At 57.0% G+C, this 53,670-nt stretch carries 68 protein-coding genes and 3 pseudogenes (1 of these 71 only partly in view); 40 read left to right on the top strand and 31 right to left on the bottom strand.

Going from position 1 to position 53,670, the window contains the following annotated elements; translation table 11 throughout:
• Positions 1–399 precede the first annotated feature (399 nt).
• The 7 genes from M1R55_RS30760 (at position 400) to M1R55_RS30730 (ending at position 6,031) form a co-directional block, all read left to right on the top strand.
• On the top strand, positions 400–696 hold the full coding sequence (locus M1R55_RS30760; RefSeq protein ID WP_249396713.1) for a PadR family transcriptional regulator: 297 nt from the start codon (positions 400–402) through the stop codon (positions 694–696).
• The gene (locus M1R55_RS30755) at positions 689–1,441 is read left to right on the top strand and encodes a hypothetical protein (RefSeq protein ID WP_249396712.1); all 753 of its coding nucleotides are present in this window, start codon (positions 689–691) and stop codon (positions 1,439–1,441) included. Before M1R55_RS30760 ends, M1R55_RS30755 begins: the two co-directional genes overlap by 8 nt.
• A gap of 375 nt (positions 1,442–1,816) precedes the next feature.
• Complete coding sequence (locus M1R55_RS30750; protein ID WP_249396711.1) at positions 1,817–3,286, top strand: hypothetical protein; 1,470 nt, start codon at positions 1,817–1,819, stop codon at positions 3,284–3,286.
• A 501-nt stretch (positions 3,287–3,787) separates the two neighbouring features.
• The gene (locus M1R55_RS30745; RefSeq protein ID WP_249396710.1) at positions 3,788–4,309 is read left to right on the top strand and encodes a helix-turn-helix domain-containing protein; all 522 of its coding nucleotides are present in this window, start codon (positions 3,788–3,790) and stop codon (positions 4,307–4,309) included.
• A complete protein-coding gene (locus M1R55_RS30740) occupies positions 4,294–4,815 on the top strand; it encodes an IS630 family transposase (RefSeq protein ID WP_371827356.1) in 522 nt (173 codons plus the stop codon). The genes M1R55_RS30745 and M1R55_RS30740 overlap by 16 nt, the downstream gene beginning before the upstream one ends.
• 135 nt (positions 4,816–4,950) lie before the next feature.
• A complete protein-coding gene (locus tag M1R55_RS30735; protein WP_249396708.1) occupies positions 4,951–5,181 on the top strand; it encodes a hypothetical protein in 231 nt (76 codons plus the stop codon).
• Positions 5,182–5,320: 139 nt separating this feature from the next.
• Positions 5,321–6,031 carry an IS6 family transposase gene (locus M1R55_RS30730; protein ID WP_249396707.1) on the top strand — a complete coding sequence of 237 codons (711 nt, stop codon included), beginning with the start codon at positions 5,321–5,323 and terminating at the stop codon, positions 6,029–6,031.
• A gap of 97 nt (positions 6,032–6,128) precedes the next feature.
• Here M1R55_RS30730 and M1R55_RS30725 read toward each other — a convergent pair whose 3' ends face one another.
• The 4 genes from M1R55_RS30725 to M1R55_RS30715 form a co-directional block, all read right to left on the bottom strand.
• Positions 6,129–7,151, bottom strand: coding sequence for a DUF4034 domain-containing protein (locus M1R55_RS30725; protein WP_256566086.1), 1,023 nt, complete (start codon positions 7,149–7,151; stop codon positions 6,129–6,131).
• 362 nt (positions 7,152–7,513) lie between these two features.
• Complete coding sequence (locus M1R55_RS31965) at positions 7,514–7,750, bottom strand: Uma2 family endonuclease (protein ID WP_256566085.1); 237 nt, start codon at positions 7,748–7,750, stop codon at positions 7,514–7,516.
• A 56-nt stretch (positions 7,751–7,806) separates the two neighbouring features.
• The gene (locus tag M1R55_RS31960; RefSeq protein WP_256566084.1) at positions 7,807–8,091 is read right to left on the bottom strand and encodes a Uma2 family endonuclease; all 285 of its coding nucleotides are present in this window, start codon (positions 8,089–8,091) and stop codon (positions 7,807–7,809) included.
• A gap of 260 nt (positions 8,092–8,351) precedes the next feature.
• Positions 8,352–8,744 carry a VOC family protein gene (locus tag M1R55_RS30715; RefSeq protein WP_249396705.1) on the bottom strand — a complete coding sequence of 131 codons (393 nt, stop codon included), beginning with the start codon at positions 8,742–8,744 and terminating at the stop codon, positions 8,352–8,354.
• A 76-nt stretch (positions 8,745–8,820) separates the two neighbouring features.
• Here M1R55_RS30715 and M1R55_RS30710 point away from each other — a divergent pair, with 76 nt between their 5' ends.
• From M1R55_RS30710 to M1R55_RS30700, 4 genes are all read left to right on the top strand, one after another.
• Positions 8,821–9,705, top strand: coding sequence for a LysR family transcriptional regulator (locus tag M1R55_RS30710; RefSeq protein WP_249396704.1), 885 nt, complete (start codon positions 8,821–8,823; stop codon positions 9,703–9,705).
• A gap of 260 nt (positions 9,706–9,965) precedes the next feature.
• On the top strand, positions 9,966–10,400 hold the full coding sequence (locus tag M1R55_RS30705) for a hypothetical protein (protein ID WP_249396703.1): 435 nt from the start codon (positions 9,966–9,968) through the stop codon (positions 10,398–10,400).
• 144 nt (positions 10,401–10,544) lie between these two features.
• The gene (locus M1R55_RS31955; RefSeq protein ID WP_256566083.1) at positions 10,545–10,673 is read left to right on the top strand and encodes a hypothetical protein; all 129 of its coding nucleotides are present in this window, start codon (positions 10,545–10,547) and stop codon (positions 10,671–10,673) included.
• Between the two features lie 183 nt (positions 10,674–10,856).
• Positions 10,857–11,651: an aminoglycoside N(3)-acetyltransferase gene (locus M1R55_RS30700; protein ID WP_249396702.1), complete on the top strand. Its 795-nt coding sequence runs from the start codon at positions 10,857–10,859 to the stop codon at positions 11,649–11,651.
• A 245-nt stretch (positions 11,652–11,896) separates the two neighbouring features.
• Here M1R55_RS30700 and M1R55_RS30695 read toward each other — a convergent pair whose 3' ends face one another.
• Positions 11,897–12,145 carry a hypothetical protein gene (locus M1R55_RS30695; RefSeq protein ID WP_249396701.1) on the bottom strand — a complete coding sequence of 83 codons (249 nt, stop codon included), beginning with the start codon at positions 12,143–12,145 and terminating at the stop codon, positions 11,897–11,899.
• On the opposite strand from M1R55_RS30695, the gene M1R55_RS30690 reads away from it, so the two are divergent.
• Positions 12,119–12,607, top strand: coding sequence for a hypothetical protein (locus tag M1R55_RS30690; protein WP_249396700.1), 489 nt, complete (start codon positions 12,119–12,121; stop codon positions 12,605–12,607). The two genes, M1R55_RS30695 and M1R55_RS30690, sit on opposite strands and share 27 nt — an antisense overlap.
• A gap of 51 nt (positions 12,608–12,658) precedes the next feature.
• On the opposite strand, the gene M1R55_RS30685 is transcribed toward M1R55_RS30690, so the two are convergent.
• The gene (locus M1R55_RS30685) at positions 12,659–12,943 is read right to left on the bottom strand and encodes a hypothetical protein (protein WP_249396699.1); all 285 of its coding nucleotides are present in this window, start codon (positions 12,941–12,943) and stop codon (positions 12,659–12,661) included.
• A 1,372-nt stretch (positions 12,944–14,315) separates the two neighbouring features.
• Between M1R55_RS30685 and M1R55_RS30680 the strand changes: the two genes are divergently transcribed.
• Positions 14,316–14,777, top strand: coding sequence for a DUF5063 domain-containing protein (locus tag M1R55_RS30680; protein ID WP_249396698.1), 462 nt, complete (start codon positions 14,316–14,318; stop codon positions 14,775–14,777).
• A gap of 556 nt (positions 14,778–15,333) precedes the next feature.
• Here the strand turns inward: M1R55_RS30680 and M1R55_RS30675 are convergent.
• On the bottom strand, positions 15,334–16,290 hold the full coding sequence (locus M1R55_RS30675) for a M48 family metallopeptidase (RefSeq protein ID WP_256566093.1): 957 nt from the start codon (positions 16,288–16,290) through the stop codon (positions 15,334–15,336).
• Between the two features lie 260 nt (positions 16,291–16,550).
• On the opposite strand from M1R55_RS30675, the gene M1R55_RS30670 reads away from it, so the two are divergent.
• From M1R55_RS30670 to M1R55_RS30655, 4 genes are all read left to right on the top strand, one after another.
• Positions 16,551–16,961, top strand: a complete 411-nt coding sequence (locus tag M1R55_RS30670; protein WP_256566082.1) for a transposase — start codon at positions 16,551–16,553, stop codon at positions 16,959–16,961.
• A gap of 217 nt (positions 16,962–17,178) precedes the next feature.
• On the top strand, positions 17,179–17,997 hold the full coding sequence (locus tag M1R55_RS30665; RefSeq protein WP_249396695.1) for a hypothetical protein: 819 nt from the start codon (positions 17,179–17,181) through the stop codon (positions 17,995–17,997).
• A gap of 57 nt (positions 17,998–18,054) precedes the next feature.
• Entirely contained in the window at positions 18,055–18,330 is a 276-nt protein-coding gene (locus M1R55_RS30660) for a hypothetical protein (RefSeq protein ID WP_249396694.1), read from the top strand.
• Positions 18,227–18,709 carry a hypothetical protein gene (locus tag M1R55_RS30655; RefSeq protein ID WP_371827355.1) on the top strand — a complete coding sequence of 161 codons (483 nt, stop codon included), beginning with the start codon at positions 18,227–18,229 and terminating at the stop codon, positions 18,707–18,709. Before M1R55_RS30660 ends, M1R55_RS30655 begins: the two co-directional genes overlap by 104 nt.
• Positions 18,710–18,951: 242 nt before the next feature.
• Here the strand turns inward: M1R55_RS30655 and M1R55_RS30650 are convergent, their stop codons facing one another.
• Positions 18,952–19,305: a hypothetical protein gene (locus M1R55_RS30650; protein WP_249396692.1), complete on the bottom strand. Its 354-nt coding sequence runs from the start codon at positions 19,303–19,305 to the stop codon at positions 18,952–18,954.
• Between the two features lie 177 nt (positions 19,306–19,482).
• Here M1R55_RS30650 and M1R55_RS30645 point away from each other — a divergent pair.
• Positions 19,483–20,555 (top strand): annotated as a pseudogene (locus tag M1R55_RS30645) (IS4 family transposase).
• 663 nt (positions 20,556–21,218) lie between these two features.
• Here the strand turns inward: M1R55_RS30645 and M1R55_RS30640 are convergent.
• A complete protein-coding gene (locus M1R55_RS30640) occupies positions 21,219–21,386 on the bottom strand; it encodes a transposase (protein WP_256566092.1) in 168 nt (55 codons plus the stop codon).
• A gap of 168 nt (positions 21,387–21,554) precedes the next feature.
• A complete protein-coding gene (locus tag M1R55_RS30635; RefSeq protein ID WP_249396691.1) occupies positions 21,555–21,920 on the bottom strand; it encodes a hypothetical protein in 366 nt (121 codons plus the stop codon).
• A gap of 565 nt (positions 21,921–22,485) precedes the next feature.
• On the opposite strand from M1R55_RS30635, the gene M1R55_RS30630 reads away from it, so the two are divergent.
• Positions 22,486–22,794 (top strand): hypothetical protein, encoded by a 309-nt coding sequence (locus M1R55_RS30630; protein ID WP_249396690.1) that lies wholly within the window; start codon positions 22,486–22,488, stop codon positions 22,792–22,794.
• A gap of 35 nt (positions 22,795–22,829) precedes the next feature.
• Here M1R55_RS30630 and M1R55_RS30625 read toward each other — a convergent pair whose 3' ends face one another.
• Complete coding sequence (locus M1R55_RS30625) at positions 22,830–23,585, bottom strand: hypothetical protein (protein ID WP_249396689.1); 756 nt, start codon at positions 23,583–23,585, stop codon at positions 22,830–22,832.
• Positions 23,586–23,846: 261 nt separating this feature from the next.
• Positions 23,847–24,122, bottom strand: a complete 276-nt coding sequence (locus M1R55_RS30620) for a hypothetical protein (RefSeq protein ID WP_249396688.1) — start codon at positions 24,120–24,122, stop codon at positions 23,847–23,849.
• A gap of 29 nt (positions 24,123–24,151) precedes the next feature.
• On the opposite strand from M1R55_RS30620, the gene M1R55_RS30615 reads away from it, so the two are divergent.
• From M1R55_RS30615 to M1R55_RS30605, 3 genes are all read left to right on the top strand, one after another.
• Positions 24,152–24,388, top strand: coding sequence for a hypothetical protein (locus M1R55_RS30615; protein WP_249396687.1), 237 nt, complete (start codon positions 24,152–24,154; stop codon positions 24,386–24,388).
• 55 nt (positions 24,389–24,443) lie between these two features.
• Positions 24,444–26,411, top strand: a complete 1,968-nt coding sequence (locus M1R55_RS30610) for a hypothetical protein (RefSeq protein WP_249396686.1) — start codon at positions 24,444–24,446, stop codon at positions 26,409–26,411.
• 190 nt (positions 26,412–26,601) lie between these two features.
• Positions 26,602–27,897: a hypothetical protein gene (locus M1R55_RS30605; RefSeq protein ID WP_249396685.1), complete on the top strand. Its 1,296-nt coding sequence runs from the start codon at positions 26,602–26,604 to the stop codon at positions 27,895–27,897.
• A 35-nt stretch (positions 27,898–27,932) separates the two neighbouring features.
• Here M1R55_RS30605 and M1R55_RS30600 read toward each other — a convergent pair whose 3' ends face one another.
• Positions 27,933–28,121 carry a hypothetical protein gene (locus M1R55_RS30600; protein WP_249396684.1) on the bottom strand — a complete coding sequence of 63 codons (189 nt, stop codon included), beginning with the start codon at positions 28,119–28,121 and terminating at the stop codon, positions 27,933–27,935.
• Between the two features lie 175 nt (positions 28,122–28,296).
• Positions 28,297–29,097 (bottom strand): hypothetical protein, encoded by an 801-nt coding sequence (locus M1R55_RS30595; RefSeq protein ID WP_249396683.1) that lies wholly within the window; start codon positions 29,095–29,097, stop codon positions 28,297–28,299.
• A 783-nt stretch (positions 29,098–29,880) separates the two neighbouring features.
• Between M1R55_RS30595 and M1R55_RS30590 the strand changes: the two genes are divergently transcribed.
• Together M1R55_RS30590 and M1R55_RS30585 are read left to right on the top strand one after the other, a co-directional pair.
• Positions 29,881–30,318 carry a hypothetical protein gene (locus M1R55_RS30590; protein ID WP_249396847.1) on the top strand — a complete coding sequence of 146 codons (438 nt, stop codon included), beginning with the start codon at positions 29,881–29,883 and terminating at the stop codon, positions 30,316–30,318.
• A gap of 201 nt (positions 30,319–30,519) precedes the next feature.
• Positions 30,520–30,711, top strand: a complete 192-nt coding sequence (locus M1R55_RS30585) for a hypothetical protein (protein WP_249396846.1) — start codon at positions 30,520–30,522, stop codon at positions 30,709–30,711.
• 162 nt (positions 30,712–30,873) lie between these two features.
• Here M1R55_RS30585 and M1R55_RS30580 read toward each other — a convergent pair.
• The 4 genes and pseudogenes from M1R55_RS30580 to M1R55_RS30565 form a co-directional block, all read right to left on the bottom strand.
• Positions 30,874–31,053: pseudogene (locus M1R55_RS30580) on the bottom strand (IS982 family transposase); the annotation flags it as partial.
• Between the two features lie 19 nt (positions 31,054–31,072).
• Complete coding sequence (locus M1R55_RS32580) at positions 31,073–31,933, bottom strand: IS701 family transposase (RefSeq protein WP_371827354.1); 861 nt, start codon at positions 31,931–31,933, stop codon at positions 31,073–31,075.
• A 166-nt stretch (positions 31,934–32,099) separates the two neighbouring features.
• Complete coding sequence (locus M1R55_RS30570; RefSeq protein ID WP_249396844.1) at positions 32,100–32,618, bottom strand: SMI1/KNR4 family protein; 519 nt, start codon at positions 32,616–32,618, stop codon at positions 32,100–32,102.
• Positions 32,619–34,148: 1,530 nt separating this feature from the next.
• Complete coding sequence (locus M1R55_RS30565) at positions 34,149–34,649, bottom strand: hypothetical protein (RefSeq protein WP_249396843.1); 501 nt, start codon at positions 34,647–34,649, stop codon at positions 34,149–34,151.
• A 186-nt stretch (positions 34,650–34,835) separates the two neighbouring features.
• On the opposite strand from M1R55_RS30565, the gene M1R55_RS30560 reads away from it, so the two are divergent.
• The 4 genes from M1R55_RS30560 (at position 34,836) to M1R55_RS30545 (ending at position 36,519) form a co-directional block, all read left to right on the top strand.
• Positions 34,836–35,102: an integrase core domain-containing protein gene (locus M1R55_RS30560; RefSeq protein WP_249396842.1), complete on the top strand. Its 267-nt coding sequence runs from the start codon at positions 34,836–34,838 to the stop codon at positions 35,100–35,102.
• Positions 35,103–35,381: 279 nt separating this feature from the next.
• Positions 35,382–35,696, top strand: a complete 315-nt coding sequence (locus M1R55_RS30555) for a hypothetical protein (RefSeq protein WP_249396841.1) — start codon at positions 35,382–35,384, stop codon at positions 35,694–35,696.
• 25 nt (positions 35,697–35,721) lie between these two features.
• Complete coding sequence (locus M1R55_RS30550; protein WP_249396840.1) at positions 35,722–36,045, top strand: hypothetical protein; 324 nt, start codon at positions 35,722–35,724, stop codon at positions 36,043–36,045.
• 57 nt (positions 36,046–36,102) lie between these two features.
• On the top strand, positions 36,103–36,519 hold the full coding sequence (locus M1R55_RS30545; RefSeq protein WP_249396839.1) for a hypothetical protein: 417 nt from the start codon (positions 36,103–36,105) through the stop codon (positions 36,517–36,519).
• A 147-nt stretch (positions 36,520–36,666) separates the two neighbouring features.
• On the opposite strand, the gene M1R55_RS30540 is transcribed toward M1R55_RS30545, so the two are convergent.
• A complete protein-coding gene (locus tag M1R55_RS30540) occupies positions 36,667–36,951 on the bottom strand; it encodes a hypothetical protein (protein ID WP_249396838.1) in 285 nt (94 codons plus the stop codon).
• A gap of 560 nt (positions 36,952–37,511) precedes the next feature.
• Between M1R55_RS30540 and M1R55_RS30535 the strand changes: the two genes are divergently transcribed.
• Positions 37,512–37,694 carry a prominin family protein gene (locus tag M1R55_RS30535; protein ID WP_249396837.1) on the top strand — a complete coding sequence of 61 codons (183 nt, stop codon included), beginning with the start codon at positions 37,512–37,514 and terminating at the stop codon, positions 37,692–37,694.
• A gap of 112 nt (positions 37,695–37,806) precedes the next feature.
• Here M1R55_RS30535 and M1R55_RS32575 read toward each other — a convergent pair whose 3' ends face one another.
• Both M1R55_RS32575 and M1R55_RS30525 read right to left on the bottom strand, forming a co-directional pair.
• On the bottom strand, positions 37,807–38,340 hold the full coding sequence (locus M1R55_RS32575) for a pentapeptide repeat-containing protein (protein WP_371827351.1): 534 nt from the start codon (positions 38,338–38,340) through the stop codon (positions 37,807–37,809).
• A gap of 191 nt (positions 38,341–38,531) precedes the next feature.
• Positions 38,532–38,897: a DUF805 domain-containing protein gene (locus M1R55_RS30525; protein ID WP_249396835.1), complete on the bottom strand. Its 366-nt coding sequence runs from the start codon at positions 38,895–38,897 to the stop codon at positions 38,532–38,534.
• Between the two features lie 141 nt (positions 38,898–39,038).
• Here M1R55_RS30525 and M1R55_RS30520 point away from each other — a divergent pair, with 141 nt between their 5' ends.
• Positions 39,039–39,257 carry a hypothetical protein gene (locus M1R55_RS30520; protein WP_249396834.1) on the top strand — a complete coding sequence of 73 codons (219 nt, stop codon included), beginning with the start codon at positions 39,039–39,041 and terminating at the stop codon, positions 39,255–39,257.
• A gap of 157 nt (positions 39,258–39,414) precedes the next feature.
• On the opposite strand, the gene M1R55_RS30515 is transcribed toward M1R55_RS30520, so the two are convergent.
• Positions 39,415–39,822 carry a GNAT family N-acetyltransferase gene (locus M1R55_RS30515; protein ID WP_249396825.1) on the bottom strand — a complete coding sequence of 136 codons (408 nt, stop codon included), beginning with the start codon at positions 39,820–39,822 and terminating at the stop codon, positions 39,415–39,417.
• Between the two features lie 215 nt (positions 39,823–40,037).
• Here M1R55_RS30515 and M1R55_RS30510 point away from each other — a divergent pair, with 215 nt between their 5' ends.
• The 4 genes from M1R55_RS30510 (at position 40,038) to M1R55_RS32570 (ending at position 44,289) form a co-directional block, all read left to right on the top strand.
• A complete protein-coding gene (locus tag M1R55_RS30510; RefSeq protein ID WP_249396833.1) occupies positions 40,038–41,327 on the top strand; it encodes an IS701 family transposase in 1,290 nt (429 codons plus the stop codon).
• A 580-nt stretch (positions 41,328–41,907) separates the two neighbouring features.
• Positions 41,908–42,678, top strand: a complete 771-nt coding sequence (locus M1R55_RS30505; RefSeq protein WP_249396832.1) for a hypothetical protein — start codon at positions 41,908–41,910, stop codon at positions 42,676–42,678.
• A 488-nt stretch (positions 42,679–43,166) separates the two neighbouring features.
• Complete coding sequence (locus M1R55_RS30500; protein WP_249396831.1) at positions 43,167–43,784, top strand: hypothetical protein; 618 nt, start codon at positions 43,167–43,169, stop codon at positions 43,782–43,784.
• 217 nt (positions 43,785–44,001) lie between these two features.
• Complete coding sequence (locus tag M1R55_RS32570; protein ID WP_371827350.1) at positions 44,002–44,289, top strand: transposase; 288 nt, start codon at positions 44,002–44,004, stop codon at positions 44,287–44,289.
• Here the strand turns inward: M1R55_RS32570 and M1R55_RS30495 are convergent.
• From M1R55_RS30495 to M1R55_RS30470, 6 genes are all read right to left on the bottom strand, one after another.
• The gene (locus tag M1R55_RS30495; RefSeq protein WP_249396830.1) at positions 44,231–44,452 is read right to left on the bottom strand and encodes an integrase core domain-containing protein; all 222 of its coding nucleotides are present in this window, start codon (positions 44,450–44,452) and stop codon (positions 44,231–44,233) included. The two genes, M1R55_RS32570 and M1R55_RS30495, sit on opposite strands and share 59 nt — an antisense overlap.
• Complete coding sequence (locus M1R55_RS30490; RefSeq protein ID WP_249396829.1) at positions 44,449–44,790, bottom strand: DDE-type integrase/transposase/recombinase; 342 nt, start codon at positions 44,788–44,790, stop codon at positions 44,449–44,451. Before M1R55_RS30490 ends, M1R55_RS30495 begins: the two co-directional genes overlap by 4 nt.
• Positions 44,791–45,081: 291 nt before the next feature.
• On the bottom strand, positions 45,082–45,390 hold the full coding sequence (locus tag M1R55_RS30485; protein WP_249394272.1) for a transposase: 309 nt from the start codon (positions 45,388–45,390) through the stop codon (positions 45,082–45,084).
• Entirely contained in the window at positions 45,387–45,848 is a 462-nt protein-coding gene (locus M1R55_RS30480) for an IS3 family transposase (RefSeq protein WP_249396828.1), read from the bottom strand. The genes M1R55_RS30485 and M1R55_RS30480 overlap by 4 nt, the downstream gene beginning before the upstream one ends.
• A gap of 291 nt (positions 45,849–46,139) precedes the next feature.
• Complete coding sequence (locus M1R55_RS30475) at positions 46,140–46,442, bottom strand: transposase (RefSeq protein ID WP_249396827.1); 303 nt, start codon at positions 46,440–46,442, stop codon at positions 46,140–46,142.
• A gap of 184 nt (positions 46,443–46,626) precedes the next feature.
• Positions 46,627–46,995: a hypothetical protein gene (locus M1R55_RS30470; RefSeq protein ID WP_249396826.1), complete on the bottom strand. Its 369-nt coding sequence runs from the start codon at positions 46,993–46,995 to the stop codon at positions 46,627–46,629.
• 75 nt (positions 46,996–47,070) lie between these two features.
• Here M1R55_RS30470 and M1R55_RS30465 point away from each other — a divergent pair, with 75 nt between their 5' ends.
• From M1R55_RS30465 to M1R55_RS30450, 4 genes are all read left to right on the top strand, one after another.
• Entirely contained in the window at positions 47,071–47,478 is a 408-nt protein-coding gene (locus tag M1R55_RS30465) for a GNAT family N-acetyltransferase (RefSeq protein WP_249396825.1), read from the top strand.
• A 174-nt stretch (positions 47,479–47,652) separates the two neighbouring features.
• Positions 47,653–48,192 carry a hypothetical protein gene (locus M1R55_RS30460; RefSeq protein ID WP_249396824.1) on the top strand — a complete coding sequence of 180 codons (540 nt, stop codon included), beginning with the start codon at positions 47,653–47,655 and terminating at the stop codon, positions 48,190–48,192.
• Between the two features lie 109 nt (positions 48,193–48,301).
• The gene (locus tag M1R55_RS30455; protein ID WP_249396823.1) at positions 48,302–48,532 is read left to right on the top strand and encodes a hypothetical protein; all 231 of its coding nucleotides are present in this window, start codon (positions 48,302–48,304) and stop codon (positions 48,530–48,532) included.
• A 3-nt stretch (positions 48,533–48,535) separates the two neighbouring features.
• Positions 48,536–48,895, top strand: coding sequence for a LexA family transcriptional regulator (locus M1R55_RS30450; RefSeq protein WP_249396822.1), 360 nt, complete (start codon positions 48,536–48,538; stop codon positions 48,893–48,895).
• Between the two features lie 426 nt (positions 48,896–49,321).
• Here the strand turns inward: M1R55_RS30450 and M1R55_RS30445 are convergent, their stop codons facing one another.
• The gene (locus tag M1R55_RS30445; protein ID WP_249396821.1) at positions 49,322–50,101 is read right to left on the bottom strand and encodes a hypothetical protein; all 780 of its coding nucleotides are present in this window, start codon (positions 50,099–50,101) and stop codon (positions 49,322–49,324) included.
• Between the two features lie 546 nt (positions 50,102–50,647).
• Entirely contained in the window at positions 50,648–51,163 is a 516-nt protein-coding gene (locus M1R55_RS30440; protein WP_249396850.1) for a YIP1 family protein, read from the bottom strand.
• A 467-nt stretch (positions 51,164–51,630) separates the two neighbouring features.
• Here M1R55_RS30440 and M1R55_RS30435 point away from each other — a divergent pair, with 467 nt between their 5' ends.
• Positions 51,631–52,311 (top strand): hypothetical protein, encoded by a 681-nt coding sequence (locus tag M1R55_RS30435; protein WP_249396820.1) that lies wholly within the window; start codon positions 51,631–51,633, stop codon positions 52,309–52,311.
• A gap of 505 nt (positions 52,312–52,816) precedes the next feature.
• Here the strand turns inward: M1R55_RS30435 and M1R55_RS30430 are convergent.
• A pseudogene (locus M1R55_RS30430) lies at positions 52,817–53,528 on the bottom strand (IS6 family transposase).
• A gap of 58 nt (positions 53,529–53,586) precedes the next feature.
• Between M1R55_RS30430 and glpX the strand changes: the two are divergent.
• On the top strand, positions 53,587–53,670 hold the 5' end (the start) of the coding sequence (gene glpX / locus M1R55_RS30425; RefSeq protein WP_249396849.1) for a class II fructose-bisphosphatase. The gene runs 891 nt beyond the window's last position; the window shows 84 of its 975 coding nt (coding positions 1–84); the start codon lies at positions 53,587–53,589; the stop codon falls past the right edge of the window.

The following is a 53,670-nucleotide window of genomic DNA, read 5'->3' as shown; positions in this document are numbered from 1 at the left end:
ATGCGCTGGCGATGATGACGAATGTGCTCCTGTGAATGGCGGTTACGAATGGCTTCACCCCGCGCGTCGCGGGTGAATGTGGACGGGTCAGACCCCGGTGAGGGGGCCGTTCAAGCTGCCCGCCCGCGACGCGTGGAGCGCCGCTCGGTCATGAACTGAGCCATAGGTGCAGGATACGCCGAAACCCAGGCAGGCGGGTTACAACTTCCTGCCGAAAATGCACAGCCCATTACTATCCGGCAACTCTGGAAATGCTGTGCTCAGCGTCTTTTACCGTGAGAATCGTCTGAACCCAGCGGCCAGATCAATAGCCGTAGCGCGTGAGCAGGCGCCTTAGCATGCTCAAAGGTGAGCTCTACCCCCTATCATTGTTTTCTAGAATGCCCTACCATTGTTACCATGCGACCAACGAACAACATCCTTAAAGTGCTTGCCATCCTGTCGCGAACCCCTGACGCCAACCACTACCCCCTACAGCTCAGCAAAGAAGCCAAAGTGAACATCGGCACGGTGTACGCCCTTTTGGATCGACTGGAACAGGGCAAATATGTCTCCAGCGCTTTGGAGGACATTGATCCCAAGCAAGCTGGTCGGCCCCAGCGCCGCTACTATCACATCTCGAAAGAAGGCCGAGCCTACTTGAACGAGCACGTCGGCGAACTGCGCCAAATGTTTTCTGAGGTTGCCTATGCGTGAAGCGTTGCTCGCTCTGTTTTTTGCTGTTGTCGGCGGTTACATCGTGGAGTTGCTCAAGGAGTCCAGCGACAAGATTGCGTATGGATGGTTGAGGCTGTTGGGAGCGCTTGTTCCTTGGGACATCAAAGAAAAATATGTCGCTCCATGGCTTGGAGAAGCCATGGATATGGAAGAGAGCAAGGTGGCCAAATTTGGCTACGCTCTGCAGGTCACCGGGGGGCTGTGCAAGATCTTGGTGCAACGTGAAATAGCTCTTGCACAGCCCATTGCTACTGCCATGCTTGTTCTGCCGATAGCGCTGTGTTTCTGGCCTAGCTTCACCTTATTTCTGCTAACTCCTTGCATAGGCTTCGGCTTTCTTATCTTTGTGAGTTCACTTGGACGATCTCTGGGTAATGACCGTCGCTACATGAAAAGGTTGATTCTGCCCTTCCTTCTCTATGGGGTGGTTATCGGAGTCTGTGTCCTTGGCGGTGAAGCACTTTGGGCGAATGATTTGTTGCGCGTTATTGGTGCCCCTGGCCTATTTGTCCTCGGTCTGCTCGCCCGCCAACGTGGCCTTTTTATAATCGAGGTTTATTTGGGAAGGCTACAAATTTGGCGATGGGCCAGAGAGCTTCGGCAACGTCGTCAGGTGCTCAGAACACTTCAGGAAGAAATAGAGCAGCTGCAGCAGGAGAATCTTTTTCTGCAGCAAGAGACTATCCGCCTGCAGCAGAAGAACAGCCAGCTGGGTCGCCCGTAAACCAAAAAACCCCCGCCTGCCAGCCGAAGCTGGGGCGGGGGCCTTTTGCCGGAGTCGTCCGGTGTTCTCTGGGTGTCTGAACCCTGCCGTCCAGCTCAGTCTGGCGAAGACCGGTCAGGTTTACCCCCCTCCTCCCCCCCCAACACGCCACCCGGTCTGTAAGGTTTGGGTCAGAATCGCGGCTGCACCCTATGTGACGAAGATGAAGTTTGTGAGTCAAGCCCTCATGAGCCTCGTCCCGTTGTGACGCGAGGACGTCTGCCGCCGTATCCGGGCACCTGGCACAGACCGAGCAAGTGGTGCGCCCACCGCAACTCCCCTTTGGCCTCTCGCCACCGTTCAATTCAGCTCTAAAAGAGCTGAACAGGAGTTTCTGTGCGTACAACCCCCACTGCGTTCGCGTTCATGTCCCTCGCCCTCATCCTCGCCAGCTGCGGCGGCACCAACACCCTTGGCACCCCCGGCGTCACCACCCCAGGAGCCACCGCTCCCCTGGTCAAGGTCGACGTTGCCGCCCTCGGTGGTCTGCGCGCCCAAGGCCTGACTGGCGACGCTGGGCCGTTGTTCTTCAACGTGAACGTCCGTGACAGCCAGAACCAGCTCGTGGCCTTCAACGGCACCACCTTCGACCCCACGGGCACGGGCACCAAGACCCTGACCCTGAACCTCAGCAATGCCTTCCACCAGACCCTGCTGCTGCCCGCCGGCACCTACTCCTTCGAAACCGCCGCCAAGGATGCCGCGACCGGCAGCACCCTGCTCGCCTACGGTCCCGCTGCCGAGAACACCGCCACGATTCAGGGCGACGGCGCGGTCGTGCGTCTGACCTTCCATGCAGTGTTCGACAAAGCCAGCAGCAGCCTGGACTTCAGCACCAACACGCCCCTGCTGTTTACCAACAGCACCTTCAATCTCAAGCTGTCCCCCAAGATTGCCCCCGTGAGCGGCCTGAGTGCGACCGTGCCCACCACCGACATCGGCAACGTGACCTACACCCTGGGCAACCCCACCGACGCCGTGCTGAACAATGCCGGCAGCAAGATCGGTGTAAACCTCACCGCGCGCGGCACCGCCCAGGACAGCACCCTGAATGTCACGGCCAGCTTCAATGCCTGGACGCAGGTCCCCGGCACCGACACCGCCGTCTACGGCCCGACCACGCTGGACTTCAGCAAGGCCGTCCAGACCAACGCCCTGGTGGCCGACATGGTCATGCCCACCTTGACGGTCAATGCCATCAACAATGCAGCAGTCGGCGTCTCCAGCCGGTTAAGCGGCGCGGCAACGGATGACGTCATGGTGAATGAACTCCGGATCTATGACGATGGCGCTCTGGTCGCCAGCAACGGCGCCAGTGACAATGTCACGGCGATCAACATGGACGCGAGCGGCAACTGGAACACCACCTGGGTGCCCACCACGGCAGGCAACCATGACCTGAGCGTCATCGTCTCGGACGGCTCGGGCAACGAAACCCGCACCGATCAGACCGTCGTGACCGCGTCCACCCCTACCGTTGACTACGACGTGCTGCTGAATTACTCGGCAACCAGCTACTTTATCAATCCAGAAGTCACTATCCCCGCGAACGGCGAACTGTGGGTCAAGATCAACACCGAGGGGTACACCGGAAACACCTTTAACGAGGTGTACCACTTTGGCCCCACGACCTTCACCGCGACCTTTGGAACCAGCCGGACAGATCAGCGAAGCTTCCAGAACAGCTACAACAACACCGACTTTTATGATTTCAACCTGCTTGTCCCGAACGGCGCGATCTACATCCATCTGAAGAACAGCAGCCCGGACCCTCTTCGCGTGAACGTGTGGAGCCAACCGTACTGACCCCTGCTTCCAGGCCACTGGATCAAGGCCCCTGCCTGCCAGCCAAAGCTGGGGCGGGGGCCTTTCACTAGGGTCCGTATGCCAAGGGTAGAACCCAAGGGCAGTGAAGTATCTTTTTAGCCTGTGGCGCGAAGAATTCACGGATAAGCAGTGGAAACGCCTGAACCCCTCTTTGGTCTGGGACGCTTTTATTTAGAGCACCCCCCCCACCGTCAGTGCATCTTCAGGGTGCTGAGAACGGGCTGACTTGATCTTAGCCCTACAGTGGCACCATGCCGATCATTGACGTCGTACGTGATTGCCCCAATCTGACTGCGCGCATCTGGACCAAGCAGCGGCCAATGGACTTTTACCTGGGAGCTGCGTCAGCTGTCGATGCCGTTGATGCCACTCCCGGGTATCACTGGCCGCCCTATGAAGCAGCTGTTTCGCTGCACTACATCAAGGGCATGCCCCGGTACGGGTTGTTAAGTACAACGCATTTAGCATGTAGAGTTAAGCATGGCCCGTCCTGCTCGCCGCATCGAGATTTCTGAAGCTGCTGATGCGCTGCTTCGGGATCTGGAGACCAGTCCTTATACTCACCCGAAGGTTCGCCTGCGGGCGAGCATCCTCCGGCTGCATCGACAGGGCTGGAGCATTCCCCAACTCTCCGCGCATTTTGGCCGGAACCATCAGGCTATCCACCATGATTTCACCCGTTTCGAGGAGCGTGGCATTCCAGGATTGGCCGACGAGTGTCCACCCGGACAGCCTTCGAAAGTCACACCCGAGATGGAGCAGTTTCTCCACGAGAAACTTCGAGAGCAGCGCTTCTGGAACGCTCCACTGCTGTGCGAGGGCCTCGCACAGCAGTTCGGGGTCGTGATTCGACCTCGTGCGCTGGCCAATCATCTGCAACGCCTGGGATACAGCTGGAAACGCGCCCGATATTCACCCGCTCAGACACTTGACCCTGAAATCGTTGCACCACATCAAGCCTCCTTGGAGACTCTAAAAAGGGGGCACTGGACGGCAAGCTGACCCTGAAATATCTCGACCAGACCGGACTTTCTCTGATGTTGTCGGTGGGAGCGACGTGGTTTAAGCGGGGCTCTGGGCAACAGTTTGAGATCCCCACTCGGTGGGGATCGTCTGGAAGGATCAACCTCATCGGCACCTACAGCTTGCATACCTGCGAAGAAGTGCTGGAGGTTCGCGAACTGCAAGGCAGCTGCACTGGGGAGCAGGTGATCGCCTATTTGAACACCTTGGCCTCCGGCTGTGACCCACAGCAGCTCACGGTTGTCGTCTTGGACAACGCGCCCTTTCACAAGGGCGCGAAGCTCAGGGAACAACAAGCCTCTTGGGAACGGCAGGGACTGTTCCTTCGATACCTTCCCCCGTATGCGCCCTTTCTCAATCTGATTGAGGGGGTGTGGCGAAAGTTGAAGGGGATTCTGATGCCGCGGCGTTGTTACAACTCCGTGACTGAACTCCGGGCCGCACTCGTGACTGCGCTGAAGATTCTTGGAGCAAAGTTTATCTAGATGTTAAATGCGGTGTACTTAGGTGCCACATTTACCCCGGATCAATCTGGCTTGTTCAGAGTCCGCCTTCCTGAATGTCACCCCTGGGACAAGCTCGAGGGAAATGATATTCCACAACAGCGCCTTGGGTTGCCTATGGACTACCACGCGGCCGTCCTGCGCGGAGTGACGGGACAGGCGAATCAAACGCAGCCCCTGCCCTCCGGTAGCTTCGTGCTGGACATCGCCGCCCACGATGAGGTGTATTCAGCCCCAGTCGTGTTTCTGAGGGTGGCGCACGCTCTCTTCAGCGTATTTAAGCTCAGGGGCGCGCTCAACCGCGCGGACATCGAGCTTGATCTGGTTCCCCGAACTGGAACGCTATAACTGTCATCGACAGGTCGTTCTGGTGGTCTGACGCAACACCTTCAATACAGAGAAGCAATGGCGAACCCTATGAGGCGTGGTACATAAGCAGAGGGGTGCTGGCAACTTAAGGCCGGTAGGGCCGGTAGGATGGTGAGCTGTGACTGACCGGAAGCCCTATCGTCATCGTTTTCCCCTCAGCGTCATCTGCTACGCCCTGCGGCTGTGTCACCGTTTTCCCCTCAGCCAGCGCGACGTGCAGGAACTGCTCCATGAGCGCGGCATCCAGGTGAGCCACGAGACCCTCCGGCAGTGGAACATCCCTTTTGCGCCGCTCCTGACCGAAGAACTGCGCCATCGAGAACCCCGCCGGGGTTCTCGATGGCCTCTGGACGAGCTCTGCGTCAAGGTCGGTGGGGTGAAGCACTGGTTGTGGCGGGCGGTCGACGAACGTGGCGACGTGCTGGACATCCTTCTTCAGGAATCCCGAGATACTGAGGCTGCCAAATCTTTTTTCGTGCGCTTGTTGGAGCCATACGACGTGCCGGAGGTCATTCATACCGACAAGTTGTGGAGCTGTGGGGCAGCTCTGTGGGAGCTTCCTGTGCTCCACACTGTGGAACACCTTCAGGTGGTCTCCACCGCCCACTGCAACAACCTCGTGGAACAGTCGCATCGACAAACACGGCAACAGGAACGCAGCCAGCTCGGCTTCAAACGACGGCGGCGCACGCAGGAATTCCTAGCGCTGCCTGCCCGAGTCTCGAACCTTCACCGCCCGACCCGAACGACCATCCCCGCTGCCCTCAGACGAAGCAACTACACCGCAGCTCTTCTCCTCTGGCAAGAGGCGATGCAGCAGGCAGCTTGATTCTCAAGCTGCCTGCTACGCTACGCTAGCCCTGCTCAGGTTAAGTTGCCAGAACCCCCACGTGAGTTCTTCAGCAGGATGCTCTCTACCTCATCCATCACCGCACAAACAGAAGGATGAAGGCCCGGATGCGCCAAATCCACAGCGGCAGCTCCACGGACAAGAGGTCTGTGGCGTAGGCTTCACCCCAGTCGGCCGCTTCGCGCAGACGCGCGAACTCAGGAGCGGCTGGAGCCCAGCTTTCCAGCCGAGCGGAAGCGTGAGACGCTTGGAGATGCAGGTCGTGCGGTGCCAGTTCCAGCGCCCGGCTGAGTCCTTTCACTCGTCGGAGTGGGGCGGAGCTGTCCGCAAGCGCCAGCAGGGCGTACGGCGTTTCGACAAGAGCAAGGGAAGCTTGAGCCGTGCGTTTGGCCGCTTTGGCATCCTTGGCAAAATGCAGTTGCCAATGGGCCAGTTGCGTGAGCTGCCGGGCGTTGAGTTCGTGCCGTTCCTCTTCACTGAGAGAGTCGTGTTCGGGCCGGTTGAGAAACTCCAGCTGTTGCTGCTCGCTGCCGCCCCATTCGGTGCGCAGGTTGCGCAGCATCGCCAACCGAACCAGCATGGAGTTCGGCGTCTTCTGTATCGCCTCCACATACAGCTGCCAGGCGCGGTTGCCCATCTGCATTTCAATGAACATCAAGGAGATGAGGGCGAGCGACGCCTTGGGATCAAGCGCTACAGCGTGCCGGAGCTGCGCTTGAGCGGCCATCATGGCGCCGACCATGCGCTCGACGTTCTCTTCGGGAATATCGACAGCACGGCGCATAGTGCGCAGTTTCAGGGCTTGCCCAAACAGGTGAACGCCCAATGCCGCCTGTGCCGGATAGAAGCTCGGTGCTCCCGCGGCCCACTCCCGCAGGGGCACGGTCAGCTCCTCCCGGTAGTTCAGGGCCCCGTCGTAGGCACGTTCCAGCTGACGTTCACTGATCAGTCCTTGCGCCTCAGCGGTGTGCAGTTGTGCGAAGCGCTCAGTGAGGGCGCTGAATTCCCGGTTTAAGAGCAACTGACGGAGCTCCTCCCGGGACGGTACAGCAAGCGGAGCAAGGTGGGGGAGAAGGGGAGCAGGTTGGTGGCGCGTCATGGTGTCCTTCTAGGGTAGGGCATCCACTGTGCCAGTCCACGAAGAAATGGCAGCGGAATGAAAAAATGATCTCATTCAAAAATGTGCAAACAGGAGTGTAGATCTTCTCAGATTCAACTTGCGGGCCATTTCAAAGCTTTGGAGGTTGTCCTGGGTCTGGCACCCAACTGCTGATGGAGAGCGACTGGAACCCGCTCCAGTTCCACACCAGATCAACCTCATCTGATGAGGTGAGCGGCGGCACGCCGAGGTTTGGTGGGTTGCCGGGAGCAATGGGCTGACTTGCGTGTGCTGAGCATCAACCTTTAGAGCTGTGCTCCACATGGAAGAGGTCAGGCGTTCTTGTGCTGGGTTGAACCCGTTCATACAGGAACATCGCCGTAAATGTCATCGAGGCTTAGCTTGCGGCTCATGCAGGCCATGTCCACGCTGCCCGTATTCGCCAGCTCTGCCAGCGTCCATTCCTCGCCCCGCCAGGAATAGGCGTACACCCGCCGCTCCTGCTGCTCCACGATCAGGTAGGTCTGAAGGCTGGGCAGGGCGGTGTAGGCGGCATATTTGCCCAAACGGTCATTCTGCGCCGTACTCTTTGATAGCACTTCGACCAGCAGAAGGGTTGGGTTTTATGGGTGGCTGTCGGGTTCCTAGAACCAAGTTACACAGCCATCACGTCGGGGTAAGAGAAGGTATTGCTGCTTTCGATCCTCAGTTTCATCTCGCTCTGGTACAGGCGACACCCCTTGGTTTTGGTGGGGCCGTGCAGCGTGGCGTAGATGTTGCCGCAGATTTCGGCGTGGGCCTGACTGGTTCCGGCCTGTACGTTGCCCACGCCATGCAGCGGGTACACATCACCGCCCACGTACTCGCGCTTCACTGGGGTGCACTCCTCGGTGCGCAGGTACTTGTCCACGCTCATGGCTTTCAGGGTGAAGACGCTCATACCTCCAAGGTATGCGGTGAGGCGGCACTGGATGAAGCCATCTGATCGATCCAGCATGGACGTCCCCACGGGCTTGTTCCGGCGCACAATACGCGCCTGGTTTGCCCCTTTGTCGAGCAACTAAGGGCCACCACTGTGGGCGAGGTGCGCCGAGACACGGCATCCTGTATCTGCCAGGGCAACGTTGGGCACAACGGCTGAGAGCGCCAGCCTGAACGAACAAGGTCAAGATGTCCTTTCCGCAGTTGGATCTGTTGGCGTTATTGGTCGGTAAAGAGTGTCACCTGCAGGCCATCCGGACTCAGCACCCGGGCATTCAGAGAATTCCAGGGGGTTTGTGTGACCGGGTTCGTCAGCACGCCACCGACCTGCTGAGCCAGCGCCGCTGCCGCCCCGCTATCGGGCAGACCCAGAGCCAGCCGCAGATTACCGGACACCCGCCGCCCCACCTCGATCTCGTCAATCCGCTCCGCGTGATTCTCATCCACGATCTCCAGCGTGGCCCGACCTGCTTCTAGAATAATGACGCGGCCTTCGGATGACTCCCAAGCGCCCAAGGCCCGCGTGCCGAGCAGCGCCTGGTAGAAGGCTTTGCTGCGTTCGTAGTCACGGGTGGTAATGACTAGTCGGAGTTCGTGTACGGTGTTGTCCATCGCTCTAGTGTGGATGTCCCACCACCGGAAGTCTCATGCTTTTCGAGCCGAGATCTATGCCTACAATGCATGGATCATGCTGGAACTTCGCCATCTGCGGGCCTTTGTGATGCTTGCGGAAGAGCTGAACTTCACCCGAGCCGCCGCACGGCTGTACATGACCCAGCCCGCCCTCAGCCATCAGCTTCAGCGCCTAGAGGGCGAGTTGGGCGTGACCTTGTTCCAGCGAACCAGCCGCCGCGTCACACTGACCCCGGAGGGCGAGCGTCTCCTAGAGTTGACCCGCACCGTGCTCACCACCCTCGATGAGGGACTTCAGGCATTGCGCCGGGACAGCGTGCCTCAGGTTCTGCGCGTGGGCTTCGCGGATTACGTCGGTCAGACGGATATTCCGGCTCACCTTGGGCAGCTGATTCAAGCGATGCCGGGGTTGAAGCTTCAGCAGATCGAGGGCACCACCCTGGAACAACTCCATGGCTTGACGACCGACAGTCTGGATGTAGGGTTTTTTGTCGCACCACAGGTTCGTTGCCCCGGCATCCAGCAGCGGCGGCTCTGGATGGAGGAGTTCTGGCTCGCCCTGCCGGTGGGGCATCCCCTGGCTTCATTGGATCGGGTTCCCTTCCAGGCTCTGCAGGGTCAGCCCCTCCTGCTCAACTCGCGGGAGAGTAACCCAGACCTATATGACTACTGGCAAGGCGTGTTCACCCAAACAGGCGTTCAACCCCGAGAGGTCATCAACACTGGCGCGCGGATGTACTCGTTTGCGGGCGTGATGCACCTCGTCGCTGAGCAGGAGGGCCTGTTTTTGATCGTCCGTTCCCTGACGGCTCTCGCTCATCCTGGGGTCACGTTCCGGCCTGTGCATGATCCGTGTCCAGCCCTGCCCTTCCGCATGGCCTGGCGTCAGAGTCTCCCAGCAGTGGTGCAAGCGCAATTGCGTCTGATCTTCACGGAATGAGGGCCATAACCAGGGGTTAGCTACCGATGTGTCTGAGTGGCTTAGTACGGTGGAGGTGAAAGAACCTTGCTGTCCAAAGAGCGGAACCGACCTTGAAGATCGGGTCAGAGCGTTGAATCACAATACTTTTCCAGATCCTGCTGAACCGCATTTCCGCTTTGCTGCGAGCTCTTCAACAAACACTGCGATATCAAGCATAAGCCCAAATTTTTAATTAAATGACCTCTTCCTTCTTTTTAAGTGAACTGATACAACACCTTATGGCTTATCTCAAACTCAGTGAACAGGTTCAAAAACTCAGCAATCTTCAACGCAGTGACGCCTTTGTTAAGCAGTTTCAGATTGCTGTGCGTGAGGGCAAGATCGAAGCGGTCAAGCTTCCGGGGGCCCGCTTCGAACTGCCCAAACAGTTCAAGCGGCGAAGCGGAGACGGTGAGACCTACAACAAATTGGCCAGAGACATGCTGTTTGAAGTGACGCCTGAATTTCAGGCCTGGTTTGAGAAAATAGACGCGCAACTGAGAGAAGGCCGGGCTTTTTCCCCCCGCGTCTCCCTCGAAAGCATTGAATCTGGAGCCGTGGACTTTAAGGCGTTGGCCGCCCACACCCGTCAGCAGCTGGAAGCCAGCTTTCTCAAGGGCCAGAAATTAGGCAGCGCGAACAGGAAAGCCAAAGCTCGTTCTAGGAAAAAATAAGTTCTCCCGTGCGCCCCGGCTCAGTGCTGGGGTTTCCTGTTCCTCTCACCACCAATTCTCCCCAGAAGTGCCTCAAGTCTGGAGCGGTTTACAAAGGTAAAATAGAGGTTTAAAAGACGTTCTTACGTGGAGGGAACAGGCAGCGTGCACCACGGCACATCCTGCACTTGGCGCTTGGAGTGGCTGTATACACTTGTAGACAACGACGCGCACCTCGGGCACGGCACGGATGTTCGAGTGCTGGCCAACGTGAACTCCAGAGACGCTTCCTGAAGCCTGGTGCTGACAACCTGAAGAGTAAGCTCGGCTGGGAGTAGCCGGTCCAGAACTGCTTGAAGATCGCTCATCCATTGACCTATCACGTGGCCAGTGGCCTGCACCGGGAGTGCGGAAGAGCCTTAGAAGCGAGGTATCCCCAATCAACTGCTCCCTGTTCTGCATTACCTTACAACCAGCATGTCTGAAGTCGACGCCATTGCTCTTGCTGATCTTCCACGAACCCGGGAAAGTCTGGCAGCTGACCTCCGCACACTGGGAGTTCAAACTGGAGACACCCTACTCGTCCATGCCAGCCTGAGCGCACTTGGCTGGGTGGTTGGTGGTCCCGTTGCGGTCATCCAAGCCCTCCAAGACGTGCTGACGTTCGAAGGAACCCTGGTGATGCCCGCACACAGTGGGAGCCTTACGGACCCAAAAGATTGGAACCAGCCCCCTGTTCCTGAATCTTGGCACTCCATCATCCGCGCAAACATGCCTGCCTTTGACCCGGCACGCACCCCCACACGGAGCATGGGACAAATCGCAGAAAGCTTCCGAAGTTGGCCGGATGTCCTCCGCAGTCACCACCCGCACTCGTCCTTCGCTGCTTGGGGTCAGAAAGCCTGCGATGTCACAGCGGATCACCACCTGCCGTTCTCGCTGGGGGAAAGTTCACCACTCGCTCGGCTGTACGATTTGGATGCGCGGGTATTGCTCCTGGGCACCGAGAAGAATACGAGTCTGCATCTTGCTGAGATCAGGACAGGGAGGCGAGGGACCGTCACACAGGGCGCACCCATCCTCTTGAACGGTGAACAGCAGTGGGTAACGTTTGAGGATTTGGACTACGACGAAGAGACGTTCCCACCCGTCAAACTGGCTTTTGAAACCAATGGGGGCATCAGGAAGGGGCAAGTAGGGTCTGCGACAGCACGGCTGATGCGACAGCGGGAGCTGGTGGACTTTGCTATTGAGTTCTGGCGACAGTTCTGAGGAGCAAAACGCGTGCTTAGCCTGGGAGAATCTCCTCACAGGTTGCAGGAATGAGGCGACCTAGCTTGGCAAGGTAAGTGCGTCGTAAAGCAAGGGGCTGAATTCTGAAGAGGCATCGTAAGAGAAAGAGGTAGTCCGTAACCGCAGTACCTACAGGGGTGAGCTGGCCTCGATCTAGTGTCATTGAAGTTACGCCACGGTGTGAATGCTGAGCTGCTCAACTTCTAAACGATCCAGGGGACGCGTCATCGATGGTTGACCAGATTGATCTGTGCGGCGGGCACGGGCGTCAGGTTGAGCTGCCGCAGGTCACCCACCTTCATGGCATAAACCATCAAGCCCGTCTTCTTCTGCTGAGTCCACTTCAGGAGCGTCTTTAGGTCACCGGTCAATTCGACCGGCAGCGACGAACAGTCACACGGGAGTTCCAGCTGACCGTTCTGCAGGGCCTGCACCACCAGCTCGACTTGGCCGCTCGAAGTGCCGACCAACACATACACACCTGCCTGGGCATTGACCGTCAGTTTCGTATTCTCATCTCTTCACTGGCGGGCGGCGGCAAGGGCCTGCTGTGGCCGCGCCTAGACCACCGCTCTATAGAAACCCTCGTACGAACCATGAACCTGGTCAGTCCGGTCGACGCCGATGCCCTGCGCCAGAATCTACGCTTGCCGGAGGGCTGGATCGGCCTGGAGGTCAAGCAGCAAACTCCGCCGCAGGCAGAGTTGGACCGGGCACGCGCCGAAGCTGACCAACACTACCGCCGAACCTTCTCGGATGCCGGTATTGCCCGGCGCCGCTTGCTGCAGGGCCGCGATCTCGACGACGAACTGATCACCTCTCAGGGTTGTGTTGCCTTCATTCGAGGCCGGGTATGGGGAGGCAGGGAGGGGTGGCCTGAATCTCAGGCCACCCCTGCCGCGACCGTTGACCAGGTCTCGAATGCTTGTCTCTGATTATTTCGTCTGGTTTGGGCGGAAACGCTGGTGCGGCAATGAGGGTGGAAGTTAGTCGTGCCCTTGCGTACGCTCTGCAAGGGCGAGGTCCGCCACTTCAACCGCTTCGATAAAGTAAGACAGGCCGTCACCGTGCAGGTGTGGCAGGACCTTCACGATCGCATCGCGCATCCTGGCCAGTTCAAACACTACGAACGCATCCCCGCCTCTCTGGAGCTTCTCCAATTGCGCCACCAGATCAGCATCCAAGAGCACGGGGTCAACAGTTCCAACGATCGACGAGCGTGAGGGGTATGGGCGCTCTCGCCACTGTTTGAAAGCCATCTCCCAAGACATTCCTGCAGTCTAGCGATGACCCCTGGCCAACACGCCCCAGCACCTCGCAGGTTTCTCTCTGTTCCAACACCTCTTCAAGATGCGGCCCGCCAGTTCAGCGTCCACACGCACCTGCGTCCTGGCTGGGGTGCGTGGACGCCGTGGTGCTTGAGCCAATGCCGGAACCAGGCGCGGCGGTAGTCCTCGAGGTCGGTGAACGCTCCAGGCTGAGGCCGTTCCTCACCCCCCGAGAGAGGGCGGGAACGGGCCACCAGCTTTTTCGCACTTACCTTCCGTGGTGGACTTCAGCCAAAGTCAATACGGCTGCCTCATCGGCAAACCCAATCCAATCATGGGTTCTGCGGTTCGGATGTCTTCGCCTTTCACTTTGCACGTATAGGGAGCAGTCACGGACACGCTTCCGTCGTCTCGCCGAGACTCAATCGTGCCGGTCAGAACCCAATTCGCAGGATCTGTCTGGTGGGCGGGTTCAGTGACTTGTAAGTCGAAGTTTCCGACCGCACCGCGAAGAAGCTTGTTGGCTGCAATGATCGCAGTGGCCTCGCAGAGCCTCGTAATGGAAGAAGCATCTGGGCGGTTGATCCCATTGCGACACCCACTGATGAAACTTGCGCTGACCAGCAGAAGGATTCCCCCTCTACGGGTAGAAATTACTGAAGGTGTCTTGAGCGTCTCGGATGTCATGTCCGATAGGACAACACAGTTGTCTCCGACATATCGTGGAAGGACACCCGAAGCGCCAATGTTATTCTCCGTGTCTGATTTGCCCCAAGGCACAACGCGGATTTTGCCGTGATCAATAGTGGTACTCCGTTGACTTGCCTTGATGCTTCCAGAAACACGTTGTTTTTCCCCCCTTGAATGGATTGACCTCAGCGATGAACACAGCCTCTGACTTGTTCACCGGGCTCAGTCAACAGCCTCTGACTTGTTCACCGGGCAGTTCTCCACCCAAGCCGCCCGGCGAACTCTTAGACGGCACTACGAAGCCATTCGTATTAATTGAACGCTGTACTAGGCAGCATCGGAAACCGCACACCTTCACCCGGTGGAGCCTGTGTCCTGACGGTGAGCTGCCGGGCGAGGTTCACCACAAATTGACACGACTCCTCGATCTCACCGAAAGTGCAGCAGCACGAATTCAGGCTCTCAAACCTCTGTGTCATATGAACATCGTGGTGGCGTATTGGGGCTATTCAGAGCAGATGTGAGGGATTCCCATTGAAGCGCACGATCTGGCTCGAATCGCGGCCCTCGGAGTAGGAATAGATATCGATTTGTACGCCTCAGGTCCTCGCCTGGGGTCTATAGAACCAGGGCAGAACAAAGACAGCCCTTGAACACCCCGCCCAATTCCTGTGTGCTGAGAGGTATGACAGCCACAGCAGCAGAGCAACGCACCCTCGCTGTGGTTCAGAGAGTCCACCAGCTCATCACCCAGCGGGCTTCAGCGACCCCACTGGATCTTCAACACGCTCTTCATGACGTGCGCGAACAAGTCTCGCAACACCCCAATCGCATGGGGTGGCCCAGTGGATTCAACCCCGTTTCCGAGTACGCCGTGTTACGGCACAGCCTGCAGCGCCTGTGGCCTGAACTGGGCTGGTATGACGCAAAGACGGGTGCACCGTTTCAACAGGAAGTGCCGGGCGAAATTGGAGACGCGCTGGATGACCTGACAGACATCGCTCAGGACTTGGGCCGTGGCCTGCAACTGGCGGAGAGCGAGCCATCCGGAGCACTGGACTATCTCCGTTTTATGCTGGAGGTGCACTGGGGGCCACATAGCTATAACCTAGAGCGGCATCTTTACCGGCTGACGCAAGGTCTTTAAACAGGCCCTCCCCTCATTCTGCTTCGGAATCTTGAGTTCGACGAATAACAAGTAAAGTGGGCAGATGTGCAACTGCCTGTTTCTCGCCTCCAGCGTTCTTCTCCCAGAACTCACTTGGGACGAGCAGGCTCCAGAACTGACGGTTGGACTCATCCACGAGAGTGAAGAGGGGGTTCGCCGCTCTCTGGGCCAACCTCATGTGTACTCTCTGGGCACCCATATAGGTTGTGGCTGCCCATTCATCTTCGAACCCGACTGGACAGCGCTGACGGAGGCTGACGTCCAAGAATTTCAGCGCAACCGGGTCAATTTTGTTCAGCTCCATCAATACCTAGAGGCGATACGCCCCTTGGGCGCTGTCATCGAGCTGTACAACGCAGATGAGTTCTGGTTGGAACCCTTGAACAGCAGGGACTTCCGAGCCAGTGAGCTGCTCACCGAACGCTTTGTCTTTGACGAGCGGCAGCATTACACCTTGGTTCCCTCCTCGGGTTTACATCTTCATCCAGAGGTGTAAGGAAGTGACGCGCCCACAGTTCAAGCGTTCCCGCCGCGCTTACCACTGGGCGTACCGAGCTTGGTATGCCTCGTAAGCGGCTTGTTCCAGTGACCGAACGAATGGTGCGAGCTCGTGTTCGAGCTGCGATGCTCGTGCAGCATTGAGCGTCACCTGAGCAGCTCTGGGAGAGGCCGCCACCACAGCCATTCGATCTGCGGTGGGTGGGTGACTGGCGTCCAGTTGTCTGCGTTGAGCGGCGATTTCATCGCGGCTGTGTTGTCGGTGCACCTCTGAGAGAGTGGACCACATATACCTCAATTCAAGGAACGCATGAGGGCGTTCTGGCTGATGGCGTTGTTTGTGCAAGGCGCTTTCAAGGAAACGGGTCAAGTGGAGATGATCCAACAGACTGAGGGTCGCCGCACTGCCAGCCACATCACTGGCCAGCAGATCCGCGCGAAACTCAGCCCGCTGCTGATCTTCCCCCAGCAGCAACAGCATCAGGTGGTAGAGGCCGAGTGGCCCAAGAGCGAGCCCGCGCATGACCACCTGAGCGATCTGCTGAAGTGCGTCACCGGTTTCGGCCATCAGTCGGTCTGGGCTCAGCACCTCGACCGCGCGGGCCAGAATGTTCAAGGCCAGTCCGACCACGTGGCCACGCGTGGGGTCTTTGTTGCGCTGGTGGGCCAGTTCATGAGCGATCAAGGCCACCCGCTCTTGGGGCGGCAATGCGTAGAGCAGGGGAAGAGCCAGGCCCAGTGTGGACCGAGGAGGAAAGCCGCTCCACCCGAAAAAAGCGTTGACCTCGCCATCAATGACGATCCGTGTGGGAGGTGTCACGTTCAGGACAGTGAAAACCTCCCGGATCAGGCGATGAAGTTCGGGTGCCTGCTGTTCGCTGACCTCCTGACCCGGGACGTGTGGGAACCGGGGTCGGGCCTGAACAGCGAACAGTAAAAAGGTGAATGCGAGCAGACCCCACCACAAGCGTGGGATCAATGCCAACTCATTCATGCTGGGCAGAGGACTGAGGGCCAACCAAGCCACCCACAGACTTACCCCGACACCGCCCAGGTATCCGGCGAGAACCAGTACAGCTAGGAGCACCCCGAACAGGCGGCGGGAGGGAGCAGGGGGATGGGCGGAACGGATGAAGGCATCTCGCAACCGGAGGGACTCTCGGTCGGAGAGTCGCTGCCAGGCGCGGCCAAGGGGTCCCCCTAATTCCGTACGGTGATGGGTTACTGGACGAGAATACCCAGTTGTCGGGTTCCATGAGGGGCCGACGCTCATGGGGGCACAGCAGAAGAAACCTGCAGCACACGCAGACAGGTGCCATCCAGACGCCCAACGGACGGGCGTTCTGCGCACCTGTCTTGAAGCAGGTTCCCGGTGAGGTCGTCGTGGTGCAGGGCAACGCTGCCATTCACCGAGCGAAAGCCAGATCGGCTTTCGTAGAGACCAGAGAACGCCTGACCCTGGTCGATGTGCCGCCCTACTCGCCAGAATTGAACCCCACCTTTGAAAGTCTGGGCGTACGTCAAGCGCAACGTGCTCGGCAAGTTCTGTGCCAAGACGACCAAAGAACTCAAGGCGCGGCTCCGTTCGGGTGGGCAGCGGGTGCGGTAGATCAGCCTGCCACAACGGCTCATGGCGACAACTCCGATTTGAACCGGTATCAATAGAGCCGACACCAGAAGTTTGAACGCGTCCGCACGAGGGGCGTCAGCCCCCGCTCCAGCATGATTGATTTGCACCTTGGGCACCGCACTACTTGTGGGCTGTGCGCTTGCAAGAGCGTCTCTCATCCCGCGACGGAAAGCCTGAACAAGCGACCTCAGCAGGATTGAGGCATCAGCGACACAGCCCTCCACCTACACTGAAAAGATCTCTGGAGGTCCAATGCAGATCACGAAACTGTTCTTTCTTGCTCCCCTACTCCTGACCGCTTGCGTCAAGCCTGGCCCCGTGCTGCCGCCTGAGCCTTACGTTGAAATTGCCGATCTGCTGGCGGCCGTCAACCTGACTCCACGGGCGCTCCCGGCCCTTGAGCCAGCCGCTCTGGGCCGGTCAGGAACATTGAGCGGCCCGACCTTACCCCAGTTTCCTGTTGGGCAGGCGGTCTATCTGAGCAGTCCAGGAATGACTTGGCCAGGAGTAGAGGTCGGCCGCATTGTTTCCCGGGGTCAGGTGGAGCTTCAATTGCGGGAGTTGGCTCACCTCCCAAGCACCGGACAGCAAAGCGCGCTGGCCTTTGCGCGGGGATTCAATACCTCTACGCCGTGTGCTGTAGACACGGTCAAGACGAAAGCGGGGCAAGAGAACGTTCAGCTGACCCGCGTGGACATCCTGACCCGCAACCGCAGCGTCAGCGCGGCGGCTCTGCTGCAGCCCCTGACCTCGCCAATTCCAGAGTTCGTCAACGTCTTGCCTTACCTGGCGATCAATACAAAGCTCAGTGGCGAGAACCGCGGCCTGCTCGTCTATGCAGCCGCGGACGTAGAAATTCAGGGGGAAATGCGCTGCATCAGCAGTTACGTCACGCGCCTTGAAGACGCGACGCAGTTCAATCTCTCTGTCAATCTCGATCTGCGCCAGGGCTGGAATCTGATCCGCGAGCGAATCAATGGTGTTCCGCCGCAGGGTAAGGTCGACATTATTGAAGTCCTGCTCAGTGGGAGTGCCAGCGATTACAGCTTTCGGCCGGCAGCTACGAACTAAATGCCTCGCTGACTTTGGGTGGATGACCCCTGAGGCATCAGCTTTTAAACTGCACTTATGTGGCCACTGAAACGTGTTCTCTGCGCCGCCGTCCTGGGACTGACCAGCGTGGCCTCAGCGGTCATGTCCGGCGTGACTCTGCCCGGCGCCGGCTGGGCTGGCTGGCGCTGCCTAGACCCTGAAGACGGTCTTTCCTGCCGCGTTCCCGTCTTCGTGCGTCTGAGCGCCTCTGGCCAGGTGCAGCACCGCCAGCAGGTGCCTGAGAGCCGAGCGCCCGGCCCAGTTCTGCTCCATCCAGACGGGCGCACGCTCTATCTGGGCGGCACGGCGTAGCGTTGTACGCCACTACCACACACGGGTTCTCGACGTGATTGCCCGCATTGAGGCACAGTACGGAGCCGCTCACATCGAGGACGTCCTCAACGACCGAGTTCCCTGGGCAGGTGAACTGCCTGGCCTGACGTTTCACTATCACGGGTTGGGCTTCACCGCCCATCTCGACGGATATACCGTGAAGTGGGACTGGTTTGATGACGACATGGGCGTGTTCGATCTCTGGGCGCTGGGGCAATTCACGCAGCATCGTGAGGCAGAGTTTGGCGTATGGGCGCGGTATAGCGTGCTCCATGCTTATACACGTAAATTAGAGGAAATGGGCGTATTGGCCACTGTCTCTTTGAATGAGTCGTACCGCTTCACAGACGTTGGTTGAACACCAAGCGATGGCGTGCCTTGCCGAATGCACAGAGGGCCGGGTATTCAGGACAAGGTCTACGTTCGCGGCGCCCACCGCCAAGCCAATAGGCCACTGAATATTCCCCGAAGTACAGATAAGCACCGTCCCCTTCTCATGTTTTGCCCCGCAAGTCAACCCCTATTCGCGGTAACTGAATTAGGCTGAGCATGCCTACGCTTTACAAGGGCTTAGTAAGCTGTCTGAAATTCACTAAGAGCCTATTGTTTTATAAATTCGTCTGCAATATTTTCACCAACCCTCAATATTAGGTTTGACTCTTTCAATATGGCAAACCGAGAATTCATCTTAATAGCCTGTGGACAATCTTTTATGGTGAATGCTTCTTTGCAAGGGATTATATACAAATAATTACCATTCTTTGACCAAGCGCCGAGAATAGCATTGCTATCATCCTTAAATAAGAAAGTTCCATCAGGTCTTAGCATATATTCCTGCATTGAACTGTTTCTATAAGTTCCAATTAAGTCACTTTCAGATGTAGTTATGGGAGCAAAGCAAGAGGTAAGACAAGAGGCAAACAATACAGCAGCAATCCAATTCGATGTCTTCATACAGGTCACCTCATGGGCTGTTGGCTACGATACCCCTTTGAGGGCTACCAAAATAATAAAATTGATATAAATTGCCGCAGCAGCCCGGATCCGATCTAGGTTCATCTTTGATTGCTCTCTAGGGTCAAAAGTCGGAAGTAGGCAGGAGAAGTCAGCTCCTGTAGGGTGTTTTCTGCGATGAAAGCCACCCGGAGCCGACTCCCACAAGATAGCCTATCCACTTACCTTGCCTCCATCCTTCCGATCGATCCCCGTCGTTTGACGGTGCTGGCCACACTCATTTTGGTGATGATCGAAAAGCGGACGGTTTGCCTCTCCCAACTGGTCAGCTGCATCCGTCTCGTCGGTTCCGACGAAACGATTTACCAGCGCCTCAAGCGCTTTGCTCAATTTGTTTGGCAGGACCAGCAGTGGCTGACGGCACAACTCGTGCTGAATCATTTCCGAGATGACGACGAACTGGTGCTGATTCTTGACCGCACGAATTGGAAATGGGGCAAAGCGGATCTAAATTTCCTGATTCTCAGTGTGATGTGGAAGTCCTTCAGCTTTCCGTTGGCGTGGCAAGTTTTGCCACACAGTGGCAACAGCAATACTGCGGCTCGAATTGCGCTGTTGGAGTCGGTACTGCCGTTGATGCAGGGCAAAACTCTGGCCCTCCTTGCAGATCGAGAATTCATCGGCAAAGAGTGGTTTGGGGCGCTCAAACGACTCGGCATCAAACCCACCATTCGGCTGCACGTCACGACGAAAGCTGACGGGGTCGAGGTGTGGGCCTATTTCAAAAAACTGCACCCAGGAGAAGTGCGCATTTGGCATACCCCAATGACGGTGTATGGCGTGAAAATGAGGGTTCTGGCCTGCCAGAACCTGTATGGACAGACGCTCTATCTGGCGTATCACGGATGGGGCACCCAGCCATCACGCGCTACGCTTGGCGCTGGAACTGCGGAAATATGCATCAAGCCCTGAAAGGACGAGGCTTTGATCTCGAAGCAACCCGCTTGACCGAGGGCACACGGGTGAGCCTGCTGTTTAGCGTTGTATCACTGGCGTTTATCTGGTGCTGCTTGAGTGGGGACTTCGTCGCAACGAAGTCCCCACCAAAAATGCTCGAACACGGCTACCCCGCAAAAAGTCTCTTTCGAGCGGGCCTTGATGCCCTCCAGAGCGCACTGTCAAGTCGACCCAAGAAAGAGAGTGCGTCTAGGTCGTCATTCCAACGACTTCTGGCTACTTTTGACCCCTAGAGAGGTCTGCCGTAACACCAGTTAAGGCAATACAGCTGCTGAGAACGGACTCTCAAGAACTGCCTGCAAAATGAAAAATATACCGTCGAAAGATAAGGAATTTTTAAATATTTTAGTGATAGTATTATTAAAAGGCGGTGAACAAATGAAAAACCCACTCATGCTAGCCACCCTCATGTGCTTCCTAGCGTCTTGCGATAGCAGTGAACCCCTTAAACCCGGAACTCCGCTCTCACCTGGTGATCCACCTCCAACCATAATCCAAGAGCAGTCACTCAACAAGTCATCTGTTGATAAGCATGGAAACAAATATTTTGCCTCAGAAGTGAAGGAAGGAAATGAGACCTTCCGAGCATCGCTCCTATAAGTTGCCAGCGCGTCAGTTTCGAACTGAAAGGGGCGAGGCGGGCCAGCCGCGTGACCTTGGGCCCGTTGAGCAGGGTGCCCGGTCTCTCGCAGCCTCGGTGGTGGACGCGGTGCGCAATCCCAGCAAGTGGGGCTTTGGCGTCGGTGAAGCTCCCAGCAAGCCCAGCAAAGCCGCTCCGAAGAGAAAGAGGACGTTAGCTGCCTGGTCCTCAGGACGCCCGTGAGACGCTGGGGGTGCTGCTCCGGCTGCGGCTGAGCCGAGCACCTTCAGCGGCTGCGTTGGCAGCGCTGCAAGAGTTAACTGCAGAGCAGGTCGCCACGGTCAGGGACATCACGCCATGGCACACCGGTTCGCAGAACCCAGACGATGCCACTGACAATGGCTCGATGCACCAGATACGGACGCCCGCGTCCAATTAATGGAGGTAAAAGCGGCTCCAGACGTTCCCACTGTTCATCACTAATTTCTTCACGCCACAGAAGTATAAGATACGCCCCAAAAGCTGGGCTCTACCCTTGGCCTACGAGCCCTAAACGCCCTTCATAGCCTACTTTGAAGTGGGCTAAAGAAGAGTACTGCGGCTAGACCGTCATTCCAGCGACTTCTGGCCATTTCTGACCCTAGAGAGATCGCTATCGCGTGTCGCTTGAGAGTATTTCCAATATATCTGCGTGTGTTGTGTGAGCTGCTATATAATCAGTCATCTTCTTTATGTCTGGTCTATGATTAAAATCGGCCACCCTAACAAAGTACAATTGATTATAATAGGCATCCAAGTCGGTTATGTTAATCAATAGATCCTGAATTTTTGCTATTATTTTATCTGTTATCGCGCCGATCTCGCCACGATTCGTGAACTCCTCAATGGACATCAAAGCCTCTAAATCATCTATATCTTTTGTTTTGTGATGCTCGATGACGTATTGTATCGCCTCCTCTAATTTACTCTCGATTAGAATTGTCGGAAACAGATCCAGGTCAAACTTGTTATTAGACATTCAGGACCCCAGCAATATGTGCGTGTTTTTGAGAAATAGGTCTGTTACAGAAGATGGATTATCAGAGCGAGAATTGGTAACGAAAGTGCCTTGCTTAGTTAACTACTCTCTTGGAGAATTGGGCAAAGCGTTATATGTACGGGTAATTCTTACTGTCCACTCACTGCTCGATAATTGACCTAGTGCTGCAGGTGATCTAGGTGAATGCCCCCAAACCCTATATGTATGGCTGCCAGCTTGGATACCTCTCTATTCGAATCCAGATGAATGAGTAGAAGTCGCTCCGAACTTATTAGGCGTTCCTTTCGGTATAAGCCTGGTTAGCTCTGAAAGTCGTATAAAAGGTTCACCTGCGAGCGGCCCTGGAGCTCCCTGTCGCAATAGCCCAGCTAGATTGAAAGCGCCGGTGACATCACCGTGTTGAAACTGCACAGACCAAGGCTACCGCGTTCTGCTCGGCCTTCAAAACCCGGTGCTTTGGGTTGACCCAGCTCCCCCACCCTGTTGACCTCGGCAGAGGGAACGCACAAGCTGTAGCCATTCCCCTTGGGGTGGAGGAACTGCGATGGATACAAATCTTGAGAACCTGTCCGACCTCGCTCATTTAAATTTAAGGTGGATGGTGAGGACCTGGAGGCAAGGTTGTCAAGACGGAAATGCCTTTGACCTCGATGCAAATGACGCCGCCGACTATGACTCTCACCCAGTGGTGGTCTCATTGAGAGAACTGGAATCACAGGGCTGGATCACGATCTCCGAAGATGAGATGTCAAGGTTAGGTTGGAGTCCGGGTGCTGACCTCACCGCCCGTGGACGAGCTCTTGCTGAAGACGAGGCCTTCGATGATCAAGTGCCTCCAGAGCTCTTTCTCTAAAGCGCGTGAGTGAAGACGGTGGGTGACCCCAAGGCTCAGGACCGCTGTGATCGTGTGAGTTCCGCGAGCCTGACCGCAAACCAGGACGCGTCTCCTACAGGATTCCGGCCCTCATCGTTGTTGATCCGCGCCCCTTTCGCTGCTTGATCCACGCACGTCAAGTACCCCTCGCTGTTGAACGTGATGCCCGCCTGCTCGAAACCCTCTCTGACGGCGTAACACACCGACGTGTGCGTGTCCTGGTGTGCATTCACGCCCACCACCTCAAAGCCCAACAGTTGGCCGTCCGTCGCTGCTGGCTCCTGTCGGACCGCCGCCAGATGCATCGCACGAACTTCATACTGTTCTGCGGAGGAGCCAACGACAGGCGCAGTGGCTTTCAAGAAGGCAGGAAGATCGAGGCTGCGGATCGAGAGTTCCATCAGACGGGTCTGCGCCCGCTGGATGAAAAACCTCTTGAAAAAATGGGCTGCAGTGGATCGGCGCACGAACACGGCGTCCAGGCCCCACTCTGCAGCCTCGAACGCTCGCTCTGTCGCTTCCTGAAACTCAATAAAGTCATCCAGGCTCATCTCCAACTGCTGCCGGTACTGCTCATGGAGCTCAGGAGCAGGCTGCCTCCAAGACAACACGTCGGCGTGGGGATGCAACGGGCAGACACAGGAGGTCGGCGTGTACACCACCCCGCGAAGTTCAGGGCGCGGCTGCTGGGTGTCGGTCGTTCCCTCAATGATCATGTACCCGATGACGACAAAATCATCTGGTTTCTGAGGGCCCTGAGTGAGGTGCACACCTTAGCCTAAGGCAGAGCTTCTCACGCTAAGGCGCACTGACCGACATCAGAAGCGCAAAGCGCGGCGCACGTGAGCGTAATAGTGTGCAATCAACGTATGTACGTGAAGGATGTAAAGCGGTGTTGGACGCCGTTTTCTCCTGGTGAGAGGCCTGACCAGTGCAGGGGTACGCCTGGTGTCCCTGGCTAGGAGGCAGCCAGTGCTGCGGAGGCTGGCGCGCGCTTCTGCTGAGCCGCAGTCCGGATGAACCCGTTCAACTCAGTCGGAAGAACGGCCTATCAAGGGATTGAGGTGATCCCGAAACAGCGCCTGCAACTCACCTTGAACGCGTACAAGTTCATCGTGCATGTAGATCAACTGTGGTGGGTGTTGAAGATGCCGGTTCAGTTTTTTTTCAATGGCCATCAGGGGTGCAGCCAGACGGTCGGCTTCCTCGTTGATCCAGGGCGTCACTTGAGGCATCTTCTGAATGCGGAGTCGGAGACTTCGGACGCGTTGGTAGAGGGCCAGCACGTCTGCCTCACTCACACTCATGGCGTCATTCTAAACAGCCATGAAGCACAATGTTCACGGGTAAAGATACGCACCCACAAGGCAAAGTTGTGTTGGACGCCAAATTCTCGGATATTGCCCCTAGTCGGGAGAACGACCCACGATTTTTCATTGGGGCGTCGGGGCCCTACCTGTCTGAGGGCCTGATGGCGAAGTTCGTGTACTACGACAAACCCTACTTCGCCTTGCGAGACGGACAGGGGAAGGGTCCAGTATTTGACTTGGACACAGGCAAGCGTAAGCGCTGAAAAGAAGCGAGCACAACTCAGGAGCCTCAGCGGGCGCCGGATAATCTTAAGAGCCATGCGCCTCATCCCCACGTTACTGACCGCTTTGCTGCTGCCGTCTGCCAGTGGCCTGAGCACCCTGTCCACCACACCCATTCCTGGCCACGCCGCTGGCAGCTTTGGCCGTGGGGACGGGCCATTCGGAGAATTGGCCGGCGGCGCCGCATGGTCAACCGACAGCCTCACAGTGTTCACGCTCGATACCACCCGCCTGCTGAAACGCTGGCAAGTCGCGGATGGACGGCTGCAAGGCACCCAGCCGGTGAGGGTTCCATCGGCCCTCACCAACCCAGGATTGAACCTGTCCGGCGCGGCAAACGCCGCCGGACTGCCTGTGCTGGCCCGCGGGGAACAGGGAAATCAGCTGGCCACCCTGGCCTACCGGCTCAAGCTCGAGACTGGTCAGCTCACGGCGCAGCCCGGATGTTCAAGCACCCTCAGGACAAGGATGGCCTGCACGCTGGACGCGCAGACACGGGTCTGGGTGGAAGGCGGCGCACTGCAGTGGCAACGCGGCAACCAAGTGGAACAGTTTCCCCTCCCGACGGGCCTGAGTCTGAACCCAGACGGTGGCCGATCCAGCACGGCCCTGGCGCTGAGTGACGACGGTCAGCGGGCCGCGCTGCTGGCCCTGCGGGGAGAGAGAGACGTCTCCATCTTCGGTGGTCAGGGCCTCCTCCTCACCTGGACGCGGAATGAGGCAGGTCAGGTCAAGGCACAGCAGGTCACCTTAACAGGCCCGCCGCTCTACGCGGGGGCCACACTCGACTGGGTGGGCGGGCACGTGCTGGTGGCCTCCAACGTGTTCAACGCGGGCAATGAGTACGGCAGTGGTGGGGCGCTGTTCGGTCAGCAACTGGCGCTCTACTCGCCGGGAGCGCCGCCCGTCTGGAGCCTGGGCCCGCTGGTGGGGCTGCGCGGGGCGTTCCCCTCACCGGACGGCCAGCTCTTCGTGACCATCCGGGACGGCAGTGTGCCGGAAGTGCGCCAGATCAAGGACGGCACCTACGTCCGCTCGCTGGGTGAAGCCGTGCTGGATACCGCGCCGCTGAGTGGTGGGCGAGCGCTGCTGGCCGTGCAGGGCGGGGCCGGAGCGGGCCGCATCGCTCTGCATCAACCAGGCAGCCTCAAGACGCTCTACCGGGGCCGCGCCGACCTGGTGGCGGCCAGCACCGATGGGCAACGGTTCGCCTCTGCCTTTGGACGAACCCTGCGCCTCCACAGCAGTAGTGGACAAGTGCTGCACGCCTGGCAGGCCGCAGGCCGGATACAGCGCTTGGCCTTCAGCCCAGACGGTCAGGTGCTGAGTGTCGAGCAAGATGTCTTCAATGGGCCCACCCTGACCAGCGCCTGGCGAATGGACGGCAGCGTCTTCCCACTGCCCGCCGGGACGCAGTTTCCCGTGACCTCGGTGCTGCTGGTCAAAGAGGACCGTAAGGATGGCCCGCAGAGCAATTACCGCGAACGCTGGACGGTGGCCGAACGCACCGGGAACCCCCTCTGGCAGACCCCTTGGCACAGCAGCAGGATCGCTGCGCTCCCTTCTCCCGATGGGCGTTTTCTGGCGCAGTTTGGGATGACGGCGCAGACCCTGAATCCGGAAGAACTTGGCCCCGTGCCGCGGGTCAATGTGTTCTCGCGTGTGGAGGCCCAAAGCGGAACGCAGGGTGCTGTATTGCGGGTGCCTGTCGAGCACCCTACAGATATGTACGCGGGCTGGGGCCTGAGTGCCTTTGATGGGCGCACCGTCCTCCTGGCCGAGACCAGTGGGGATGGGTGCGGCGGCCAGCTGTACGGGTACCGGTTGGCTGACCTGAGCACCGGCAAGCTCCTGAACACGCCCGCCCAGTTGCGGGGCGGCTACGAACGCCTGATCGGCTGCGGTCACTCTGCCTTTCGCCCCCAGACGAAATTCGCTCCGGATGGCCGCCTGCTCATCCAAGACGGCAACCGTCTGGACTGGCTGCACCTGAGCACTCCCTGAGCTGTTAAAGGTCGCACCAATAGGTGAGTTCTGCATCGGAGATCTTTTCAGGTGTGCACAGGCTTGCGAGGGAGATGGGACGTGATCCATTGACGGAGCGTGGGGACAACGGCAGGGAGCGGCAGACAACAGAACGCTGTCAGGCGGATCTGTCAACCTGCAGCTCTCCAACTTCTCCATGAGGTGAACTATGAACCGGAACTCTTTTGCCCTGCTGCTCTTGCTCGTCCCTTCCACTGCTTTCGCTGCTGACCTCCGTATCTACCCCTCGTTTACAGAGGTGCAGCAACCCGCCAGCCCGACCATCACCTTCCCCTTTGCTCAGTGGCGCTGGATTCAACCCAGCAGCTTCTCAGTCAGTGGCCAAACGCCCGTAGCCATCTCCTGGCAACCGGCCGAACTCGACTGGCTGCGCACTCAGGAAGGCAAACGCATCACTTGGACCCCGTCTGGTCAAGCTGTGCAGGCCACTCTAGAACGGGCTGACGACCTGCTCATTCAGTTGAGCACTGGCGAATACATCAATGCTCAGCGCAGTGATTTAGCTTTTAGCGAGAAGCCCCCGATGCAAGGCGGCGTGACCCTGCGGCTGGACAACATGAATACAGCGAACAGCTCCACCCTGCTGTACCGCACACAGGCGTTGTTCTGGAGACCGCGGTATGAACTGACACTGAACGGCACAGTGGCACATCTGGCGGCGCTGGCGCACATCACCAACCAGAGTGATCAGGTGTTTACGGCAGGAAAGGTTGACCTGTTTGGCGGCAACGTGGAGCAACAGCAGCAGAACCAGTCGTCCCCTATGCCGATCATGACCACCCCCGGCAACGTCTCGTCAGCGAATGCTGCGGGCGGAGCGTTCGCGTTGCCTGCTATCCCTGGCAATGCTGGTCTCGTTCGCAGTCTGGGCGAGGTGCGTGGTCTGCAACGCTACGCCCTGCCGGGCGGCCTCACACTGGGCCGAGGTGAAAGCCGGACCCTGCCTTTCTTGAAGCCGCAGGTCAAGGACTTCATCCGCTACGCCAGTGTTCAGTCGTACTTTGACACGCAGAACCGGTCCGGGCAGGCGAGTCGCCAGTACAAGTTCACCTCTTCGCAGTCTCTCCCCACGGGGCTGGTGGATGTGCGTGAAAGCGGCTTGCTGGTGGGCAGCGTGCAGCTTCCTGCGGTCCAGGCAGGCAAGTCGGTTGACTTGAATCTGGGGACGGATGCTGAACTCCGGTACCAGAAGACCGTCACACGCACTGGGTTAGAAAAAGATGCGAAAGGCCAGGTGCTGAGCAGTACTTATCAGGTGCTGTACAGCTTCGTGAGTACAAAAACGACAGCCATACAGGTCAATGTTCGGGAGCAGCTGGATGGGCGCAACGTCTCCGTGGATGGCCAGGCGATTCAGACCGGGCAGATCGTCCTGAACCGTGGGGTAAACGTGCCAGCGGGTGGGAAAGCCAGGCTAACATTCAAGCTTAAGCTCATGAACTGAACGCTCCCAGGGCAAAGCCGAAGGGTGTTTCTGCCCTAACCGTCACCTGTTCCACTTGACCGCTGCAATAGGAACACGATCAGGCCGGTCACGATCAGGGCGATGCCCGGCCCGATGCCACCGAGCGGAGCTGTGGTGTACCCCTGGAGCGTGTAATCCAGCCCAGCCCAGCCCACGAATCCCAGACCGGCCACGATAAGTAGTCCGGCCACGAACCGACCCATCACACGCTTTCCTTCAAGAGTCGCCGAGCAACTGCCCCTTCGGTGAGACCTAGAGCCGCCATCAACATTGCAAATACCCTCACATGGGGAGCAAATCCACCCTCACCGATAGCCAAGATCAGGGGTGCGGCTCGTCCGGGAGACGCCAGCCCCGGCCTTGGTTCATCCCCCAAAGTCATTTGCGTTCATAGAGGAGCTCGAGGTCGTCGCTGCTGGGCTGCCAATCCCACATCAGCGACAGGCGGTAGGGGCCGGGCTTCAGTGAGTCGAGCGGGACGTCCACCACCACTGGAAGAGTCAATCGACCTCGCTCGGGCACGTAGAGCGGTATCGCTCCAGAGGCGTCAGCCTCAACCCCGTCCGACGGTGGCTTGACCCGCCGGTCACCTTGGTACACGGTGACCGCCCCTATCCCACTGCCCAAGGTCACGCTGATCGGGCGGTTGAGGAGATTGATCAGCGTGACGCTCAGGCCGGACGGCGCGGTCGGTGTCAGCACCAGCTGGAGACTGTAGGCGGGATCCTCCCGCTCATCCACCAGGAAAGGTGTCCAAGCCGCTTTCACGGTGGTCAAGGGGGAGGTGTACACCACGCGGTTCAGGCCTGTATCGACGTACACTGTGGCCTTCGGGTTGGCGGCCAAGACCTGCCGCGCCACCCCAACGAGGGTGCGGACACTGTACTGACGGGTGACGACTTGAGAACACGACTTGAAGCTTTTGAGGAATGGGCCGAGCAGGGGGCTGCGTTCGGCGGCCTCCTGGGTCGCCTGGGCGAGTGTGGGAAAGACCGTGCCGAGCATGACACTGCGGTCTGGACACCATCCGGCGAAACCGGCGAATCCAGGGACTTGATCTTGAATCTCGAGCAGCGCATCCCAAGAAGGCGGATCAAAATTGAAGAAGGTCACCTCAGCGGCCGCCCAAGAGGGGCTGAGCAGGAAAGCGAGCAGCACGCCACGGAAGAAGCTCAGCATTCGCCAGTATCCCACTCCGCTGGGGGAACAACGGGGGGCACAGCGTCTGACGCAGGACCGGAAAGATCATTTACTACCTCAGGACGAGCCAGACGGAGTTCATGGTGCTCTCCTGGCCCGTCCCATGGGCGACCACGAGCGGTGGTGGAGCCTGCTGAGCGGAAGTGTAGGCGTGGTTGGCCTTGGACTCTCTTCCGCTGCTGCCTGGCAGCCTTCCCTGGGTTCTTAACAGCACGCCCAGGTCGACTGCCCTAAGGGCCACCTCCGGCCAGATCCTGTCAAGTGGCGCGGTGGTTGAGTCCTGCACCAGAGGGTTGAATAGCAGAGGCGCAAGTCCAAGTTTCTCGTGCCTCTCTCGGTGCGGGCGATTCCACAACTCCGCAATGCTCAGCCGCCGTCACTGTTGAGCCATCAATGCATTCAACAGCGCCAAGGCCAGGGCTTGGCTTGGAGAATCGGCGCTTCCTTCCCACCGCAGCCGATCTCAGTCGCTGACCCGCGCCGCGTAAGGTGGGGTTGATATGCCGCCAGATCGACCGGGCAACAGAAGCCGCGCCGCTCGCAGCACAGCATCAAACCACGCAACAACGGCGAGACATCGAAGGGGGACACAGGAACCACGTCTTGGTTAGGATGCCGACAGGCGATAGCCCCATGCATGCCCGTCTCCAAGGAGAAAGCTCAGCAAGCTGAGCTGAGCCCAGCCACTAGGGTCTGTCGGCCAAGTCCTGAACCTAAGGTTGTGAGGAGCTCTATTTCTCGTCTCTGGCATCAAACTAAGGCATGAGCACGTACGACTATGATCTGATTTTTCAAGGGGAGAAACCCGAGTTCGGGGGGCAAGTCCTTCAACAACTTATTGGGCAGAACTACCAGACCCACGACGAGCTGTACTCCCCACATCAAGTGTTCGTCTTGGTGAACGATCAGTGGTGGCGGCTGTTTGTCGATGGCCCAATGCTGTACATGCAGCGCTGGGAGAAGGCTCCTGAAGCCTGGGCCGTCCCTGAGGATCAGATGTTTTGGTCTCTGCGCGATCTGGGCCGAGAACTCAATATTCGAGGAGAAATGCTAAGTGGATGGTTCTATGGGCAGCGGAACCGAGCGCCTGCCCTCTCCCTGAACTTTGAGAGTGGCCTTCAGATCACGTTCTTTTCAACCGATGGGGAGCATTGGTCCACCTTCGACGTAACCCGGTGGATGGTCTCCCGTTTGACATGACGCGTGCCCTTGAGGGCCGTACAGGCCTCCAACGTTAACCCTTGGCCGACACGCCCTAGATCAGTCCTCGTCAGACCTGCTGAACCCTTTGACCTCAGGAGTGAAAAGTTCGTCTCAAGAGCTGCCCCCGGCCTCCCCCACCCCCATATTCTTGAGGCCGACTGAAGGGCTGTTTCTGCAGTCAAGCCCCACACTGAGGCCATGAACGTGCTCCCCGCTGTGTTAATGGGCGGCGCCTGCGCCCTAAGCGTGGTGACGTTGCTCCTGCTCTTTACTGGTAACCTCTGGGCCATGACCGCGACTGCGGTCGCGGCATTCCTGCTGGCTGCCTTGGCCATTCCCGCCCTTGACCAGGAAGAACAGGCCGATTCCACCAGTCCTCTCGAGGGCTAGGCTAGACCGCTGCCAGCACCCGGCCCAAGACGGGGACGCACGAGAGTCGGAACAGGAGTTCTCGTTCAGGGATTGATCTGTTCAGTTGGCCTCTAAGCGTTGAGATGGGCCGCGTGGTTCGGAGGGATAGTGTGCGAAGTGGTTGAGTTTGAGCAGACTCTACCAGCGGCTGAAATAAGGGGCCTGATGCAGCTTCTGAAGCAACGCCACTGCCACCAAGTCGGCATCGGAGATTTTTTCGTGTGCGTGCAGGAGTTTTGCCGGAATCTGAGGCGCGATCCAACAGCTCAACAGGGTGACAGCGGTGGGAAGCGGCAGTACAGTGAGATCGGGACGGCCCATAACTGTACTTCGGGAAAACTCAGGGGCCGCTGAAAAGACCAGTACAGGAACAGCAGGTTATGCAGCGAACTAGCAGGACTGCTCCTGCCAGTTCCTCTCGAATTGCAGGCACAGAGTCGCCTCTCAGGTCATCCGGTTGGCTGAGTCGCAACCACTGGAGAAAGAGCAGAGCCATCATGCACAGCTGTGCATGATGATGTAGACCACGCCATGAACGCCCCTCGAAATGATCTAGACCCACCTCCTGTTTCAATTCCCGATGGGTCAATTCGCAAGCCCAACGCCGCTTGGTCACCTCAACGAGGTGCTCAAACGATGTCTCGGGAGGAAGGTTGCAGGCGGAGTACTTTCGCTCACCACCACGCCTTTCTTCTCCGATGATCCAGGCGGCTTGACCTGGGAGGTGTTGCCCTTGCCGATATTCTGTGCCATCCGCAAGGCACACGTATTGAGCAGCGAATCGTCCAGAGAGCGGAGCTTTCGTTCCTTGCCGCCACACCACCTGATGCCAAACCGCGTTTGCCAATGTCTCTCGGACAGTCTGACGTGGTTGAGACGGTGTCGGGTACTTGGAACGCCGTCCATGAACCGGTTTAACGCTGGGCAGGAGTTGAACATCGGCGGGATACACCTTCTGCGTCGAGTGAATGCCGACAGACCATTGAAGTTGACGTTCGCTGAGGGCTTGCCTGAAAGCGGCAGTGGCCCCGTAACCCGCATCTGCAAGCACCAGACCGAAATTCAACTGTGGCCGAAGACGATCAAGTTCCTCCAAGGCAACGGCCCACTTGCTCTGCGTTTGCTGGTGTTCCTCAGGAACACCAGCAGCTTTCATCCGCTGCAGATCACCCGTCCAGTCTCGGGGGAGAAAGAGGCGCAGACTGACTGGAACAGGAAAATTGTGCTGGGCAAGCGTGAGATCAAAAAAGATCCGTTGCCCAAGGGCATGAGCTGACTATCAGTCAAATTCGGCATCAGTGGGTGTGATGATCGCCGGCACGACGACGGCGGATGGACCAGTGAGGATTTCCGACAGTACATGGGTTTTACCCAACAGGTTTAAAAGGTTCAGATGATGAGGGAAATCCCCCGTGTATATAAGAAAAGTCACCTGAAATACAGTGACTTATGAATATTGTAAAAAGGTACTCGTAGTACATATATGTTGGGCTTTTCGGATCAAAAATGACAAAGCCGCTAATTTCCCCGCTCACTGTTACAAGCCAAAACAAAGTATGTCCTTGAGTAGATCGACCCATAGGAAATATACCTGGAGCTTGGGGCCAAAGTTTTAGATGGTATTCTTTAGGCCAGTTATTTGCATGATTTATATAGAAGCCGCTGGATAAGTCGATTTCGGAAACATAATCGGGACTACCAACATTAAAGATAATAAAGGTGTCATAGATGATGCCAGAGCCGTAAACTTTCATAAAATCTTTGAAATCGTCTGGGAATTTGATTCCATATTTTTCTTCAACTTTCTCAACTTCAGCATCGGAAGGAGCGTTGACCGGGGTTCGTGGTGGAGGGAGTTCGCTTACCAAATCAGCAATGTCGTGCATATAATCGTGCCTCCTCCGAGTTTATTATGGCGAATTGTGGCATATAAACGGCGACCCCCACTTCACTCCTACAATTCCGACGGCTCTACTTCCGTGATCTTGAATTCTTCAGCCACATCCAGGGGTCTGCTATGAGCGCAAATCGCAAGTCAACGCGTAAGGCAACCGTCTCCGGGACAGCCTCGATCCTGTTCGGTCAGTCTTCACCAGAGCGTGTCAGCGTTGCTCACGTTCGAAAGTGATGAAACGACGGGTAGTCCTGTCCCTACTCTTTGCAGTCAGTCTGGTCACTATGATGACCGGATGTACGGAGCGGACAGGACAGATCAGTACGCAGGCTGCTCATCGGCACCGAGCTGTGACTCGGCAGGACGTCATCGGGTACTGCCAGGCAACAGCAGAGCTGATGGTGTCCAAGGTGATTAAGCAGTCTGGCCCAGACATGGAAAATGTAGTGGTGAGAGGACCCAGCCAAGGAGAACGGGCCTGGACGTTGGAGGGACTCATGGTGACGCGACATCTGGGTCAAGTTCAAACCCGGAATCGCTACAATTGTATTTTTACTGGAACCACCTTAGCTACGGCCAACGCCAGTACCTCACTGGTTCCATCTCCCTACCCTAATAACTTCTGATCACTGAGGGTCAACAGAAGATGTTGTTTTTGCAGGAAAGTCCTTTCAACACAGGAAACAGAGAAAGGGAAGGAAGCAGGGAGCAAGCGCTCCTCGGGGCCAGTCGAGATGACGAAAGGTTCCGGGCCCGGCACAGCACAACTTCTGAGAGGCAAGCCTGCAGCCCGGAGTTGAACCGTTGGTTCAACTCGCTTCCGATGTTCGGCAATTTCTTGGTGAGGGCTCTACCACTCCGAACCTTCACTTCCACTGGAGCGGATAAGAAATAGAGCAGGCATTAATGGGCTAATGCGAACTCATAGCAACCTACCAAACCAAGAAAATAAGGAACCCGTGTATGCACCATAGACAAACAGTTATTGTATTATTCTTATTAGTTCACACCATATCTGCCTGTAAAAGTGAACGCTTGTCGTCAAGTAATACAATGACTGCCTGTCAGGATACAGTCTCTTTGAGCAATGCAAAAATTATAAGAATCAAGTACGATCAAGAATTATATAGAACCCTCGAACGCACAGAAACAGGTGAACGGTTTGAGCTCACCCTGCGAAATCAAGGTCAGACTGTGTACAGAGGTGAGTACCAGTGCGAATACCTGGAAGGGGGCGGCACCTCCGTCGAATCGAAGGTCCTCCTACACGAGAAGTCCAAGATCGCCCCTTAATTGATACTGGTGTAAATCTGAGTCATGGGATCAAGTCAGGTGTTGTGCTGGACGTGTCCCAGCGTGCCGCCTTGAACTGAAGGTAACTCCAATTTCTCCCGGCATCAATAGTGCGGCCACGACTTTACCTACAGCGTGATGCTGTTCCAGGATTTCACGATTGATAGGCCTTGATGCCCTCCAGATCGCACTGTCGAGTTGACGCAAGAAAAAGAGTACGTCTAGGCCGTCATTCCAGCGACTTCTGGCTACTTTTGACCCCTAGAGAGGCACTTTTGATCCCTAGAGAGGTCAGTTGTACAGGAGTCAATAGACCTATTGGAGTTATGTTGCCAAGTTCCTTCCATTTATAATGCAAATCAGCACCCCTATCTATTAACAATTCCAACATCCTTGTATCCCCTTCTGCACCATTCTCGATTAAAGTTTCTATAATAACGAATAAAGGTCTCGCGCCACCCTCAAAATTGCAGTTTGGATCCCCTCCATATTCTAAAATCAACTCCAGCATTTCGTAATTTAAGCTTTCGGCAACCTTTAACATAGCCGGAGGGCCATAAGGGTTGTCTGTACGCGTATTTGGGTTCGCCGCATAGTCTAAGAAAAGTTTAACTAATTCTACGTTTTCTTGAACTACCGCAGAAGTGAGTCCATAATTTTTATCGTTAGTAGATAGCGTGTTGTCAGAAAGCGCCTTAGCTATTTCATTGAGGTCATTATTATCTAACAAACGATCTATATTAATTTTGCACTCCAGGATAGAATATCTTAATCCGCTAGAAGCTATCCGGCAAGCCAACCGAACATGGGATGAAGTTTGTTCAGGAGCAGAATACACCCTGCTTTGAACACGCGCTACACGGACTTGACGCTGCTGTTGCGATGACCGCTTGAATCCACCGGGTACGCGAGTCGCGTGTACGTTGATCGGCTTCGGGAGGCCGGTCTGCTTCCGAGCATATCCAGAAAGGGCAATCCCTACGACAACGCCCGGATGGAAAGCTTTTACAAAACCCTGAAAACGGAGGAAGTTGATCTACAGGATTATCTCGACTTCGACGACGCACAGCGCCACATCAACCATTTCATCGGTCAGCTGTACAACGAAGAACGGCTGCACTCCAGTCTCGGCTATGTCCCACCGGCTGAGTTCGCCACCCGATATCATTCCGCTTATTGGTAGTTCGTCGACTCTCAAGCGAAAAGATGTCCAGCACGCAAGCATATCCACCATCTGAATGGCCGAAAACCCTGTGTAAGGCCTCTTCTTCCGAGAAGTCAATGGACTACCATTACTGGTACTCCATTGACTGAGTGTCGCAGACGAGAGAAGACTGTATTCATCATGGCAGCCAGGCAAGTTAACTTGCAGAGAACTGTGTGTTTCAGCAGGCATTGGAGCGAGTCAACGGAGTACCAATAGGAGGCGCATTGGGTGGTATAAGCTGAAGGGTGAATTGCTATGAGTGCTGACTTGGAGAACCTATCCGATCTCGCTTTATTAAACTTGAAGTGGATAGTGAAGGTATGGCGGAGAGGGGATAGGAATGGACCCGCATTTGAGCTAGATACCAGCCTGTCCGAAGAGTACGACGCTCATCCGGTGGTACTTTGCCTGAGAGAACTTGAAGTAAGAGGCTACATCACCATTGCCGAAAATGAATTCTCGAGGTTAGGTTGGACCCTCGGGGCGGACCTCACAGCAGCGGGAATTGCTCTTGCCGAAGACGAGGACTTTGATGATCATGTCCCACCAGAGATCTATCCTTGGCCTTAGTAGGACTTTGTCAGAATGGATTTCAATGACTGATCCGCCTGTCAAGCTGCGCCTAATCGACTTCGTGCAGTGTGTTCTGGAACGTCCATACCTGTATACGGCCCATAGCTCGTACGACGAGATTATCGCGTTCATTGAGGGATATCACGTCGGACATTGCCAGAGGCAAACCCAGTGGTTCGCGTTTGGAAGTTGGCTGAAGGGCCTGCTCGGCGACGGTGAAGGTCGATTGATGGTGCGATTCCGCCAAGCATATGAAGATGACGCCCTCGCCCTTCAGCAACTGCATGAGCTCTATAACGCATTCCTTTGGCAGCCAGACTCAGGAGCACTTTTGGTCGAAGAGTGACAAAGTCCTGCTAGGGCGTGTCGGCCAAGGCAGTTCTAGCGGAGAGAGAATGCCCGCATGGTTCGCCACCCTACACCAGCGATTGAGGCTCGCATCAACGGGCGCTTCAACCTTAAACATGATCCGTCCCATCAAGACTGGCCGCTTGAGGTCTCTGATGGCAAGCGGATCGAGGAGTTCTTAGACGCCTACGAGCAAGAACTGTGGAGCGACGATGAGCGCTACGCCGTCATGGAGCTGATTCTTTACTCGTACGAAGATCACTTACACAGTGACGACCAAGAAAATCTGATGTTTCGGGATAGGCTACGCCCGATTCTCCTGAGGGATTTTGAGCTTCATCACCCCACCATTGAGTACTGGTGCCGCTTCGATCTGTCTCCAGAGGAGGCAGAGATCCCGGAGTACCTCTTTACTCCGGTCCGTCTGGGCAGAAGCGACTGGCGAACCCTTTCCTTTCAGTGTGGAGGATGACGAACGCTCTTAACCTTCCCTGAAAGAGCAACCAGACGCAAAAGCAAGACCCGCAATCGACTGCGGGCTCTTTCTTGGCACATACAGATGCACTACCTTCCTCCTCCGCTCCTGCACCACCTGCAACGCTGGCGAGACTGTGCGCTCTCAGGGGGTCTCAAGAGGCTCATCCCCAGCCAGCCAGCCGAGCCCGTCAGGAAGCTCCTGGAGACAGGCTCGAACGTCCGGTTGTGTTTCGTCCTGAGCGATCTCGTGAATAATGTGCATGACAAGGGCCTTCAGCTCTGGATCGAGGGGCTGCAGGATCGCACCGATCTGTTCCATCTGTTGGACGGCCACATCAGGATCCAGGGTGTTGTCATCGCAGGTGTTGAAGAAGATTAAAGGCCAGACGAACGCTTCAACGAGGGGGCGCAAGCGGTGGGCATCCATGGCAGGCAGTGTACTCACCTTCAAGGCGGGTCAGAACTCATCAGGCAGGGACTGCGAATGACAAAGCTCACCAGGGCGGGTGGGTGAAGTGGGAAGGCCTGCCCCACTTCTCCCCAAATGACCTCCTGATCAAATCACGCGCATGCCGCCTCAGGTCACTTGGTGCGCCATGTTCTTGCGGCCCAAAAGCGCACTGGCGCCGCACAAGCTCGCGCATGGGACAGGGTCGAGGCAACCTGCCTGACCCCGTGGGATGGCTGACCGCTGGGAGAAAGCCTCGGAGACAAATCGCGTGAGGACTGGTTACCCCTACACATTAGATGCTTGCCCAGCTCGACATAAACGCCCGGCTTGTCTGACCTGGACATCTTCCAAAAATAGCGGTGAGGCGCAGCCGAATCGCCACCGGAGCGGAGAGCGCAGGTACCCCAGATGAACCCCCTGTCCTGAGATCAAGGAGGTGAACAACAGACCCACAGGCGGAGTCAATCGAGGTCAGTCCGCCCAGTCCTGTATGAAGCAAACATTCGGAGCATGAACAAGGAGAAGAGACTCACGGTATGGAAATGTTCCTCTTCCTGATCTTGAGCTACCTTATTTTTGGCCTGATGTTCGGGTTCTGGAGCATTTTCGCCCTCGTCCTGCGGCGCTTCGGTTATCCCTTCCCCACCCCGGTCGTCTTCGGGCTGGCAGGCGTCATGGCTGCCTTCCTATTGGGCTTCATTTATCTCTGGCAACCGTAGGAATCACATCAGGTCGCCCAGTGCCAGAGGTGCCAAGTCGGGCAACACGAGCTGGCAGTGGGACAGGCGGAAAGCATGGGCAGCAGCCCTTGAAAGCGTCGTCTGAACCCGGTCAATGCCTTTCCAGCCCAAGGTCACCCTGATTTTCGAGGACCAGGGGTGGATACTCCAGGGTCGAACCGTATGGTTCGCTGAGGTAGATCAGGAGATTGGTGCCGCCCAGAAAACGGCAGTTCTGAATGCGGACCGGCCCCGTATACCACACATCGAAAAAGTCAACGTATTGTCGGAATTCGCAGTGCTCAAGAACAACTTCCGCAGGCGGAGTGTTATGTCCCCCAGCGCTAAAATCTACCTCACCCGTAAAGATGCAGTTGATGAACCGGGCGCCGCCCAAGAAGTACGTGCCAAAGAAGCGGGCCTCGTCAAACCGACAATCTTGGAAGGTTACGGGCCCGCTAAATCCAGTGATGGAGGCGTTAAACCTCTGAAAATGACAGTTGGTCAAGCTGACCGGTGGCAGAACGTAATCATCACTGATGATCAGTACCACAGATCCAATCACGTTTAAGTTGCTCAGGGGTTGACCTGCCAGGATCAGGGGAACGACTTGCTCGGCTGAAAGAGACTGCCGGACGGGGAGCATGGACCATCATAAGGCCCACCACCTGAGGCAGACATGGGATGAAGCTAGCTAACTGAGCGACTCAGAACGCCGTCTGAAGCGTTGTTATTGATAACGGCTTGAGTTCGCAGCAGTCTCATCCGTTCTACCCTCTCAGGCTCCATCCAGCACGCTAAATTGCCGTCGAAGTCCAGGTCAGACTTCGGTCGCTCTCAAGAGGTTGTCGGGACGGCGTTCTTTTCCTTGGGGTTTGATCCCCATCGATTCGTCCCCGGCTCGCTATCGAAGCAGGCCAAAACCAGAATCAAGATCGGAACAATGGCCCACCAGCCACTCCGTCCGGTGTCATGCATGCGCCGGATGCTCACTGCCAAGGTTGGGATGAACGTCACCACGGTCAGCAAGACAGAGAGGGGCCCATACGTGGTGTCAGTCGCCAGGCCCAAAGCGGCTTCGATGAGGGCAATGACCACGGCGAGGATGAAGACCACTAGCGTGAACATCCAGTATTCCCGCCGCCGCGCCCGCCCTCTCAGATTCGCGTAATTTGTGGTCATCACCCACACAAATTCTTTCATGGCTCACCTTACCCGGCTGGATTTCCGTTGTCATGCAACTTTGACGTTGTGGCGACCCAGGACACTGCGTTGACCGAATAGTCCTGCGGCCTAGAGAACCTTATTAGACCTCTTGCGAAAGTCGTGGGCTAAGCTGGCAGTGTGGAGCGAGACCGTCTGACACGCACGCTGAAGATGAACCGCAAGCAATTCCGCCGACGCACCGGGGTCTATCGGGAAACGTTCGCCGAGATGGAAGCCGTGCTGACCCTCCGCGAAGGACGGAAGCAAAAACCTGGCCGCCCAGCCGCACTCAGCGTGGGCGGGCGATGTGGAACGCCTAGGATGGCGTGGCGGTTCGTCTGGCGACCCACAGGATGAATCCAGGCGGCATTCGGGGCACGTCCCTGCTCCGCTCGCTCTTGGGCCGCCTGTTCGGTCAACCGCGCACGCTCATGGTCAGCCTGTTGGATCTGCTCGTGCACCGTTCACACTCGGGCATGTCGGCTAAGGATGGCGCGGCGGGATTCAACGGCATTTACAGGTCGAAGCGAGCACGATAGGCTACCGCGTCCGACTTCAGCCCGCTCTTGAGGTACAAACGATGCACTTCTGGCGCCTGGCGCCCGGTCACCAGCATGACTTTGTAGACGTTGAGTGTTCGTGCCATCTCCATGACGTAGGTCATCAATGCAGTGCCGATCCCCTGTCCGCGAACATCTTCGCGTGTCACGACATTCTCGATCAGGCCGTATGGCCGTGCACCTTGCATAAGGTTGGGCACCACGACCAACGTCACCGTGCCCAGAATTTCGCCGCGCTCTGCGACGGACACGTGAATTTTGGGGTCTGCCAGCAGGGCCTCCCAAGTCGTCTGGGCCACCTCCGAGGAAAGTTCCGGTGAGGAGGGACTCAACTGTCGGTAGAGGGTGGTGACATCGGGCAAATCCTCAAGACGAGCAAGACGGAGACGCAGCTCAGGCAGAGCGGCACTATAAGGGTGGCCTCCTGGTTGCTCGTTCCGGGCGTCCTGAGATCCTCTCGGCGTTTTTGATCGGCACTCCCGCCACCTTCCAGCCCTTAGCCGACACGCCCTAGCACTACTTAGACATGCATTTTGGCCGTGCAGACGAGATTCATGCGTGCCTGTCAGGCTGATGCATGACCGTTCCTCAGGAACATTCGCTGTCCCTCCGGCGCTTCCTACGTCCCTTCCACCGTGTCCTAGGACATGCTCAGCGTCGCAAGTGGTGTCCACTGTATCTGCGCGGCTTGATGTCCCCGCTCGAACGCAAGAGTCTGCAACCGTTGGCGGAATACATTGCTCCCGGTCAGTACACACAACTCCACCATTTCGTGACCGTCAGTCCCTGGAAGGAGGACGAGCTGGAGGCTGTTCTGGCTCGCCAAGCTCAACGGTTGGTTGGGGGGTCAGATGCCGTGTTGATCGTGGACGACACAGCGTTCCCGAAGCAAGGCGACTGCAGTGTGGGGGTCGCTAGGCAGTATTGCGGTGTGCTGGGGAAGGTTGCCAACTGCCAGGTGCTGGTGTCACTGACGCTGGCCAAGAACGATATTCCTGTCCCTCTGGCTTTGCGTCTGTTCCTCCCGAAGGAGTGGACCGCTGACCCAGAACGCTGTGCAGCCATCGGTGTTCCTGCGGAACACCGCAACTTCCTGACGAAAAAGGACTTGGCTGTAGAGGAAATCGACCGGGTTCGACGTCAAGGCGTGAAGTTCAAAGTGGTCGTCGCAGACGCTGGATACGGAAATAGTGCCGAGTTCCGTAGAGCGCTGTCGGCTCGGGGATTGACCTGGGCGGTTGGTGTCCCCAGCACACAAAAGGTGTATTCCACCCAGGTTCAGTTGCTGACGGACCGGCGGTCCAAGACGGGGCGGCTCCTGGTGCCCATTCCCGACGAGCAACGCAAGAGCGTTGCTCAGATCTTGCATGCTCTGCCACCCTACAAGTGGGTGTCACGCACCTGGCGCACGGGGACGAAAGGTCCGCTGCGTGCTCGTTTCGCAGTGATGCGTGTCAGGGTCGCAGATGGAGGGGAACTCCACGATGGGTCACACCTTCCCGGGGAAGAAGTTTGGGTGGTCGGAGAACGCCGGTCTAGTGGAGAGCGCAAGTATTACCTGACGAACCACCCGGCCAAAACGACCAAAATCGAGATCATTCGGAACCTCAAGGCGCGGTGGTCCTGCGAACAACTGCACCAGCAGCTCAAGGAAGAATTGGGGCTCGACCACTTCGAAGGGCGTTCATGGCGAGGGCTCCACCATCATGCGTTGCTCTGCATGATGGCGATGACTTACCTACAGACCCTCTGTCTAGCCAGTGGAATCGTAGGGCTACTGACTTTACCTGCTGCACGACGCCAAGTCAGTCCAGTGTTCTACAGCACATCAATCACGTTGTCCACCCGTGCTCCACCACTCCGCTGAGGGTGCTCGGCCGATGGACCGTTTAGTTCGTTTTCCTCGTCACCTGGACTTGGGGATATCTCCTGATTCCAGGTGAACTGGGAGCCTGTACAGTGCACGTCAGATGGATCGGCTCAGCAGATCCAGACGGCCGAACGCTGAAGACAGCGGTGTCTTGTTCTTGCTGCCACGACTGGGTGAGCACTTCTATGCCCGGCCATTGCGCTTGAGCTTGTTGGAGACAGAGCTTCGGAATTTGTGCTGTGGAAAAAGAGGGGGCAAATAGCATCAGTACAAGAATCAACACCAGACCGGCAAAAGCCAGCAGGCGGGGAGCGCTTGAAGGTACGGGACGGACGCTCATCCCTGATGATAGTTCAGCGCTTCTGTCCTTCTGGAATCTTCCGAGGATCAGGCAGCGGACCAACGCCCAACGATCGCTTTCATAGGTCAGGTCTGAACGCGTTCTGGAGGGATCAACACCGGATATGACGTTAAATAAGGTGTTTAAGTAGTGCTAGGGCCTGTAGGCAAAGTTAACGTCCATGGAAATTCAAACTGCGCCAGAGGGCGCATGTAGAAGTCAACTGCTTAGCTTAGGGTGATTGACACGATGCATTCTGAGCTACCCTCCCTTTTTACGTTTGACCAGAAGCAGCGCAACACCTTAAATGTCTCCGGTCTGGCGGCGTACGTTCAACGCCCCCCACGTGACCGAGTCGGATGGATCCATGTGAGGCAGGTCTGGCTTCCTGGCTGGCAACCCGCCAAATGGGCGTACGAGGTTCAGCACATTGAAGTCCTGCTCCAGTCCTACGAAAAGGTTCAGCGTTACGAGGCTGAGGGGCTGGACTATGAGCCTTGGGAGTATCTGATGCTGACCCAGTACTCCGCGTTTTTGACGGATCAGTTGGCCTCGGTTGAGTCGGTCTTCGCGCAGCACATGGACAGACCTGAATACGTTCGTCATCCCGATCATGTCGGGTGGCCCTATGAAAGTCCCAACGAGCAGCTCCCAGCGGAGTCCTGGGCACGTTGGAGCCTGATTCGTCGGGCCTGGGTCGCTTGCCTCCTGTCCATCCAGCAGCAGGGAATGGAGGTGGTGTGGGACACGCCCGGGCAACCCTTGCACGGCCGCATCACCCGGGTAGGATTCGGTGACTTTGAGCTGACGACCGTCACAGCTCAGCATCAGCTGTGGTTTGCGAACCGATCCGAGGCCCGCTTGTACCAGCTGGAGCAGGAAGGGTCTGTTGAGATCCTATGGCGTGAGCCCACAACACGGATCGTGGTTGATGCCCAAACACTTCCTGTATGGGACGACTTACAAACACAGTGGTTCTCTTTGGTTGACAACGAACCCGGATCGTGAAGGAGGGCAGGGGATTCTCCTCTTGAACATGGTAAGACCCTTGGCCTACAGACCCTAGCACTACTTAAACACGCGTTTTGGCGGCGAAGACGGCATTCAGGTGTGTGACAGGCGGATTCATGGCCGCTTGGCAGGAACAGGCCTCAAGCATGCCGCGTTCTTTTTTCACTCGCAACTGCGGTTTTAGGGGTATACACCATCACATCCAGCGTCACGTGCGGCGATAGGTAGGTAGGGCTAACGCTAGCTTATCTTCAATGCATCCCTCAGATGAACTTGAGCTTCTCCGCGCTTCTGCCGCTCTTTACCACAGTGGCTTACCCCGTATCTATCAACAACTGCCAGCCACATTTTCTGCACCCCTTCCAATCCTCCCAGAGCTGACCCTACTGGGTACTTTGGAGGGTGAGGGGCATAAGGATCGGGGGCCCAGCATCTCCATCTACTACCAAACCTCCCTGTCTGAGGATGAATTGGAGCCTCTCCTCATGACGAGGTTCACCGAGCAAGGCTGGCGAGATTTCCAGATCCTCTTTCCAGCGTCCAATGGGTTTCTCGGCCACGATGACGGGCTGGACAGAGACCGTGTGGAACAGACCGAGCTTCATACCCTGGGTCATCCACCCACTCGCTGCATCCTGAGTATCAGCATCCACGAAGAGCCGCACGAAACGCTGGTCGTGCTGAGCTCACCACAAGGGCACGGCCAGGATCTGCACCTCTGGGGCCCCGACCCACTCGATTTCCGCACGCCCAGTCCTGCCCTCCATGCCCCGACGGGCATCCAAGTTGATGTCCTGCAACGCGTCCGGCTGATTCAGAAGCAAGACGCTTGGGGCCACCTGGCTGCCCGCCTCACTGGAGAGGAGAAGACGGGCGTGCTTCATGAGCATTTCACCGACCAACTCGTGGCGCAGGGATGGACACTGGATCAGATGTCCGTTTCAGAGGCATTGTGCTCCAGTGCTTGGCATCTGACAGACGCTGTGAGCGACGTGCAGGCTGTCCTGTTCTTGCTGCGCTTGGGTGAGCGTGACTGGCTGGCACGCTTTGAGAGCGCACGCTTGGTGGAGACAGGCACCGTTGGCATGAGCATGTACGGGTGAGACCACATTGGTTCAGGGGTCATGAGGGGCCATCATCTGAACTGGGTGCTGGAAGTGATGAAGACTCGCACCATCTTACTGAGCAATGATGATTCAACCTGTGAGACACGTATCACTGGCATATGCAGTACTGGACTGACCCCATCTGACAGGACCACAGGCCAAGACACTTCGCCCCAGTCAGCGGATACGCTGATTGCATCGCGAAGGAGATCAGATGCCAGGACGAAACCACAGCCGCGACTTCAAACTTGAGGTGGTCAGCCAGATCAACAGCGGCCAGCACACCACGGCCTATCTCAGTCGCCTTCATTCACTGGCTCCGAGCCTGATTCATCGGTGGCGCAAAGAGGTCGAGGCACGTGGGGAAGCCGCGTTTACCGATGGTGCCACGACGGATCGCAGCGATGAACTTCGCATTGATATTGCAATGCCTTCGTGGAGGATCAGTTCAGTGTGGCGCGGTGTTGCTCAAAGCGAGTCGGTGAGCGGTACCCCAAGCTAGAGTGACGACGCTCGCGGTTGTAAAACACCTCAATCCACTCAAAGACCAGATTACGTGTGTCAGCGCGGTTTCCTTGTGCTGTGTCGAGTTCCAGTTCCAGCTTGAGGGTGGCGAAGAAGCTCTCCATCGCCGCGTTGTCCCAGCAGTCTCCCTTTCGGCTCACTTTGGAGCGCCTGAGGCGCTCCAGTGCTTGTCGATACTCGCGACTCGCATATTGAATTCCTGGTCCGAATGATGGAGCAATCCTTGTCCAGGACGCCGAATCTGCTGTGCCATGTCCAGCGCAGCGACGACCAACTCGGTCTGCAGGGTGGCCCGCATGGCCCAACCCACGATTTTGCGAGAGAACAGATCCATCACCACAGCGAGGTACATCCAGCCCTCAGCCACGGGTAAATAGGTAATATCCGTCACCCATTTCTGATTGGGTTGTTCGGCAACAAATTCGCGATTCAGTAGATTTTCGGCCACTGGGTGCGGGTGTTTTGAATTGGTGGTCACGCGAAATTTTTGCAGCGAGCCTTCAGTCCCGCTGCCTTCATCAGCCGAGTAATTCGTGCTCGGCTGACCTGTTTTCCTCGTCCACGAGTGCGGCTTGACACGAGGGCACCGTAGGTGCCCTACTGACTTGATGAATGGTTCGAATGGCCTCGGTCAGAGCGACGTCTTCCACCCGATAGCAGTTTTTGGGCCTTCTCCACCACGCAAAATAGCCACTGACCCCGACACCGAGCGTCTTGCACAGCCGCTCAATGCTGTACTCATGCCGATGCTGCTCAATGAACCCGTAAATTAGTGGTCTTTGGCGAAGAAGGCCAGTGCTTTTTTCAGAATATCGCGTTCCTGACGGGTAATTTCCAGCTCTCGTTCTAGCTTCTTGAACCGCGCTTCCTGCTCACTCAACGCGGCGACGCCGCGTCCGGTGAATTGGGGGCGGCCCACCGCCCCTTGTTGCTCGTGATGCTGTTTCCAGCGTACGACTAAATACGGTGGAACACCCAAGTTGCGGGCGATCTCAGCGCAGCTTTTCTGGCTGCTGATCACCAGACGCACGGCTTCTTCTTTGAACTCGGCGGTGTAGTGGTTTTTACTGGCGGTCATGTCAGTCTCCATTGTCGGTCAGACTGAACTCCTCCTCCACAGAACCCTAGCAAGATCAGGGTGGCGAAGAAGCTCTCCATCGCCGCGTTGTCCCAGCAGTCTCCCTTTCGGCTCATACTTTGGAGCGCCTGGAGGCGCTCCAGTGCTTGTCGATACTCGCGACTCGCATATTGAATTCCCTGGTCCGAATGATGGAGCAATCCTTGTCCAGGACGCCGAATCTGCTGTGCCATGTCCAGCGCAGCGACGACCAACTCGGTCTGCAGGGTGGCCCGCATGGCCCAACCCACGATTTTGCGAGAGAACAGATCCATCACCACAGCGAGGTACATCCAGCCCTCAGCCACGGGTAAATAGGTAATATCCGTCACCCATTTCTGATTGGGTTGTTCGGCAACAAATTCGCGATTCAGTAGATTTTCGGCCACTGGGTGCGGGTGTTTTGAATTGGTGGTCACGCGAATTTCGCTTGCAGCGAGCCTTCAGTCCTGCTGCCTTCATCAGCCGAGTAATTCGTGCTCGGCTGACCTGTTTTCCTCGTCCACGAGTGCGGCTTGACACGAGGGCACCGTAGGTGCCCTACTGACTTGATGAATGGTTCGAATGGCCTCGGTCAGAGCGACGTCTTCCACCCGATAGCAGTTTTTGCCTTCTCCACCACGCAAAATAGCCACTGACCCCGACACCGAGCGTCTTGCACAGCCGCTCAATGCTGTACTCATGCCGATGCTGCTCAATGAACCCGTAAATTAGTGGTCTTTGGCGAAGAAGGCCAGTGCTTTTTTCAGAATATCGCGTTCCTGACGGGTAATTTCCAGCTCTCGTTCTAGCTTCTTGAACCGCGCTTCCTGCTCACTCAACGGCGACGCGTCCGGTGAATTGGGGCGGCCCACCGCCCCTTGTTGCTCGTGATGCTGTTTCCAGCGTACGACTAAATACGGTGGAACACCCAAGTTGCGGGCGATCTCAGCGCAGCTTTTCTGGCTGCTGATCACCAGACGCACGGCTTCTTCTTTGAACTCGGCGGTGTAGTGGTTTTTACTGGCGGTCATGTCAGTCTCCATTGTCGGTCAGACTGAACTCCTCCTCCACAGAACCCTAGCAAGATCAAAGTTCGACCTCTCTTCTTATAGCGAGTATCAATGACTCGAAAATCCTTGTTTCGGCAACGCACGGAACGTGACGGAGCCTTTGCCTACACGCCCTGGCTCCCTTTGAATCCACCTTCAGGTAATCTTATTCAGATTGCCGACTGAGAAAATCTTTTACTGTGGCCTCGTGTCCCTCTGATAATAATGAAAAATAACTTTCGTCTTGTGCAATATAGCTTGGGCCAATGATTATTTCTCGTCCATTGTTAAAAACATCAACCACCCAATCATGTAGCACTGTCGCATCAACAATCTTAAATATTTCAGCCGGCAGCCATTGGGGAACACCTAAATTGTCAATGATCAGGAAATATACAGTAACATATTGAGTGAGTACGCTATGTACGCCATATAGATTATCGTAGATTACATTGACCGGATCTCTACCTGACAAATAGAATTGCGCTTCTTCGTGCAGTTCACTTGAATTATATCTTATAGGTGAAACGATCATTTTCCCCTTCACCCGCAACGAGCATTTCAACTATCTCTGCCTGAGCTGCGTCTCCGTCTTGCTCGTCTTGAGGATTTGCCCGATGTCACCACCCTCTACCGACAGTTGAGTCCCTCCTCACCGGAACTTTCCTCGGAGGTGGCCCAGACGACTTGGGAGGCCCTGCTGGCAGACCCCAAAATTCACGTGTCCGTCGCAGAGCGCGGCGAAATTCTGGGCACGGTGACGTTGGTCGTGGTGCCCAACCTTATGCAAGGTGCACGGCCATACGGCCTGATCGAGAATGTCGTGACACGCGAAGATGTTCGCGGACAGGGGATCGGCACTGCATTGATGACCTACGTCATGGAGATGGCACGAACACTCAACGTCTACAAAGTCATGCTGGTGACCGGGCGCCAGGCGCCAGAAGTGCATCGTTTGTACCTCAAGAGCGGGCTGAAGTCGGACGCGGTAGCCTATCGTGCTCGCTTCGACCTGTAAATGCCGTTGAATTCCGCCGCGCCACCCTTAGCCGACACGCCCTAGGACCGAATTGGAATTGGTAAGCTAAAGATTTTGCGCTGAGTGACACCCCTCTTTGATCGTCACTGAACAATGGCCTGCTTAATGGTTAAACTGGCACGCTAAGTTGATTACCAGAAATTCGGAGGATTTATGAAAAAAATTCAGGCTAACATCATGGTCTCGTCAGTTCTTCTTGGCGTAGGCTTAGCCAGCTGTGATGGTAATTTGCTAGATAATGCACCCGTGCCAACACGTTTGTATTTTGTAGTTTCCGAAGCAACATTGGCAAATTGCACAAACATTGAGCTTTCTGGAATTATTGGCAGTTCCATGGACGCAGCAGAAAGGAATAAGGATAATTTTCACATTAGTACCAAGGCGTCAGGCTACGCTAAGACACCTCTGGCCACAAACGAGGTACTCAATATCGGCAATCCCCCAGAGACGCTGGTCTTGAAACGCTTGGGCACTTATTCAACCATGTACTTCTCGACCTTCCGGTATAACTGGATACTTCGACTGACCTGCCAAAAAACTGGAACTGTCAGCAACGTGGTTCTCACTGGAGCCTTCAAGGAACTCAATCGGGCTGCTCTGATAACCCCCGTTACGACAGCGAGTGGAGAGATCTCCGTGATGTTGAAAGAATTTCCACTTGCCTCGACGCCCGAACAGCTCAATCTGCCTTGAGGCCCTCAACGTTCGAGCATCACCTAGGCTCCCCCATTGTTTGTACGACTGCGCGTAAAGACTCGGCTTAGGTACAGGGTACAGGAGGTGAAGCTGAGCGGGTCAGCCGGTGACGACGGGTCTGCTGTGCGATGTCCTCAAGCTTCCCCGCCAGAATGTGCGCCGTTCCCTGCTGGGCCTGCTGGACAAAGGCTTCATCGTGTACGACGCCGGAGAGCGCCGGGCCGCCCACATCCAGCTCAGTGCGGAAGGTCGGCGCGTGACCGGCCTCATCGTGCAGCGCCTGACTCGGCCCATTCTGGGAGAAGTGGCGGCGGGGCAGCCCACCCTGGCCGATTAATTCGTGGAGGGCTACGCCACCCGACTCCAGGACGTGCTCGACCTGCACGAGGGCGATTTCCTGCTGCGGGTGCGGGGCGACAGCATGCTGGGCATCGGGATTTATCCCGGTGATCTGGTGGTGATTCATCCCACGCAGGCCGAACCGCACCCTGGGGAGATCGTCTTGGTGCTCCTGCCTGATGAGGAAAGCGCCACCCTGAAGCGCTGGCACCGCCTCAATGGCACCGTGTCGCTGATCAGTGAAAACCCAGCGTATCTGCCTATGACGTTTAAAGCTGCCAACGTGCAGATTCAAGGCTGCCTCGTGGGGCACATTGGCATAGGCCGGGCACGACGCAGCATCACCATCCAGGGGGACTGACATGTATGAGCCTGCTCGACTCGAAGACTTGACACCTTTGTGCCAGGAGCGTCTGCGCATTCAGCACCTACGGTGCCGGGTCTGGGTGGAACAGGTATCGCAGGTGTTGGCCGTGACCCTGTCCCCCACGAGGTCGCTGGCGTGGTGGTGGCGGCTGCACATCGGCCTGCGGAACAAGGCCCCGATTTGGATCTTGCCTGACGAGTGGGAACCCGGCTGCCCGCAGGCATGCTTACTTGAAGCGTATGCCACTCAAAGGTCAAGGATGGTTCGGCCTACTGGAGCGCTCAGCCCGCACTGATCTCATGCCCAATGCTGTACAGAACGCACGCTGGCAATGGGCGACCCTACGCTATCGGGCAGTGTGAAGTTCACGGTCAATGAGTCAAAGCGAACTGGCTTGTGGAGGCGAACCCCAGCCGGGCCTCATTCTCCAATGGTGACGAGGGTGTTGTAATCCTGGGCCGCCCCAGAAATCACGATTTCCACCGACCCGCCCCGCGCCCTCGGGGTGCTCAGATAGCTTTGGCGCAGCACGTTCCACCCGGCTTTCAAGTCGACATTCACGCTCAGCCCATATTGGGTGGCATCCTCGACAAATTCCCCGTACTCAAAGACGCAGCGCAGCTCGCCCTGTACCTTGACGTCTTGCTGGAGATGCAGCAGGATGCCGGTGCGGAGAAAAGCATTCTTCTCGTTCGAGATTACTGCGGGGTACAGGCGCCCGTAGAGAGGCATGGGCGACGTCTGAGGTTCAAGCCCGGCCGAAAAGGTGCCGGGGGTTCGGGCATAGAACTCTGGGGTGAAGTACTCTGCCTCCAAACTGGCCTTGAGGGTGTCCACGGCGCACAAACTGGACGGAATGAATTCACGGATCAGTGAGAGGAGGGGCAGGCGGGGCAGATTGGTCTCGGTAGGCAAGCGAACCCGCGCCTGTTTGGAACCCGTGATTTGCCCCCACACTTCTCCAGTCCCATTGCCGGTGAGGTACACCGGATCACCGACGCGAAAGGCAAATTGGACAGGGCCTTGGATGGAGAGGTCGGTGCCGAGGTCGGCCGGTCGGGGCAGTGCCAGAGGAGCAGGGGTAGCGTCAATGGTGGCCAACAGGTTCTCGCGGGTGGCAGGGGTGCCGCTTTGAGGTAGGGGGGGAGTACGACAGGCCAGCAGCAACACAGGGAGCAGGCAGAGCAGGGCACGTTGCATTGGAAAGCCTCCAGAGAATGAAAACGTGAGTCCAAGGTAACGCGCCAACCAACCTGGCGTGGCCAACTTTGCCCGCCGAACAAAGATCGTGGCCAAGGCACCCGAAATCCGATTCATCGGTCAGTCCTGAGTCGACCATTTCTGCAATTGCACAGCATCCAGCACAAAGTCTGGATCAGCAGGAAGCGGAAAAGAGAGTCAAAAGCGGTGCTGCCTATGCCGGGGCACTTCGGTCGCAGGGGCTCAGTCTGCGTGCCTTGGCGGCTCAGCTGGAAGTGCACGGCTTTCAAACCCGCCAGGGCGACCCTTGGAATGCCGTACAGGTCAAACGCGTGCTGGACAGACAAAGAGTGCTCCGTTCGTGAGCTGGGGGACAAGAGAATTTTCAGCATCAGCGGCCGCGACGTTCGGGAGAGGAGGGCGCAACTCAGACACTGTTGAACACGCACGCCTTGCTGAGCCGCAGAGGCGTGATAGAGGATCAGACGCCAGCGCGCCATTGGATCCACATCCTTGAAGCAGGCGTCATCCGTCTTGCGCCCCACCTCAACCCGCGAGGAGACCACCAATGAGGTAGAGCAGGACGGGCCAAGCCGAGATCCACCCTTGCTGAACACTCAAACCATGCACTGTGGCCAAGTTCAGGGCGGTGAGACCCACCGACCAGAGGCCGCCGATTCCGCCGGAGAGCCAGAGGATAAGTTCTGAAATTGGCTCCCCCGTCGCTTGACTCACTCCAAACAGGAGCAGGCCACCAATGAAGGGGACCAGAATCATCGGGTAGAGGCCCCAGACCAGTGCCAACTGCTGTCTTTTCCAGCCGGCCCCGCCGCCCAAAGCACGGGCCGTCAACAGACACAGGAGATTCATGACATAGAACATCAGAACAAGGCTGATCCAAGAAAGGAAGATATACGTCACCAGTGACAAGGGCCTTGGAGCGGTCAGCACGAGGGTCACCGAGGTGGCCAAGATGAAAACGGCCAGCACATACCCGACGTGGGTATTGAACCGGGGCTGATCCAGAACCGTGGAGAAGGCTTGTCTGGGACGATTGAGCATCGTTACCCAGGGGGTCGGAGGGAGCATTCCGAACCATTTTAGAGGGTGTTGTTGCCTCTTGCCCCCCACGTCTGTGCGCCAACCCTCACCGAGACAGCGGCTTTAACCCCTCTGCGAAGTGCAATCCCCTTGGAGATCTCCATCGTCCCACCCTTGCCTCCCGTGTCATAGTCTGCCGCCTGTACCGGGCTTGCACCCCTTGTGCCGCTCCCGCACGGCGAGCAGTAAGCTGGCCAGCCCACAGACGGCGAAGACAACACCCCGTGCTGGACTTCTCCGCGTCCAAGCGTCCACGTGCCTACGCCGGCTCGTTCTGAAGACAGGGCTTAGCCTGCGCTAGATCGCACACTCCTTCAAACGGGGCAGGTTTTGTACCCTCGCACGTGGCCCCTGTTGGAGGGAGAGACCTGGGATTTTTACAGCAGGGGCGAGACATCTGACTGGGCTCAGGCCGTCATGCTGAGAGCATGTTCATCGTCCTGGGCCTGGCGTATTTGTTCTTGTTGGGCGCCCTGGGCTTGGGAATATGGGCGGCGGTACGCGGAGTGACCCGTTATCATCCCAGGGCCATGGGGGCCGCCGTGGTGGGGCTGTTCCTGCCCTGGATTCTGATGGGGGTGTACGACTTTGTCTCCACTGAGCAGAGCAACTATCTGACGAATTCCGGCGTTGATACCAGCGTTGGGTACAAGAACGTTCCTGTGAGTCTCAGCTATACCCTGATCGTCCGAATTCCACCAGACCGTTCGCTGGTGCTGGGGCCAGGGGTCACCCAGGAGGAGAATCCAGAGCGCCCCCAGCTGATGTATGCGAACGAGGTTGCCGTCCGTGCAGAGCGCGTGTATGTGCGTTCTGAAGAAGGCATCGGCGTCATTGATCGGACGAAGAACACCTGGCAACGCTTGGCTCGAACAGAGTTTCAAGAACTTCGGGATGTTTCCTGGATCACGCCTCAGGCGTACAACAAGACTTACGGACCTCAGCCAGGACCGCTGTACCCCGCCTGGAAAGCGGTGACGCAGCTGTGCCTGCCGGTTCTGCTCCTGCTGTATTTCGCCTGGGTCGTGAACTTGCGGCGCTTGATTGTTCGCGCTGGGCGGCGTCCTACTGCGGTGGCCGATGTTCCTCTTACCCTGAAAGATGGCTGATCTCCAGCAGACGAGCTCATTTGTCTTCGTACTTCATTTCTGAATACCTCGTGGCGCCTGGAGCGAACCAGACGAATGAACACGGCGAGCGGGCAGCGTCATTCCGCCAGCTTAAACCCCCGTTCAAACCAGAGGGGTAGATGCGTGTTTAGTCTGCTGCCTGTGCCTCTGGCGGGCTGAATCTTTCTGGAAGCTCGTCGTGCTCAACTGAATTTGAGGAGCCCGAGTGAACAAAACCATCAAAGCGGCATTGAACAGTCAAACCCTCCTCTGGCTTGAACACAGGGGCTGGTCAGAAGACAGAGAGTATGACGTAGGTGATCATCTTGCCCTCCTCAGCACACGGGGATGGGAGGCGCCATTCCCCAGCGCTCTCGCATTTCTGCAGTCATTCGATGGCTTGGGAGATTTCAACAAAAAGACACTTGACGATGAAACATACTCCGTAAGGTTGTGTTGCCTTAACTGATCTCATGACAAACGGAGGGCAGGAGTGGCCTGAAGTTCAGGCCACTCCTGCCGCGATCATCGACCACGTCTGGAACGCTTTTCTCTGATTGCTTCGTCTGTTCGATGCGGAGACGCTCGTTCGGGTGTGATGATGGAGATTCTCAATTCGGGCGTGTAGGCTCAGAAATTCCTGCGCTCGTGTTCTCCGCTTGAATCCTTGCTGTTGTCGCTCTTGACGCCGTGTGGAACGGTGAGATTGTTCGATCAAATTGTTGCAGCGCGCCGTGGAGATCACCTGCTGGTGGTCGGCATTGACCAGGCTCGGGAGTTCCCGGATCGCCGCTCCATAACTCCACAGCTGACCCGGTGTGAATGACCTCTGGGACATCGTACTCACCCAGGAGGCGAGTCAGGAAGGTCTTCGCAGCTTCAGTGTCGCGGTGCCGCTGAAGCAGGATGTCAAGCACAAAGCCGTACTGGTCTACCGCCCGCCACAACCAGTGCCGGACACCATCCACTGTCGTGCAGACCTCATCCAAATACCACCCTGAACCCCGGCGGGGTTCCCGATAACGCAGTTCTTCCACAAATCGGGAACTGAACTTGATGCACCACTCGCGGAGCGTCTCGTGGCTTACCTCGATGCCGCGCTCGTGCAGCAATTCTTGGACGTCCCGGTCGCTGAGCGGAAAGCGGTGGTACAGCCACACGGCGTGTTGGATGATGGTCATGGGGAAACGGTGGCGGTAAGGCTTGGCGTCGGTCACGGATGGTCAGCCTACCTCGGTCCAATTAAGGCAACACAACCCTAAAAACACCTCCGAACTGCAATTGGAGCATGCCTTGGTTTTGGAGACCGTACGCGTTACAGAGCGGGCAGCACTCGCAGCTTCCCATTGGGTTGGAAAG

Source organism: Deinococcus sp. QL22 (assembly GCF_023370075.1).
Taxonomy (GTDB): domain Bacteria; phylum Deinococcota; class Deinococci; order Deinococcales; family Deinococcaceae; genus Deinococcus.
This window is presented reverse-complemented; position numbering and strand designations above follow the sequence as displayed.

What these genes read in the sequence shown, in the direction of transcription:
- M1R55_RS30760 (WP_249396713.1), top strand. Translation starts at nt 400, where the DNA reads ATGCGACCAACGAACAACATCCTTAAAGTGCTTGCCATCCTGTCGCGA.
- M1R55_RS30755 (WP_249396712.1), top strand. Translation starts at nt 689, where the DNA reads ATGCGTGAAGCGTTGCTCGCTCTGTTTTTTGCTGTTGTCGGCGGTTAC.
- M1R55_RS30745 (WP_249396710.1), top strand. Translation starts at nt 3,788, where the DNA reads ATGGCCCGTCCTGCTCGCCGCATCGAGATTTCTGAAGCTGCTGATGCG.
- M1R55_RS30735 (WP_249396708.1), top strand. Translation starts at nt 4,951, where the DNA reads ATGGACTACCACGCGGCCGTCCTGCGCGGAGTGACGGGACAGGCGAAT.
- M1R55_RS30725 (WP_256566086.1), bottom strand. Translation starts at nt 7,151, where the DNA reads ATGACGCGCCACCAACCTGCTCCCCTTCTCCCCCACCTTGCTCCGCTT.
- M1R55_RS31960 (WP_256566084.1), bottom strand. Translation starts at nt 8,091, where the DNA reads ATGAGCGTCTTCACCCTGAAAGCCATGAGCGTGGACAAGTACCTGCGC.
- M1R55_RS30715 (WP_249396705.1), bottom strand. Translation starts at nt 8,744, where the DNA reads ATGGACAACACCGTACACGAACTCCGACTAGTCATTACCACCCGTGAC.
- M1R55_RS30710 (WP_249396704.1), top strand. Translation starts at nt 8,821, where the DNA reads ATGCTGGAACTTCGCCATCTGCGGGCCTTTGTGATGCTTGCGGAAGAG.
- M1R55_RS30705 (WP_249396703.1), top strand. Translation starts at nt 9,966, where the DNA reads ATGGCTTATCTCAAACTCAGTGAACAGGTTCAAAAACTCAGCAATCTT.
- M1R55_RS30700 (WP_249396702.1), top strand. Translation starts at nt 10,857, where the DNA reads ATGTCTGAAGTCGACGCCATTGCTCTTGCTGATCTTCCACGAACCCGG.
- M1R55_RS30685 (WP_249396699.1), bottom strand. Translation starts at nt 12,943, where the DNA reads ATGTCTTGGGAGATGGCTTTCAAACAGTGGCGAGAGCGCCCATACCCC.
- M1R55_RS30680 (WP_249396698.1), top strand. Translation starts at nt 14,316, where the DNA reads ATGACAGCCACAGCAGCAGAGCAACGCACCCTCGCTGTGGTTCAGAGA.
- M1R55_RS30675 (WP_256566093.1), bottom strand. Translation starts at nt 16,290, where the DNA reads ATGAATGAGTTGGCATTGATCCCACGCTTGTGGTGGGGTCTGCTCGCA.
- M1R55_RS30670 (WP_256566082.1), top strand. Translation starts at nt 16,551, where the DNA reads ATGAGGGGCCGACGCTCATGGGGGCACAGCAGAAGAAACCTGCAGCAC.
- M1R55_RS30665 (WP_249396695.1), top strand. Translation starts at nt 17,179, where the DNA reads ATGCAGATCACGAAACTGTTCTTTCTTGCTCCCCTACTCCTGACCGCT.
- M1R55_RS30660 (WP_249396694.1), top strand. Translation starts at nt 18,055, where the DNA reads ATGTGGCCACTGAAACGTGTTCTCTGCGCCGCCGTCCTGGGACTGACC.
- M1R55_RS30650 (WP_249396692.1), bottom strand. Translation starts at nt 19,305, where the DNA reads ATGAAGACATCGAATTGGATTGCTGCTGTATTGTTTGCCTCTTGTCTT.
- M1R55_RS30635 (WP_249396691.1), bottom strand. Translation starts at nt 21,920, where the DNA reads ATGTCTAATAACAAGTTTGACCTGGATCTGTTTCCGACAATTCTAATC.
- M1R55_RS30630 (WP_249396690.1), top strand. Translation starts at nt 22,486, where the DNA reads ATGGATACAAATCTTGAGAACCTGTCCGACCTCGCTCATTTAAATTTA.
- M1R55_RS30620 (WP_249396688.1), bottom strand. Translation starts at nt 24,122, where the DNA reads ATGAGTGTGAGTGAGGCAGACGTGCTGGCCCTCTACCAACGCGTCCGA.
- M1R55_RS30615 (WP_249396687.1), top strand. Translation starts at nt 24,152, where the DNA reads ATGTTCACGGGTAAAGATACGCACCCACAAGGCAAAGTTGTGTTGGAC.
- M1R55_RS30610 (WP_249396686.1), top strand. Translation starts at nt 24,444, where the DNA reads ATGCGCCTCATCCCCACGTTACTGACCGCTTTGCTGCTGCCGTCTGCC.
- M1R55_RS30605 (WP_249396685.1), top strand. Translation starts at nt 26,602, where the DNA reads ATGAACCGGAACTCTTTTGCCCTGCTGCTCTTGCTCGTCCCTTCCACT.
- M1R55_RS30600 (WP_249396684.1), bottom strand. Translation starts at nt 28,121, where the DNA reads ATGGGTCGGTTCGTGGCCGGACTACTTATCGTGGCCGGTCTGGGATTC.
- M1R55_RS30595 (WP_249396683.1), bottom strand. Translation starts at nt 29,097, where the DNA reads ATGCTGAGCTTCTTCCGTGGCGTGCTGCTCGCTTTCCTGCTCAGCCCC.
- M1R55_RS30590 (WP_249396847.1), top strand. Translation starts at nt 29,881, where the DNA reads ATGAGCACGTACGACTATGATCTGATTTTTCAAGGGGAGAAACCCGAG.
- M1R55_RS30585 (WP_249396846.1), top strand. Translation starts at nt 30,520, where the DNA reads ATGAACGTGCTCCCCGCTGTGTTAATGGGCGGCGCCTGCGCCCTAAGC.
- M1R55_RS30570 (WP_249396844.1), bottom strand. Translation starts at nt 32,618, where the DNA reads ATGCACGACATTGCTGATTTGGTAAGCGAACTCCCTCCACCACGAACC.
- M1R55_RS30555 (WP_249396841.1), top strand. Translation starts at nt 35,382, where the DNA reads ATGAGTGCTGACTTGGAGAACCTATCCGATCTCGCTTTATTAAACTTG.
- M1R55_RS30550 (WP_249396840.1), top strand. Translation starts at nt 35,722, where the DNA reads ATGACTGATCCGCCTGTCAAGCTGCGCCTAATCGACTTCGTGCAGTGT.
- M1R55_RS30545 (WP_249396839.1), top strand. Translation starts at nt 36,103, where the DNA reads ATGGTTCGCCACCCTACACCAGCGATTGAGGCTCGCATCAACGGGCGC.
- M1R55_RS30540 (WP_249396838.1), bottom strand. Translation starts at nt 36,951, where the DNA reads ATGGATGCCCACCGCTTGCGCCCCCTCGTTGAAGCGTTCGTCTGGCCT.
- M1R55_RS30535 (WP_249396837.1), top strand. Translation starts at nt 37,512, where the DNA reads ATGGAAATGTTCCTCTTCCTGATCTTGAGCTACCTTATTTTTGGCCTG.
- M1R55_RS32575 (WP_371827351.1), bottom strand. Translation starts at nt 38,340, where the DNA reads ATGCTCCCCGTCCGGCAGTCTCTTTCAGCCGAGCAAGTCGTTCCCCTG.
- M1R55_RS30525 (WP_249396835.1), bottom strand. Translation starts at nt 38,897, where the DNA reads ATGAAAGAATTTGTGTGGGTGATGACCACAAATTACGCGAATCTGAGA.
- M1R55_RS30510 (WP_249396833.1), top strand. Translation starts at nt 40,038, where the DNA reads ATGACCGTTCCTCAGGAACATTCGCTGTCCCTCCGGCGCTTCCTACGT.
- M1R55_RS30500 (WP_249396831.1), top strand. Translation starts at nt 43,167, where the DNA reads ATGACGAGGTTCACCGAGCAAGGCTGGCGAGATTTCCAGATCCTCTTT.
- M1R55_RS32570 (WP_371827350.1), top strand. Translation starts at nt 44,002, where the DNA reads ATGCCAGGACGAAACCACAGCCGCGACTTCAAACTTGAGGTGGTCAGC.
- M1R55_RS30485 (WP_249394272.1), bottom strand. Translation starts at nt 45,390, where the DNA reads ATGACCGCCAGTAAAAACCACTACACCGCCGAGTTCAAAGAAGAAGCC.
- M1R55_RS30475 (WP_249396827.1), bottom strand. Translation starts at nt 46,442, where the DNA reads ATGACCGCCAGTAAAAACCACTACACCGCCGAGTTCAAAGAAGAAGCC.
- M1R55_RS30470 (WP_249396826.1), bottom strand. Translation starts at nt 46,995, where the DNA reads ATGATCGTTTCACCTATAAGATATAATTCAAGTGAACTGCACGAAGAA.
- M1R55_RS30460 (WP_249396824.1), top strand. Translation starts at nt 47,653, where the DNA reads ATGAAAAAAATTCAGGCTAACATCATGGTCTCGTCAGTTCTTCTTGGC.
- M1R55_RS30445 (WP_249396821.1), bottom strand. Translation starts at nt 50,101, where the DNA reads ATGCAACGTGCCCTGCTCTGCCTGCTCCCTGTGTTGCTGCTGGCCTGT.
- M1R55_RS30440 (WP_249396850.1), bottom strand. Translation starts at nt 51,163, where the DNA reads ATGCTCAATCGTCCCAGACAAGCCTTCTCCACGGTTCTGGATCAGCCC.
- M1R55_RS30435 (WP_249396820.1), top strand. Translation starts at nt 51,631, where the DNA reads ATGTTCATCGTCCTGGGCCTGGCGTATTTGTTCTTGTTGGGCGCCCTG.